The sequence below is a fragment of the Arthrobacter sp. Ms25 genome, assembly GCF_059090365.1.
Genome location: NZ_JBNHFP010000003.1, coordinates 222,206 through 278,758, shown reverse-complemented (window position 1 = coordinate 278,758; position 56,553 = coordinate 222,206). Strand labels below are relative to the sequence as shown.

Sequence of the window (56,553 nt, the reverse complement as noted above, 5' to 3'; positions counted from 1 at the left end):
GGAATCCGTGCTGCGGCCCGTCAGCTTGGGCTTCCCCCTGCCGTCCTTGCCCTTCGGATGACGACGCCTGCGTTGCCATGTATGTCCTTCGGTCGCTGCCGCCGGGTCTGCTGGCCACCACCCTAGGGCCGGGTGCCGCACTGTCAACGGGTGATCCTCCCACCCGCCGCATCCGGCCGGCGGTTGCTGTCCCGGGTCAGGGCTGGCTTCCGAGCGGTGCCGGTGCGGTGGATGAACGGACGATGAGCCGTGTGGCCAGCTCAACCCGGGTGGAATCCGGGGTATCCCCGCCCATTTCGCGCAGCAGCGCCCGGACGGCGGTCCGTCCCATCTCACGCAGCGGCTGGGCAACGGTGGTGAGCTGGGGCACCGCCTGCTCGCCGATGTAGGTGCCGTCGAATCCCACCACGCTCAGGTCCCGGGGAACCGAGATGCCCTGCAGGCGGGCCCGGCCGAGGACACCGAGGGCAATGCTGTCGGAGGCCGCGAAGACGGCCTGGGGCGGGCGCTCGAGGGCGAGGAGTCGAGCCAGGGCCCGGCTGCCCGACTCTGCACCAAAGTTGCCCGCCAGGACATAGTCCTCCTCGAGGGGAATCCCGCGTTCCAGCAGGGCGGCCATGTAGCCGTGCTCGCGGTCCTGGCTGCACTCTGCACTGGCCGGACCCCCGATGAAGCCGATCCGCGTGTGCCCGAGGTCCAGCAGATGCTCCGTCGCCGCCTTGCCGCCTGCCCAGTTGGTTGCGCCCACGCTGGACACCCCCGGCCCCGAGGGGTTGATCGGATCGATGACCACCACGGCGATGCCGCGGTTCTGAACCGTTTTGATTTGTGCGGAGGACCACCGTGAGGTGACCAGCAGGAGTCCGCGCCGGCCCATTCCCCGCATCCGTTCGGCCTTGTCCTCCGCGGGATGGCGGGTCGGGCGGGTCGTGGAAAGCACAACCTCGGCCCCGTTGCTTTCGGCGCATTCGAGGATCCCGTCCATGACCTCGGCGTAGTAAGCGCTGGTAACACTGTCGACCACCACCTCGATGGTCCGCGGAAGCGTCGGTGCCGGCGTGCGCCGCTGGCCGGGGGGAAGGTAGCCGGCACGGTCCAGCACATCGAGGATCCGCCTGCGGGTGGCTGGAGCGACGTCGCCCCGGTTGTTGACCACCTTGGAGACCGTAGGCACCGAAACGCCTGCCAGCGCCGCGACAGAAGCAAGCGTCACCTTGCCCCGCATGTTTCCTGCATCAGGCAACGTTCCGAAACCTTTCGATCGATGTCCGGCCTCCCCGTCTCGGCCAGGAGCCTCCGAGCGGCAAGCAGTGTGGCCAAGAAGCCAAAGCAACTGAATGGGATCAAACCCTTGACGGAAGAATGTGATGTAGATAACTTTACCCCCGTTAGTTGTTTTTATCGAAAATTTTTCGATATCTCTTCCGCAGCGTGGCGGTCAACCGCCGTGTACCCGCGGAGTTGACCCGCCCACTTCAGCCAGCCGGCATGCCGCCGGTTGAGTCGACTTACGGAAGAACTGATGATCATGAAGAAACGCACTTCCCTGATGGCAACCGCCTCCGCGCTCACCCTTGCTGTTGGCCTGGCGGCCTGCGGATCCGGCGGCCCCTCCGACCCCGCTGCGGACTCCGAGTCTCCGAGCATGTGGGCGCTTACCGGCAGCAGCGAAGATATTTTCCGCTCGTCGGTGGAGCGGTGGAACGAAGAAAATGCCGATGACAGCATCAACCAGGAATTCTTTGCCAACGATGCCTACAAGACCAAGGTCCGCACCGCCATCGGCGCCGGTGAAGGTCCAACCTTTATTTACGGCTGGGGCGGCGGCGTCCTGAAGTCCTACGTCGACGCGGGCCACGTCAGCGAACTCGACCAGTTCCTGGCCGACAACCCCGAGGTGAAGGACCGGTACATCCCCTCGGTGCTGGAAAACGGCGTGATTGACGGCAAGACCTACGCCCTGCCCAACAACAACATGCAGCCGGTGGTCCTGTACTACAACAAGGAACTCTTCGAAAAGGTCGGCGTGGAGCCGCCGCGCACCTGGGACGAACTGATGGCGCTGGTGCCCAAGTTCAATGAGGCAGGCATCGCCCCCTTCTCACTTGCCGGCCAGTCCAAGTGGCCCAACCTCATGTGGCTGTCCTACCTGGTGGACCGGATCGGCGGCCCCGAGGTGTTCCAGGCGATCCTGGACGGCAAGGAAGACGCCTGGTCAGACCCGGCAGTCATCGAGGCACTCACCAAGATCCAGGAACTGGCCGACGCCGGCGGGTTCATTAACGGGTTCTCCTCCATCGCTGCCGACGCCGGCGCCGACAGCGCACTCCTCTACACGGACAAGGCAGCCATGATGCTCCACGGCGGCTGGATCTACCAGAACCTGAAGAAGGACGCACCGGACTTCGTCGAATCGGGGGACGTCGGGTTCGTCACCTTCCCTGCCGTTGAAGGCGGTGCCGGCGATCCCGCGAACATTGTCGGCAACCCCGCGAATATGTGGTCGATTTCCGAGACTGCCTCCGACGAGCAGAAGGAATCGGCGCTCAATTACCTCAAGGACGGCCTGTTCAGCGAGGAATACACCCAGGCCATGATCGATTCGGGGGCTGTCCCCGCGGTCAACGGGATTGAAGACCAGCTGGCGGCCTCCGAGGACAAGGACTTCGTGGAGTTCGTGTACGGCCTGGCGCAGGACGCCCCGAGCTTCCAGCTCTCCTGGGACCAGGCGCTGAGCCCCGCACAGGGTGACGCCATGCTGGCCAACCTGGACCAGATCTTTCTCGGCGAAATCACGCCGGAGCAGTTCGCCGAGAACATGAACGCAACCCTCGGCAAATGAGCACCCTGCTGAAACCCAAGCCGGGCATCCCTGTACGGGGTGCCCGGGCCGAGGGCCCGTCGGCCTGGATGGTCGTCCCGGCCCTGGTCTTCTTCCTGACCTTTGCCGTCATTCCGCTGCTCGGCGTCGTCTTCCTCAGTTTCACCCGGTGGAACGGGTTGGGCGAGATCACGTTTGGCGGCCTGGAAAGCTGGCGTATTGCCCTCACGGATTCCGTGACCCTGAACGCCCTGGTCGTCACGGTGAAGATTCTGGTCTACTCCCTCCTCGTGCAGGTTCCGGTCAGCCTCCTGCTGGGTGTCTTCACGGCCGGAAGGCAGCGGTACCGGGCCTTGCTGGCGGTGCTGTACTTCGTCCCCCTGCTGCTTTCCTCGGCGGCGGTTGCCATCGCCTTCCGGGCCCTTCTGGATCCCAACTTCGGGGTGGGGCCGGGCCTGCGCATCCCGGCCCTGGCACAGGACTGGCTGGGCAACCCCGATCTGGTCCTGTTCATCGTGGTCTTCGTCATTGCCTGGCAGTTTGTCCCCCTGCACACCCTGATCTATCAGGGCGGGGTGCGCCAGATCCCGGCATCGTTCTACGAAGCGGCGCAGATCGACGGTGCGGGCCGCCTGCAGCAGTTCTTCCACATCACGCTGCCACAGCTGAAGTACACGGTGATCACGTCGTCAACCCTGATGGTCCTCGGATCCTTGGCGTACTTCGACCTGATCTTCGTCCTCACAGCCGGCGGGCCCGGATATTCCACCCGGCTCCTGCCCCTGCACATGTATCTCACGGGTTTCCGGGCCAATGATATGGGCGCGGCCAGCGCCCTGGGGGTCATCCTCGTTGTGATCGGACTCGGGCTGGCCCTCATTCTGCAGCGGCTGGGCGGCAGGAACCGCGGCGCCAGCCAACTGGAAGGATCGTAATGGCACTGGTTACCGAGTCACCGCAGACACACGAACCCGTCAGCCGGCCCTCACGGCGGAACCGCGCCGCCAGGCGCACCCCCAATATCCTCGGGGGGCTGGGCGGCTGGGTGTGGCTGGCACTGATCATTCTTCCCATTTACTACGTGGTCATCACCAGCCTGAAAAACCAGGCCGGCTTCTTCGGCAGCAATCCGCTGGCGCCGCCCACCGAGCCGACAATGGCGAACTACCGGACCGTCCTGGAAGCGGATTTTGTCCGCTACTTCTTCAACAGCGTGGTGGTGACGCTGGGCAGCGTCATCCCCGCCGTCGTCGTTTCCTTTATGGCTGCGTACGCGGTGGTCAGGGGAACCGGGCGCATCATTGCCTCGGCCCACACCCTGTTCCTCCTGGGGCTGGCCATTCCGCTGCAGGCAACCATCATCCCGATCTACTACATGATTACCCGGGCGCACCTCTACGACACCCTGCTGGCCCTGATACTGCCGTCCATAGCGTTCGCCATTCCGATTTCGGTGCTGATCCTGTCGAATTTCCTGCGGGACGTCCCGCGCGAGCTGTTCGAATCGATGCGCCTTGACGGCTGTTCGGAATTCACCATGATGTGGCGCCTGGCCCTCCCGCTGGTCCGTCCCGCGGTGGTCACCATCGGCATTTACAACGCGCTGAATGTCTGGAACGGTTTCCTTTTCCCGCTGATCCTGACCCAGAGTCCGGACATGCGGGTGCTGCCGCTGTCCCTGTGGACCTTCCAGGACGAATTCACCGTCAATGTGCCGGCGGTCCTTGCCGCCGTGGTGCTTTCCACGCTTCCGCTGGTGGTCCTGTACGCGTTTGCCCGCCGGCAGCTTGTCAGCGGCCTCACGGCAGGGTTCAACAAGTGAGCGGGGACACCGCCGGCATGGCGGCCTCCGCTTCCAAGCCCGCCCTGCGGATAGGGATGGTGGGGTACTCCTTCATGGGGGCCATGCACTCCCATGCCTGGCGCACGGCGCCGCGCTTCTTCGACCTGCCGATGCGGCCGGAACTGGCCGTGCTCGCCGGCCGGAACAAGCAGGCCCTGGAAGCCGCCGCAGAGAAAACGGGATGGTCCGAGACCGTCACGGACTGGCGGGCCCTGGTGGAGCGCGACGACATCGATCTCATCGATATCTGCACTCCGGGCGATACCCACGCGGAAATAGCCGTGGCCGCCCTGGCGGCCGGCAAGCATGTGCTGTGCGAAAAGCCGCTGGCCAACACGGTGGAGGAGGCCCGCCGGATGGCTGCCGCCGCCGAGGCTGCCCGGGACGCGGGGGTGTTCGCGATGTGCGGTTTTTCGTACCGGCGGACCCCCGCCCTCACGCTGGCCCGGCGGCTGGTGGAGCAGGGCAGGATCGGTACCATACGGCACATCCGGGCCCAATACCTGCAGGACTGGCTATCCAATGAGCTGGCTCCCCTGACCTGGCGGCTGGACCGCAGCAAATCCGGTTCCGGGGCCTTGGGAGACATCGGCGCCCACAGCATCGACGCCGCCCAGTATGTGTCCGGCCTGCCCATTGTCGGCGTTTCGGGCATTCTGCAGACCTTCGTCCATGAACGGCCCGTTGGAGGCACCCTGGTCGGTCTCGGCGGAGCGGGGGCCAGCGACGGGGCGAAGGGGCCGGTGACCGTGGATGACGCCGCTGTTTTCACGGCCAGGTTTGCCGGGGGCGCCGTGGGCGTCTTCGAAGCCACCCGCTTCGCCCTTGGCCGTAAGAACTCGATGCGCCTGGAGATCAACGGCAGCCTGGGATCGCTGGCGTTCGACTTCCAGAACATGAACTCGCTGGAGTTCTACGACGGCTCCGAACCGCCGGAAACGGCCGGATTCAGGACGATCAACGTCACCGAGCCGGAACATCCCTACACGGCCCACTGGTGGCCCTCCGGCCATGGCCTGGGCTACGAGCACGGTTTCATCCACCAGGCCGCGGATCTGGTGCAGGCGATCTCCGCCGGCAGCACGCCGTCGCCGTCCTTCGCCGAAGCCCTGCAGGTCCAGACCGTCCTCTCCGCAGTAGAGCAAAGCGCCGGGGCCGAATCGACGTGGCAGCATGTCTGAGCCGCTAAGCCCCACCCATAGGAAAGAGACCCGATGACGAACAAACAGGCCCTGATTGTCCGCGGCGGCTGGGACGGCCACCAACCGGTTGAAGCCACGGAACGGTTCATCCCGTTCCTGCAGGACCGGGGATTCGACCTCCGGATCGAGGAATCCCCCAAAGTCTATGCAGATGCGGACTTTATGGAACGGGTTGACCTCATCGTGCAGTGCAACACGATGAATACCATTGAAAAGGACGAATTCCACGGCCTCCGGGCAGCAATAGAGGCCGGTACCGGCATGGCCGGATGGCACGGCGGAATTGCAGACTCCTACCGCAATGAAGCCGATTACCTGCATTTGATCGGCGGGCAGTTCGCCTGCCACCCCGGGAAACACCCGGACGAACGGAAAGGCGAACAGGCCGACAATTACGTCCCGTACCGGGTCAATATGCTGCCTGCGGCCGCCCACCATCCGATCACCGAAGGCATCGGTGATTTCGATCTGGTCACCGAACAGTACTGGGTGCTCACGGACGACTACATCGATGTCCTGGCCACCACCACCCAGGCCGTCCGCGAGTGGGATCCCTGGCACCGTCCGGTCACTTCACCGGCCATCTGGACCCGGCAATGGGGCAAGGGCCGCATATTCGTCTCCACCCCGGGACACCGGGTGGAAATCCTTGACGACGCCAACGTGCGTCAAATCATCGAAAGGGGTTTGCTGTGGGCGAGCCGTTGAATGTGGGAATCGTCGGCTGCGGGGCAATCTCGGGGCAATACCTCGACACCCTTCCTTCGCTGCCCTCCGTCCGCCTCAAGGCAGTGGCTGATCTGGACGAACGCCGCGCAGCTGCGGTGGCGGACACCCAGGAGAATGTCCGGGCACTGACGGTGGACGAACTGCTGGCGGACCCGGAGATAGACACGGTCCTCAACCTCACCATTCCCGCCGCGCACGCCGAGGTGGCTGCACGGGCAATTTCCGCGGGGAAACACGTGTACGGGGAAAAGCCCCTCGCAGCGGATACCGTGCAGGCGCGCCATGTGCTCGACCTGGCGCGGGCCGCCGGTGTCCGGGTCGGATGCGCGCCGGACACGGTGCTCGGCACGGGCATCCAGACAGCCCGCAAAGCGGTGGACGAGGGCCTGATCGGACGGCCCGTTTCCGCCGTCGCCACCATGGTCACCCCCGGACACGAGCGGTGGCACCCGAATCCGGATTTCTACTATGTGCCGGGCGGCGGGCCGCTCCTGGATATGGGCCCGTACTACGTCACCGCACTGGTTACCCTGCTCGGCCCTGTCACCTCGGTGATCGGGGCGGCCAGCCACACCCGTGACCGGCGCACCATCGGAACCGGTCCGCGCACCGGCCAGACAGTACCGGTATCCATCGACACGCATGTCACCGGGGTGCTGGTCCATGAGTCCGGAGCCCTCTCCACGCTGATCATGAGTTTTGATGCGGTGAAGACCCGCGCTTCCAATATTGAAATCCACGGTGAGGAGGCCAGTCTGACCGTCCCCGATCCCAACTACTTCGACGGGGATGTTTCGATCTTCGCGCTCGGTGGCCCGGGCGGGGCATGGGAGAGCCTGCCCCCCGGTGCCGGGTACATCGGTGCGGGCCGCGGCTACGGACTCGCCGATATGGCGCTCACCCCGGCAGGCGAACAGCACCGTGCCAACGGCGACCTCGCCTACCACGTCCTCGATGTGATGGAATCCCTGCTGCGCTCGGCCGCGGAGGGTGCGTCCATTCCGGTTCGCAGCACCGCGGAACGTCCGCAGGGGGTGCCGCTTACGTCCCTGTCGCGGCTCGCCGTCCCGTAGCCGGCCGTTGCAGGCTGCACTGGTCCGCGTTGTCTGAACCTCCCCCAAAGGGGGTACGGGAGGTGTACAACGCGCGACAAGGAGCAGCATGTCCCCCACCATCGATCCTTCCGCACAGCACCAGCCGGCCTCTCCGGGAACAATCACCGCGGCGGCGGCCCCGGGTGCAGGCGCGGCCGCGATGAGCGCCGCCGTCGTCGGAGTCCAGGCATGACCCGAGGATGGCGGCCCGGGGAGGTCCGCAGCCTCACCCCGGAGCTGCCGGGGCGGCTCGCGGCGGCCTCCCTGCGCGTGGCCGTCATCGGAGATGTCATGCTGGACGGCTGGTGGACCGGGATCACGGAGCGCTTCTGCCGTGAGGCTCCCGCTCCCGTGGTGGATGTACAGCAAAAGAACTACGCACCCGGCGGTGCCGGAAACACCGCCATGAACCTGCAGGCACTGGGAGCACGGGTGCGGCTTGCCGGGCTGACCGGAAGTGATGGAGCCGGGGAACGCCTGCGCGGGCTCCTGGCCGGGGCGGGCGTGGACCTGCGCGGGCTGGTACGGCACCGCGGCGTGGAAACTGCCACCAAGTACCGGATACTTGCCGGGGAACAGGTGCTGTTCAGGCTCGACGACGGCGGCGGCTTCCCGGACGAGGCGGCGGACCTGCTGGCCGCCTCGGTACCCGCACTCTTGGAGGATGCCGATGCCCTGGTGGTCTGCGACTACGGCACGGGCCTGCTGCACGGGAGCGTCCGCGATGCGCTGGTGGCCCTGCGCGGCGGCCGGCTGACGGTAGTGGACGCGCACGACGCCGCGGGATGGGCGGATCTTGCCCCTGACCTCGTGACCCCCAATGCCGCAGAAGCTGCGCTGCTGCTGGGCGGACCGAAGTCCCTGGGACCGGACCGGGCCGCTGCGGTCCGTGCCGCGGCCCCGGAACTGCTGGCCGCTGCCGGCGCCGCGGCGGCCGCTGTCACCCTGGACCGTGACGGCGCGGCGGTCCTCAGCGCCGACGGCGGGTTTCACCGCACCTGGGCCCGGCCCGCCGCGGAAAAACAGGCGTCGGGAGCCGGGGACACCTTTGTGGCCTGCCTGACGCTGGCCCGGGCCGCCGGCCTGCCGTTGTCGACCAGCGCCGACCTGGCGCAGAACGCCGCGGACATTGTGGTGCGGCGGCCCGGCACCTCGGTGTGCAGCACCGCAGACCTGGAACAGCACCTGGACAGTTTTGCCGACGCCGCCCTCAGCTCCACGGACCTCCTGGCCCGGACCGCCGCTGAACGGGCAGCGGGACGCCGGATTGTCCTGACCAACGGCTGCTTCGACGTCCTGCACCGCGGACACACCCGGTACCTGAACCAGGCCAAGCAGCTCGGCGACGTCCTGGTAGTGGCCTTGAACAGTGACGCCTCGGCCCGCCGCCTGAAAGGACCCGGCCGTCCGATCAACCCGGTGCATGACCGGGCCGGGATCATTGCCGCGCTGAGCTGCGTGGACTACGTGACCGTGTTCGACACCGACACTCCCATTCCGCTGATCCGGGACCTGCGGCCGGATGTTTACGCCAAGGGCGGTGACTACTCCGCCCAAATGCTGGCGGAAACCCCGGTGGTCGAGGAATGCGGCGGACGCGTGCTGATCCTGGATTATGTCTCCGACCACTCCACCACGGCCTTGGTCTCCCGGATCCGTTCGGGTCATGCCGGTGACGGACCCGGCGGGGCTCCTGCCGGGCAGGGCGGCGACGAGGGAACGGCCGCCGGAGGGCGCGGCAGTCCCGGGGATCCGCCGTGACCCGCCGTTGGTCCGGCGACTGGGCGCAGCCACCAGACACTGCCCAGGACCCGCCCGAAGTGGAAGTCCTCATTCCCACCCGCGACCGGCCGGCCGAGCTGGCGGTCACCCTCGCCGGGCTGGCCGCGCAGGACGGGCCGGACTTCGCCGTCGTCATCAGCGACCAGAGCACCGACGTCCCGTCCTGGAACGCTCCCGCCGCCGAAGCGATGGTGCGGGTGCTGCAGGCGCAGGGCCGCCCGGTCCGGCTGCTGAGGCACCTGCCGGCCCGCGGGCTGGCCGAGCAGCGGCACTTCCTGCTGGGGCAGGCCGCAGCTCCGCTGGTCCTCTTCCTGGATGACGATGTCTGGCTGGAACCGGACATGCTGGCCCGGTTGACCGCGGCCCTGGCTGCTTCCGGCGGCGGGTTCGTGGGCGCCGCAGTCCAGGGACTGTCCTATCTCGGTGACCGGCGGCCCGGAGAATGGCAGCCCTTCCAGCTCTGGGAAGACGGACAGGTGCAGCCGGAGCGGATCCGCCGCGGCCGGCCGGGTTTCTCCCGGTGGACCCTGCACAACGCGGCAAATCTGGCCCATGTGGCTTCCCGTCTCCGGATGCGGCCCGGAGAATGGCAGCTGTACCGGGTTGCCTGGGTGGGGGCCTGCGTCCTCTACGACCGGCGGGCGCTGCTGGCCTGCGGTGGCTTCGGCTTCTGGGACCGGCTTCCGCGCGGGCATGCCGGAGAGGACGTGGCCGCGCAGTGGCAGGTGATGGAGAAGTTCGGCGGCGCCGGGATGATTCCCTCCGGTGCCGTGCACCTGGAATCACCTACCACCGTCACCGACCGGTCCGCAGACGCGGCCGGACTCCTGCTGGGAGGCGGGGCAGACGACCCGCCCCTCGGCAACCCACTGCACCATCAGTAACCCGACACAAAGGAGAACACATGGCGGACAAACCCAGCCCGATAGACGTGCAGAAATCCCTCGGCGGCCTGGATTATCCGGCCTCGAAGGACGACATCGTGAAAAAGGCGGAGGGATCCGGCGCTGAAGGAGCCGTCCTGGAGGCGCTAAGGAACCTGCCGGAGCGCCAATACGACGCGCCGACGGACATCAGCAAAGAGATATTCGACTAACCGGTTCCCGCTGATCAGGCGGTGGGATCGGTGGGACGGGAAGCGTCTTCCGTCGCATCCGGGGTGGATGCCGCCGGCTTGCCCACATTTCCCGCGCCGCCCGGGATCTTGGCTGAACTGCGGTGGATGCCCGAACCCTGGCTCAGGTGCTCAGGGTTCGGCTTCTCCGTCATCAGCAGCAACGAGGAAATCAGCAGCGAGGCAATGAACGCGATGCCGACGGCGATGAGCCCGAGGTCGAACCGCAGTTCCTTCTCCGCTCCCCCGGTGGCGAAGATCATGGTGGCAACGCCGGCAATCAGCGCCAGCACGGCGGAAAAGATCAGCGGTGCCTTTACGGAGTTCCGCTCCTGCGGTCCGCCGGTTGAGCTGTTCGCCACTATCTTTGCCTCCTGCTGCGTTGGGGTGGCGCGAAATCGGTGCGTACTGCACCACGCGCATTACCTAGTTTACGGCCTATGCCCGGGGTGCAGCCGCGGAACGGGAATCATGCCGGGCACCCAGCGCGGAAAGGGCCACGATGACGGCCGTGATGATGGCCGCACCTCCGGTCACGCCGAGCAGCGCACGGGCTCCCAGATCGTAGAAGACCGGTACCAGGACACCGGCAACCAGTGCGGCCCCGCCGGTGATCAGCCAGTCACGCGCGGGCAGGAAATCTTTGCGGTTTCGGACCCACAGGAAGATTTCCACGGCTCCGCCGAGGATAAGGGCGGCAGCTGCCGCTCCGCGGAACGCCTCGGCCGAGGCGAAAACCAGGGTGGCCGCACCGGCAAGAACGTAGGCAGCGGCTTCCACCAGCAGCAACGCCCGGACCTTGCCGTGCCCCCGGGCCGCGGTCAGCATGGGCCAGAGGGCGGCGCCGGTGAGCAGCAGATACGCGCCGCCGGCGAAGGCCAGGACGGACTCAGTGGGCTCCTGCCAGAAAACGGTCAGCACGCCGTACACGGCTGCCACCGCCGACCGGACCAGCATGGGTCCCCAAGGTGCCCCGGGATTGGATGCGCCCACTGCAGAGCCTCCGCTTTCACTGTCGCCGTCATATCGGTGGCCGGTTGGCCACCGTCAAGCTTAGTCGCTCGCAGCCCGGGGACCGGAACCGGTAACCATCCAGGCGTCCTGCCGGGCCCGCCAGGACAAGGTGATTGCACGTGCGCTCATGTACCCGAGGGCGAAGGCTGCCCAGAGCCAGGCAATCCCGCCGGGGCCGGACAGGCCGGCGCTGTGCACCCAGATGAGCAGCGGCAGGTAGGCAGCCAGGTTCAGCATTCCGGTGAGGGCCAGGTATCTGGCATCCCCCGCCCCGATCAGGACCCCGTCCAGCACGAACACCAGCCCGCAGATGGGCTGGGAGACCGCCAGAACCCAGAGTCCGGCGTTCATGGCCTGCTGCACCCCGGCGTCGCCGGTGAAGAGCACCCCGGCCACCGGTGCCGCCAGGGCCAGCAGTGCCCCGGTGATGACGCCGAACCCGACGCCCCACAGGATCATCCTGCGGGTCAGTGCCCGGGCCAGCACGGTGTCCCCGGCACCCAGCTCCTTGCCGATCATTGCCTGGGCTGCGATGGCCAGGGCGTCCAGCGCGAACGCGAGGAAGGTAAACACCGTCATGACCAGCTGGTGGGCGGCGAGGGATTCCGGTCCCTGCGCGGTGGCCACGAGGACCGTCGCAAGCACCGCGGCGCGCAGGCTCAGCGTGCGCAGCATCAGCCACGACCCCACGTGGGCGGTGGCCCGGATTCCTGACGCTGCCGGCCGCAGCGGCACCCCCTGTGCACGGGCCATCCGCGCCACCGCAACCAGATAGAACACGGCCATGCCCCACTGCGCAATGCTGGTGCCCAGCGCCGAGCCCGCCACGGACAGGGAGAACCCGTACACCAGCAGGTAATTCAATCCGACGTTCACGGCAAATCCGGCCGTGGCGACCACCAGCGGCGTGCGGGTGTCCTGCAGCCCGCGCAGCACGCCGGTGGCGGCCAGGACCACCAGCATGGCTGTCAGTCCCGGCATCGAAAAGCGCAGGTAGTCCACGGCGTACCGGTGCACGTCGCCGGCTGCGCCCATGGCGGCGCATAACTGCGGGGCGAACACGTACCCGACCGTGGAAAGCACTGCGCCGAGCACCGCGGCCAGGGCGATGCCGTCCCGCCCGGCGGCGAGCGCCTCAGGCTGCCGGTTGCCGCCCAGGTGGCGCGCCACCGTGCCGGTAGTGGAATAGGCCAGGAAGACCATCAGCCCGACGGCGGTCTGCAGGACCGTGGATGCGAGGCCGACGCCGGCCAGCTGGGCCACGCCGAGGTGGCCCACTATGGCGGAGTCGGCCAGCAGGAACAGGGGTTCGGCAATCAGCGCACCCAAGGCCGGCAGGGCAAGGGCAAGGATGCGGCGGCTGAGCCGCCGCGAAGAAAGATCGGCTTCGCTCTTCACACCCTCCAGCCTACGTTTGAAGTCCGCCGCCGGGTGCGGCGCGGACCGCGCCGGGACCGTCGCCTTCCCCGCCCTCAGAGCGCAGGACCAGGACGGCCGCCACTGCTGCGGCCGCGAGCAGCACCCCCACAAACACCACCAGGGACCGCCAGCCGCCCTGCTGGAAGCAGTAGCCCCCAACCCAGCCCAGCAGGCTGGACCCGGCGTAGTAGAAGAGGTTGTACAGCGAGGAAGCCTGCGCCCGCCCTTCCCGGGCGAGCAACGGGGTCCAGCCGGAGGCAATCGAGTGCGCAGCGAAGAAACCAGCGGTGAAGACCAGCAGTCCCGCCACAATGGCCGGCAGGTTGTTGGCGGCAGTCAGGGCCAGGCCGGCCGCCATCGCACCGATGGACACCAACAGCACCGGTTTCCGGCCGCCGCGCAGCCGGGCCGCCAGGGTTCCCGCGGCCCGGGAGGACCAGGTGCCGGCCAGATACGCGAGGAACAGGGAGCTGGCCAGGCCCTGGGACAGTCCGAAGGGCGGCGCCCCCAGCCGGAAGCCCAGATAGTTGTACACCGCTACAAAGCCGCCCATCAGCAGGAAACCCTGCAGGTACAAGGCCAGCAGCCGCGGATTGCGAAGGTTTCCTGCCAGCCGGGCGGCCAGGCCGTGCCCGGGGACTGCCCGGCGCAGGGGGACAAAACCGCGCTGGCGGGGTGCGGTAAGCATGAATACGGCCGCCGCCCCCGCAGCCAGAAGGCTCACGGCGGCCACTCCCACCCGCCAGTTAGCCAGTTCCGCCAGCGGCGCCGCAAGGATCCGGCCGGCCAGACCGCCGATGGTGGTGCCCGAAACATAGGTCCCGGCGGCCAGGGCAGCATGCAGCCGGCTGACTTCCTCACTGAGGTAAGCCAGCGCCACGGCCGGTATTCCACCCAGCGCAGCACCCTCGAGGAAGCGCAGTCCCAGCAGCACCGGCAGGCTGGGGCTCAGGGGAACGGCCAGGCCCAGCACCACCGCGGCAATGATCGCCAGGCGCATGGCGGGCAGCCGTCCGAACCGGTCCGCTGCCGCGGACCAGGGAATCACGGTAACGGCGAGACCGAGAGTTGCCGCGGAAACCGTCAGTGCGGCCGAGGACGCGGTGACCCCCAGATCCGCGGCCAGCTCCGGCAGGACCCCCTGCAGGGAATACAGCTGGGCGAAGGTCGCCACTCCGGCGGCGGCCAGCCCCACCAGGACGCCGCGGTACCCGCGGCTGCCGCGGCGGTGCCCGCTGAAATCTCCGGCAGGGGGAACCCCGGGGACTTCCGCCGGCATCTTCACTGCCGGCCCGTTGCTGCGGTGCCGGCGGGACCGGTGCCGGCAGGGCCGGTGCCGGCAGGGCCGGGGCCGGCGTGGCCGGGGCCGGCGTGCCCATCCGCCGCGGGCGCATAGGCCGGCACAGCGGCCAGCTCTCCGGCAAGGTTTCGGCGGGCCTGCTCCTCCCAGAGCCGCCGTCCGAGCGGCGTGCGGTAGAGCGGATCCGCCGCGGCCAGCTGCCGCACCACGCGCCGTCGGCCGGCGGCGAACTCCGCGGCCGAAAGGTGCCCGTATTCGGCCCGGACGGCCTGCACGTACGCAGCGTAGCGGGCGGGTTCGCGGCCGAGCACCGCAAGGTCCGCATCCGTCAGCAGTGCGCCGTGGGCATCACCCTCCGCCGGGTCATGGCCGGCGGTCAGGCGGACCAGACGGGCGCATTCAGCGGCCGCTGCTGCGGACACGCCTGCAGCGGGCAGCAGCTGTTCGGCCATCCGTGCGGATGCCTCCTCGTCGGCACCGGCCCGGCCGGTGTACACGGCGTCGTGGAACCAGGCGGCAAGCGCCACGGGAAGGGGAACATCCCCGCCGGTGAGCAGTTCCAGTGCCTCCAGGACCTGGAGCAGGTGCCGGCGGTCATGGTAGCGCCGGTGCGGTTCGTTCCAGTGCTCCAGCAGGCGCCCGCCCAGCTCCGGAGCGGCCGGCAGCAGCCTGTTCCACCGGTGGCGCAGCGGTGCAGCGAGGGCGGACGGGCGTTCCCGTGCCGGGATCCGCAGTCCGGAGGCAATGAGGATACGGACCAGGTCCCCGCCGCTGACGGGTACGGCGCCCCTGGCCACGAGCGCATCGTAGCGTTCCCTGGGCACGTCGTAGTGGTCGCCGTCGAACGCCCGCGGCGAGATGCCCGACGCCGCGGTGAAGGCGTGCAGCTCGTCCAGTCCGGTGTCCGAGACCAGGTGGGAGAAGAGGGTGTTGTGCGCCGGCCACATCGGCGGATCAATGTAGATCATGGGCACCGGGCTTCCGGCCGCAACAACAGCATCTTCCATGTCTATCGCACCCGCGCCTGCAATTTCCACGCCGACTCCCGGCCGGTTGCGCGCCTGCTGCCCGGCGTTTTGCACAAACCCTTGTCCGGGTGGCTCCCCGGTGCTGGAATAACCGCATGGATGCCGTGCCCGAAGCCGTACCCGCCGCTGTACCCGCTGCCGGATCCCCCGGCGTGTCCACCGTGGTCGCTATTGGCACACGCAAGGGACTGTGGCTGGCCACCAGCCCCGACCGCCGCACCTGGGAGGTGCGGGGGCCGGAGTTCCCCATGACCGAGGTTCCTTCCCTCGCGTTCGACACCCGGAGCGGGACCCCGCGGCTGCTGGCCGGAGTGCGTTCCGAGTGGTGGGGCACCAACGTCGCGATTTCCGATGATTTGGGGAGGACCTGGCAGGAGCCGGAACAGGCAGCCATTGCCTTCCCTGAGGACACGGGGGCATCCCTGGAACGCATCTGGCAGCTGGCACCGGACAGCGCAGACCGGCCCGGCGTGATCTGGGCGGGGTGCGAGCCGATTTCGGTCTTCCGGTCCGAGGACGGCGGGAAGCACTTCGAGCTGGTGCGGGGCCTGTGGGACCATCCGCACCGCACCCGGTGGGGCGCGGGTTACGGCGGCCCGGCTGCGCATACGGTCCTGCCAAGCGCGAACGACGATTCGGTCCATGTGGCTATCAGCAGCGGCGGCGTGTACCGGTCCGATGACCGGGGCGAGACCTGGGATGCCTTCAATAGCGGCATCACCGCGAACTTCATGCCGGAGAAGTACCCCGAATTCGGCCAGTGCGTGCACAAGGTGGCGCGGGACGCGGGGAATCCGCAGCGGCTCTACGCCCAGAACCACGGTGGGGTCTACCGCAGCGACGACGCCGGCGGACAATGGGTTTCCATTGCCGAGGGGCTGCCTGCGGACTTCGGGTTCGTGATGCTGGCCCACCCCACCCGGGCAGACACCATCTGGACCATTCCGCTGGGCTCGGCCGGCGAACGCAATCCGCCCCAGGGCCGCCCGGCGGTGTTCCGCAGCACCGATGCCGGCGGAAGCTGGGAGCGGTTCGACGCCGGTCTTCCGGCCTACGATTTCAACGCCGTCCTGCGCGATGCTGCCCATGTGGACGACGCCGATCCCGCCGGCATCTACTTCGGCACCCGGGGCGGCGAGGTTTATGCCAGCGCAGACGAGGGCGAGACGTTTTCCCTGGTGGCCGCCAATCTTCCGGATGTGCTCTGTGTCCGCGCCGTTGCAGCCTGACGCCCCCGGCCAGACCGGCGTTGAGCTGCTGCTGCCCGCGGCGCTAGCCGATGCCGCGGACGGGCGGCGCCTGCTAACCCTCCGCCCGGGGCCCGGACCGGCAGGGGACGCCACGGTTGCTGACGCACTGGCGCTGCTGCAGGCGGGTTTCCCCGGCGTGTACCGCCGGCTCTGCGATGAGGCCGGAGACCTCCGCCGTTATGTGAACCTCTACCTGGACGGGCTGGACATCCGGGACCTGGACGGCGTCGCGACCGCACTGCCGGACCATGCCGAGCTCCTGGTGCTGCAGTCCATCGCCGGAGGCTAGCGGGTTAAAAGGGCAATGGGCGCTTCCGCAGTCAGCGGAAGCGCCCATTGTGCTTCGATCTCCGCCCGAAGGCGGAATTGCTACCGAAGACTCACTGTGCCGTCATTAGGCCGGCAGCTGCAGGGTCTGACCGGTGAAGATCAGGTCCTGGTGGATGACCGTGTCCAGGTTGGCGTTGTACAGCGCCTGCCAGCCGCCTTCGATGCCCAGCTTCTCGGCGATGCCGGAGAGGGTGTCGCCGGCCTGGATCACGTAGGTCTCGCCGGACAGGGCCGGGGCCGGGGTCTGGACCGGAGCGACGGCCTCAACCGGGACGCTGGTCGGAGCGGCCTCGGCGACCGGAGCGGGCGCCACGTAGGTCTCGACCGGAGCAGCCTCGGCAACCGGAGCGGGCTCGGTGTAGGTCTGAACCGGTGCGGGCTCGGCAACCGGAGCAGGCTCGGTGTAGGTCTGAACCGGAGCGGGCTCGGCAACCGGAGCCTGCTCCACCGGAGCGGCCGGAGCGGGCTGGGCGGCCTGCGGGTTGGCGGTGGCGCCGGTCATGCCCAGCTTGGCGGTGCAGGCAGGCCAGGCGCCGGGGCCCTGTTCGGCCAGCACGCGCTCGGCTACGGCAATCTGCTGTTCGCGGCTGGCATCGGCTGCGTTACCGGTGCCGCCGAAGGCTGCCCAGGTGCTGGGGCTGAACTGCAGCCCGCCGGAGTAGCCGTTGCCGGTGTTGATCCCCCAGTTTCCACCGCTTTCGCACTGTGCGAGGGCGTCCCAGTCCATGGAGGCTGCGTTGGCCGGAGCGGCCATGCCGACGAGGCCGGCAGCGCCAGCACCAGTGATGGCGGCGGTAGCCAGACCGCGGCGTACGATACGACGGATCTTCTGGTTCTTCATAAGTCTGTTGCTCCCATTGGGTTCCACCTGCGCTCATCCCGTCCCCGGGCGTCTGCACGCCGTCGCCTTCCCCATGTGGATGGAGGTCTTCGTCGATGCCACGCAGCGGCGACGTGCAGTGGACGCGTGGCATCAGGCTTTTCTGGTTTGAGGCCGCACCCAAGTTGGTGCCGGCCGCCGCCGGCTTTGATTTCATCCGGCGGTCCAGCCCTCGATCGGGGCCTTAATCAAGGTAGGGGAGCACTCCGTCGATATCAAATCGATATCAAGCATGCACGAATCGTTATCTTTCCCAGACCCGCGGAAACAAGCGGAAGAAGTACAATTCCGGCGCAATATTGTCAGCTTTGTCACATAATGCGCCCTGTGGTCCCTGTCATGCATTCGGCATGGTAGGGACCACATTAAAAAACGCCGTCGGCGGGCATCCGAAAGGATCCCCGCCGACGGCTATTCACAGCCTATTTCAATGCGTTCGAAGCCTTGCGCTTGTTGAAGACATCAAAGCCCACGGCAAGGAGCAGGACCAGTCCCTTGATGAACTGCTGGTAATCGATTCCCACCCCCAGCAGCGACATGCCGTTGTTCAGCACGCCCATGATCAGGCCGCCGGTGATGGCCCCCACAATCGTTCCGACGCCGCCGGTGACTGCTGCCCCGCCGATGAAGGCGGCAGCAATGGCGTCGAGTTCGAACAGGTTTCCGGCCCCGGGGCCGGCGGAGTTCAGCCGGCCGGTGAAGATGAGTCCGGCCAGGGCCGCCAGCACGCCCATGTTCACGAACAGCAGGAAGTCCACCCGCTTCGTGTTCACGCCGGAAAGGTGGGCGGCCTGGAGGTTCCCGCCGCGGGCGTAGACATGCCGGCCGAACACCGAGCGGTTCATCACGGCGCTGTAGGCGACGACCAGAATTCCCAGCACTATCAGCACAATGGGCGTTCCGCCGCGGGAGCTGGCCAGCAGGTACGTGAGTCCGAGCACGATGACGGCGCTGAAGACCAGCCGGGTAAGGAACCAGGCCCGGGGCTCGTCATCCAGGTTCAGCTTCATCCGGGCAGCCCGGCCGCGCAGCTGGCTGGTCACCAGGAGTGCGGTGGCCAGCACGCCCAGACCTACCGTGGTCCAGTCCAGCAGGTTGGTTTCGGGCGGGAATAGCCCCGGGAACAGGGAACCGCCGCCAAGCTGGCGGTACTCCTCGGGAAAACCGGTGATCCGCTGGTTACCCAGGAGGATCTGGGTCAGCCCGCGGAAGACCAGCATGCCTGCCAGGGTCACGATGAAGGCGGGGATGCCGATATAGGCCACCCAGTACCCCTGCCAGGCACCCACCAGGGCTCCCACCACCAGTGACGCTGCGAGCGCAGCCCACCACGGCATGCCCCAGTCACGGATCATGATCCCGGACATCGCCCCGACGAACGCAGCCACCGAACCCACGGAAAGGTCGATGTGCCCGGCGACGATGATCATGACCATCCCGATGGCCAGGATCAGGATGTAGCTGTTCTGCACAATGATGTTGGACACGTTGTCCGGCTGGAGCAACGCGCCGCCCGTCAACACCTGGAAGAGGGTGACGATGACCAGCAGTGCAACGAAAATGCCGATCTGCCGCAGCCTGCTGGTCAGGAACCGTCCCGCATCCCCCAACCGGGACGCCTTGGGGTTCCTGGTGCCGAGAGCCGGATCCCCGCCGGCAAGAGTGGAAACCATGGTTAGTCCTTTTCCTGGGTCATGTACTGCATGAGTCGCTCGGGCGTGGCCTCGGCGATGGGAACCTCCGCGGTGATCCTGCCCTGGGCCAGGGTGTAGATGCGGTCACAGATCCCGAGGAGTTCCGGCAGTTCGGAGGAGATGACAACCACCGCCTTCCCCTCTGCGGCGAGCCGGTTGATGATGGTGTAAATCTCGTACTTCGCGCCGACGTCGATGCCGCGGGTGGGTTCGTCCAGGATCAGGACGTCCGGATCCGCGAACATCCATTTGGACAGGACCACTTTCTGCTGGTTCCCGCCGGAGAGCTTGCCGGCGATGGAGGTCACGGACGGCGCCTTGATGTTCATGCTCCGCTGGTAGTCCTGTGCCACCACCGTTTCCCGGCCGCCGTCGACCCAGCCCCTGACGGCCAGCCTTTCCAGGGCGGAGGCGGAGACGTTCCGTTTGATGTCCTCGATGAGGTTCAATCCGTAGCGCTTGCGGTCCTCCGTGGCATACGCGATCCCGTGCCGGATCGCCTCCTGCACCGTGCGGGCGCTGATTTCCCTGCCGTTCTTGTACAGCTTTCCGCTGATATTGGACCCGTAGCTTCGGCCGAAAATGCTCATCGCCAGTTCGGTGCGCCCCGCCCCCATGAGCCCCGCGATTCCCACGATTTCCCCGGCACGGACCGACAGGTGTGCTCCGTGGATCACGGTCCGCGCGTGTTCCCGGGGATGATGGACCGTCCAGTCCTCCACCCGGAGCACTTCCGCGCCGATCTCGGGGGTGCGGTCCGGGTAGCGGTTCGTCAGTTCGCGGCCCACCATCCCTTTGATGATCCGTTCCTCGGTCACGGTGCCCTCGTGCAGGCTGAGGGTTTCAATGGTGCGGCCGTCCCGCAGGATGGTCACGGAATCGGCAATGGCCCTGATCTCGTTGAGCTTGTGGCTGATGATGATGCAGGTGATGCCGTCCTCCCGCAGCCCCCGGACGAGGCCCAGCAGGTGCGCGGAGTCTTCGTCATTGAGGGCGGCCGTCGGTTCGTCGAGGATCAACAGCTTGACGTCCTTGGACAATGCCTTGGCAATCTCCACCAGCTGCTGCTTTCCCACACCGATGTCGCCGGCAGGGGTCACCGGATTGATATCCAGGCCTACCCGCCGGAGCAGATCGGCGGCGCGGACGTTCGTCTCGTTCCAGTTGATGAAGCCGCGGGCAGACCGCTCATTGCCCAGGAAGATGTTCTCCGCCACGGACAGGTAGGGCGAGAGTGCCAGTTCCTGGTGGATGATGACAATGCCGCTGCGTTCGCTGTCCTTGATGTCGCGGAACGTCACCTCGGTTCCGTCCAGCCGGATCTCCCCCTCATAGCTGCCGTATGGGTAGACCCCGGAAAGAACCTTCATCAGCGTGGATTTTCCTGCCCCGTTCTCCCCGCACACGGCATGGACCTCGCCGCGGGACACGGCAAGGGTGACGTCCTGCAGTGCCTTGACACCGGGGAACGTTTTCGTGATTCCCGTCATTTCCAGAATGTGGTCGCTCACGCGGGACCCTCTCTGTGCTGCCGAAGTGCCTGGATGGTCCGGACCGGATTCCGGGGGCGGGCGGGTGCCGCCCCCCCCGGCGCCTAGTCGAGGTCGGACTCCTGGTAGTAGCCGCTGTCCACCAGGACCTCCTCGTAGTTGTCCTTGGTGACGATCTGCGATTCGAGCAGGTAGGAGGGAACCACCTTCACGCCGTTGTCATAGGTTTCGGTGTCGTTGGTCTCCGGTTCCTCCCCCTGCATGAGGTCATCGACCATCAGGACGGCACGCTTGCCCAGTTCGCGGACGTCCTTGAAGATCGTGGAGTATTGCTCGTCGCTGATAATCGACTGCACCGACCCCACTTCGGCATCCTGTCCGGTGATGACCGGGAGGTTGTCCCCGGAGTAGCCGCCGGAGCGGAGGGCGGAGATGATGCCGATCGAGAGTCCGTCGTAGGGGGAGAGCACGCCGTCGAGCTGCTGGCCGCCGCCGACTGTCAGGAGATCCTCCATCCGGTCCTGGGCTGTGTCCGGCAGCCAGCGCAGGATAGCCGCCTGCTCGAAGTCGGTCTGGCCGCTGGGAACCTTCAAGGTGCCGTTGTCCAGGTAGGGCTGCAGGGTGTCCATGGCGCCGTTCCAGAAGAAGGTGGCGTTGTTGTCATCGGGGCTGCCGGCAAACAGTTCCACGTTGAACGGCCCTTTCTCGCCGGTTTCCTGGCCGCTGGCGTCCAGGATCCCCAGGCCCGTGAGCAGCGAGGTTCCCTGCTGGACTCCCACTTCGTAGTTGTCGAAGGTGGTGTAGTAGTCCACGGTGTCGGATTCGTTGATCAGCCGGTCGTAGGCAATGACGGGAATGTCCTGGGATTCCGCCGTCTCGAGCACTCCGGTCAGGGTGGTGCCGTCGATGGAGGCGATCACGAGGGCCTCGGCTCCGCCGTTGATCATGTTCTCGATCTGAGAGACCTGGGTGGGGATGTCGTCGTTGGCGTACTGCAGGTCCACCTCGTAGCCAAGGTCTTCCAGCTGCGACTTGACGTTCTCGCCGTCGGCAATCCAACGTTCGGACTGCTGGGTGGGCATGGCCACGCCGATTTTGGCTCCTTCGTTGGATTCTCCGGCCTCGTCACCGCCGCCCCGGCTTCCGGAGCAGGCGCTGAGGCTTAGCGCCAGGGCCAGCGACGTGCCTCCGATGAGGGTTTGTTTCAGTGTCAGTGCCATCTGTCTGCCTTTCGTGGGCCGTACCTAGGTGGGGGGAGGCAATGCGGATCAGAGTTTTTGTGCAAGCCGGTAGTACGCGGCGTTCCAGCGCACTTCGCGCTGGAAGCCGCGGAGGGTGGTGGACGGGTCAATCAGCAGCAGCTCGACGCCGGTCATTTCGGCGAAGTCCGTGACCACGTCCGCGCCGATCGCCGTACTGAGCACCGTGTGGTGCGCCGCGCCTGCGGTGAGCCAGGCGGCGGCCGACGTCGTCAGGTCCGGGTGCGGGCGCCACACGGCGCGGGCAACGGGCAGGTGCGGCAGCGGCTCGTCCGGCGGCACTACGTCCACGGTGTTGGCCGTCAGCCTGAACCGGTCACGCATATCGGACATGGCGACGACGACGCCCGGGCCCGGGTCGGTGTCGAACACCAGCCGCACCGGATCCTCCCGGCCACCGATGCCCAGCGGGTGGATTTCGAGGGAGGGTTTCCGCGACGTCAGGGTCGGGCAAATCTCGAGCATGTGGGCACCGAGGATCTTCTCCTCGCCCGGGACCAGGTGATAGGTGTAGTCCTCCATCAGGGAGGCGCCGCCGGGCAGGCCGGCACCCATGACCTTCGCGGCGCGGACCAGCATGGCGGTCTTCCAGTCCCCTTCGGCACCGAAACCGTATCCATGCGCCATCAGCCGCTGCACGGCCAGCCCCGGCAGCTGCCGCAGGCCGCCCAGATCCTCGAAGTTCGTGGTGAAGGCCCCGAATCCGCCGTCTTCCAGGAACTGCAGGAGCCCCAGTTCCTGGCGGGCACCGTAGCGCAGCGAATCGTGCCGGGCCCCGCCGGACCGCAGTTCGGGCGCGACGTCGTAGAGCTCCTCGTATTCGGCGGCCAGTTTGTCCACGGCGTCCTCGGGCTGGGCCTGGACAACCTCCACGAGGTCGTTGACCCCCCAGGTATTGACGGAGACACCGAACCGGATCTCTGCCTCGGTCTTGTCCCCCTCGGTCACTGCGACATTGCGCATGTTGTCCCCGAAACGGGCAATCCGCAGGTCCGCGACGGCCGCCCGCCCGGCGCAGGCCCGCTGCCAGGACTCGATTTTCCCGGTGACTTCGGGAGAGGAGGCGTGCCCGACGACGATCTTGCGCGGGATATCCAGCCGGGTGGAGATGTAGCCGAACTCCCGGTCTCCGTGCGCCGCCTGGTTCAGGTTCATGAAGTCAAAGTCGATCTCCCCCCAGGGCAGGCCGACGTTGATCTGGGTGTGGAGGTGGAGCAGGGGCTTGCGCAGGGCGTCCAGCCCGTGAATCCACATTTTGGCGGGGCTGAAAGTGTGCATCCAGGCAATGACGCCGATCACCCCGTTGTCCGCATTTGCGGCCAGGGCGGCTGCCCGGATGGAGCCGGCATCGGTCAGGGTCGGCTGCCAGCGTATGCGGACGGGTAGGCCGGCAGCCTCCAGCAGTTCGACTATGGCCCGGGATTGCCCGGCGACCTGGCGGAGGGTCTCGTCCCCGTAGAGGTCCTGGCTGCCGGTCAGGAACCAGACCTCGTACTCGTCAAGGGTGGTGGTCAGTGGACTCACGTCAGTGCACTCCTGGGGTCGAGGGGGCCACGGTCGGCTGGGCCGGCGGGGTGGAAGGGGCCGCCGGTGCGGCGGAAGGGGCTGGGACGGCCGCCGCCGGCTGGCCGTAGACATGCTGGTAGCGGTGGAACAGGGTGTCGATGTCGCCGGGATCGATGGGCACCGGTTCGCCGAGCTGGCGGGAGAGGTGCACGGTGCGGGCGACATCTTCGAGCATCACCGCTGCCTTGACGGCGTCGCGGGCATTCCGGCCGATCGTGAACGGTCCGTGGTTGCGCATCAGCACCGCACGCGAACGGTGCCCGGTGAGGGTTGAGACAATCCCCTGTCCAATGGAGTCGTCCCCGATGACGGCGAAAGGCCCCACGGGGATGTCCCCTCCGAATTCATCGGCCATGGCCGTCAGGACGCAGGGCACGGGTTCGCCCCGGGCCGCCCAGGCTGTGGCGTACGTCGAGTGGGTGTGGACCACTCCCCCGACGGCGGACATATGCCGGTAGACGTATGCATGCGCGGCGGTGTCGCTGGAGGGTGCCAGGCCGGAGCCTGGCGTACCCGGTACCGGCCGGCCGTCCGGGTCGCACAGGATCATGTTTGCAGCGGTGAGCTCCGCGTAGCCCACGCCGCTGGGCTTAATGACGAAGAATTCCGTGCCTGGAACGCGTTCCGAAATGTTGCCGGCGGTCCAGGCCACCAGTCCGTACCGCACCAGTTCGGCATGCAGGGCGGCCACCTCGGCGCGGACCCGGGCAATGTTTTCCTCACGTTCCGTGCTCATGCCGGAACCTGCCCGGTTTTGCGGGCCGATCGCCGCAGCCCCTTCAACCGCCGCATGACGTCGTTGCCGCCGCGGCCGAAGTAGTCGTGCAGGGCCATGTACTCGGCGTACAGCTGCGCGTAGCTTTCCGCGCGGTCCGGGTCCGGAAGGTATGTCTGCTGCTGGACCCCGCCCATGGCCGCGGACGCGGCCCGCACATGCGGATAGGCGCCGGCGGCTACGGCCGCGTGGATTGCCGAGCCCAGCGCCGGTCCCTGGCCGCTGCGGATGACGGAGATCGGCATGTCCAGGACATCGGCGTACACCTGCATCAGGAAGCGGTTTTTCACGAGCCCACCCGCCGCTATGAACTCCCTGACGGGGATGCCTGCGGCGGCGAAGGTTTCGACAATCGTGCGGGTTCCGAAGGCGGTGGCTTCCAGGAGGGCCCGGTAGATCTCGTGCGGCAGGGTGGCGAGGGTGAGCCCCACCAGCAGCCCGGACAGTTCATGGTCCACCAGCACTGACCGGTTGCCGGACTGCCAGTCCAGGGCCAGGAGCCCGTGGGCACCCACCTCTTCCCCGCTCGCCTGCTCGGTCAGCAGTTCATGCACGCTGAGCCCGCGTGCGGCGGCTTCCTCCACCAGTTCCGGAGGTACGAAGTGCGCCGTGAACCAGGCAAAGATGTCACCGACGCCCGACTGCCCGGCCTCGTACCCGTACAGCCCGTCCACGATCCCGCCGTCGACCACTCCGCACATCCCGGGCACCTCCACCAGGTCCTCGGAGCTCATGACGTGGCAGGTGGAGGTGCCCATGATGGCCACCATCTGCCCGGCGGATGCAGCCCCGGCGGCAGGGGCGCAGACGTGGGCGTCTACGTTGCCCACTGCCACGGGGATGCCGGCCGGCAGCCCGGTCCAGGCAGCCGCTTCGGCGGTCAGCACTCCCGCAGCCGAACCCAGCGCACCGATCCGGTGGTCCAGCTTCTCCGCGACGAACCCGGCGAAACCGGGGTTCAGCGACGCCAGGAAACCGCGGTCCGGATAGCTGCCGTCCTGCAGGATTCCCTTGTACCCGGCCGAGCAGGCATTGCGGACATACGTGCCGGTCAGCTGCCAGACAATCCAGTCGGCAGCCTCAACCCAATGGTCCATGAGCCGGTAGAGTTCGGGGTCCTCTTCGAGCAGCTGAAGGGCCTTGGCGAATTCCCACTCACTCGAAATGAGGCCGCCGTAGCGCGGCAGCCATGCTTCACCTCGTTCCTCCGCAGCCCGGTTGATGCGGTCCGCCTGGGCCTGGGCGGCATGGTGGCGCCATAGTTTTACGTAGGCGTGCGGGCGGCCCTCGAACCCGGAGAGTTCGTTCAGGGGCGTCCCGTCAGCGGTCACCGGGACCATGGTGCAGGCCGTGAAGTCGGTTCCGACGCCGATGATCGATTCCGGAGCGACGCCTGCTGCCCGGACTGCTGCCGGCACGGCTTCCCGCAGGACCTCTATATAGTCGGCCGGAACCTGCAGCGCCCAGTCGGGCGGCAGCGGTTCCGAAGTGGCGGCCAGCACCGTATCCATCACTCCGTGCCGGTACGCGGTGACAGCGGATCCCATTTCCGCGCCGTCGTGCACCCGGACCACGACGGCGCGGCCGGAGAGAGTGCCGTAATCGATGCCCACCACATAGGCGGGTTCAGCGTTGGTCTGGCTCACGGTGACCTCATTGTCATCTGGACCGCCGATCGGACGGGTTTCCCGCCTTCATGTGAACGGTCACATTTTGTTCGAGCCAACGTACCGCGGGACCTCGGCGCAGACAATACCCCTAGGTAACGCTTTGATTACGGGCCGGGAGGGGCGGCGGAGCGTGCCGCCGGGAAGACGGCGCCGCCACCCGGTTCCGGTGCGGGCTCAGGAAACCGCACGGGTTGCCGCGGCTGCTGCTGACGCCCGCAGGATAAGCCGAGGTGCCACGTCCCCCACGCTCACCGGATCTTCCCCCCGCAGTTCCGCCAGCAGTACGGCAACGCAGCGGCGGCCCAGCTCGGGGAAATCCTGCCGGATGGTGGTCAGCGGCGGCAGGAAATGCGCGGCCTCGGGCACATCGTCGAAGCCGACCACGCTGAGGTGTTCGGGCACCCGCAGCCCGGCATCCGCATAGGCATGCACCAGGCCCAGGGCAATGTGGTCGTTGCCGCACACCACGGCGGAGAACCGGCGCTGCTTCCGCAGTTCCAGTCCCACCCGGTACCCGGAGTCCGCCGTCCACTCGCCGGCCGGCAGCACCGCGGGTTCCAGGTCCCAGGCCGCCATCTCCTCGAGGTATCCCTGCCGGCGCGCCTCGGTTTCCACCCATTCGGCCGGCCCGGGCACATGCACCACCCGCCGGTGTCCCAGTTCCAGGAGGTGCCGGGTAGCCAGCCGCGCTCCTGCCACCTGGTCCACCGACATGCGGTGGTCGTCCCCGTGCAGGGAATGCACCGTAACAAACGGGATCCGGAGGGAAAGCTTCTCAATCGCTTCGAGGGTCCGGGACTGCGGCGCCAGCAGCACCAGGCCCTCCACCGCGTGGCTCATCAGCCGGTCCAGCGCCGCTTCGATGGAGCGGGGGTCCGCACTGTCGATGTGCGCGGCGTCCACCACGTAGCCCGCATCGTTGGCCGCCGTCTGCACTGCCTGCAGGCTTGCCGTCAGTCCGTATTCAGCGCCAGAGGCCACCAGGGCGCCGATAATCCGGGACTCCTTGGTGACCAGCGCCCGGGCGGCACGGTTGGGGCGGAACTGCAGCTCCTCCATGGCAGCGAGCACGCGCTGGCGGGTACTCTCGCGCAGATTCGAGTGCCCGTTGATTACCCGGGACACCGTCTGGTGGGACACCCCCGCCGCGGCGGCGACATCGCGGATATTAGGGGCACGGCGATGGGACACGGAGCCTGCAATACCCTCACTGGTCATAGGAAGAACGGTACTCCACGACGGCGCCCCGGGGACGAGCCGCCGGAGGGGCCCCACCGGCATATTTTCGGCTTCTGGACAGTGGCTGCCGGCCGGGTCTAACGTTGGACCTCGTGCTCACATTCTTCAATGCGTTCAAGCGCATTCTGGTCGGGCGTCCTTACGGCAACGAACGGCTCTCGCACACCCTCCTCCCCAAGCGGATTGCGCTTCCGGTCTTCGCCTCGGACGCCCTGTCGTCAGCGGCGTATGCACCCGATGAGATCCTCCTGACCCTGGCACTGGCCGGCGTCGCGGCAGTGACCCTTTCCCCCTGGGTAGGGCTGGCCGTCATCGTCGTGCTGCTCACCGTGGTGGCGTCCTACCGGCAGAACGTGCACGCCTATCCGTCCGGCGGCGGGGACTACGAAATCGCAAGCACCAATCTGGGCAAGCCCGCCGGCCTGACCGTCGCATCCGCACTGCTGGTGGACTACGTGCTCACCGTCGCCGTGTCCATGTCCTCGGCTGCCTCCTACCTGGTGACGGCCATCCCCGCCCTGCACGGCACGCAGCCCACCATCGCCGTGGTCGGCGTGGCGGTGCTGGTCCTGGTGAACCTGCGCGGCATCCGCGAGGCCGGGGCCTTGTTTGCCGTACCGACCTATATCTTCATGGCCTCCGTGCTGGGCATGTGCCTGACGGGATTCATCCAGTTCCTCAGCGGAGACCTGCGCCAGGCGCCGTCGGCGTCCTTTGAACTGGTGCGGGAATCCGGTTACGACGAAGGCCTTGTAGGTCTTGCCGGCGCCCTCCTGCTGCTGCGGGCTTTCTCCTCCGGAGCGGCCGCACTCACCGGCGTCGAAGCCATCAGCAACGGTGTCCCGACCTTCCGCAAGCCCAAGAGCGCCAATGCGGCCACTACCCTGCTGCTCCTGGGCGGAATTTCCGCTGCCATGATCGGCGGCATCATCGCCATGGCAAACCTGACCAAGGTCCACGTGGCCCAGGATCCCGCCACCCAGCTCACGTCCAACGGTTCCCCCGTGGGGGACGAATATGTGCAGCATCCGGTGATCAGCCAGCTGGCGGAGACCATCTTCGGAGGCGGCAGCATCGCCTTCTACATCGTGGTGGCCGCCACCGGACTGATCCTGGTGTTCGCGTCCAACACTGCGTTCAACGGTTTCCCGGTGCTGGCCTCGATCCTGGCCAAGGACGGGTTCCTGCCCCGCCAGATGCGCACGCGCGGGGACCGGCTGGCCTTCAGCAACGGCATCATTTCCCTGGGCCTGGGCGCCCTGGTGCTGATCATCGCGTTCGAGGCCGATGTCACCCAGCTGATCCAGCTCTACATTGTCGGGGTTTTCGTGTCCTTCACCGCCAGCCAGCTGGGCATGATCCGGCACTGGACGGGGAAGCTGCGCACTGAACGGGACAAGGACGTACGACGGCGGATGCGGCGTTCGCGGGCGATCAATTCCATCGGCTTCGGCATGACGGCATTGGTGCTGGTCATCGTGATCGTCACCAAGTTCACCCACGGAGCGTGGATTGCCCTGCTGGCCATGGCCGTCCTGTACGTGATCATGTACAGCATCCGGGTGCACTACGAGACCGTTGCCCGCGAACTGGCACTCAATGACAATGACTCCGGGCTGGCGCTGCCCTCGCGGGTGAATGCAGTGATCCTCATTTCGCAGGTACACAAGCCGGCGCTGCGGGCAATTGCCTACGCGCGTGCCTCCCGCCCCTCCAGCCTGAACGCGATCATTGTGGACCTGGACCCGGAGGACACCCGGCGCACGTTGGACGAGTGGGAGCGGCTGCAGATCCCCGTTCCGCTCACGGTGCTGTCCTCGCCCTACCGGGAAACCATCTCACCCGTGCTGGCGTACCTGCGCGATGCCCGCCGCAATGCCCCGCGGGAACTGTTCGTGGTCTACATTCCCGAATACGTGGTGGGCCGCTGGTGGGAGCAGCTGGTGCATAACCAGACGGCCCTGCGCATCAAGGCCCGGCTGCACTTCGAACCGGCCATCATGGTCGCGTCCGTGCCGTGGCAGCTGGCCTCCAGCCATGATGCCCACGGAGAGCCGGCGGGCGGTCCCGGGGCGTCAAACCGGGGCTAGTTCCGCCGCGGCCCGATCTGCCGGCGGTTACTCTCCGGCCCGGCCGGCAAGCACCGACCGGTAGGCGTACTCGGTGAGCCGGCCGTCCTGCACGGCCTGCTCCACGGCCGCGAAGGAACGCGGACCGGCGTCGTTGCTGTAGGGGAAGTGGATGAGCTCGGCAATGAGCTCCCACTCCTCGGCAATGGAATCAATGAGGTCACCGGGGGTCTCTTCAGCTGAGGGGCCGCCGCCCAGGACGGTCCATGCGTCGTCGGGCACCCGGTAGGCCTGCAGCCGGTCCAGGTCCGCCTCGAGTTCCGCCAGGGAGTCGTATTCGGTCTGTGCCGCGGGCGGAACGGAGCCGTCCGGTGTCGCCAGCTGGCTGACGAAGGTGGTCTCCGAGGACGGGTAGATGGAGGTGGGCACAGGTTCGCCTTCCTCCAGGTACGCCGGCAGCTGGGACGGCATCCAGTACCAGGCATCGCCCTGGTCCGGCCCGCCGGGCTGGTCCCGCTCGCTGATCCAGCCCCGGGCGGCCAGCAGCGCCTCTGCCTCATCGCTGAAGTAGGCCGTTTCGCCGCGCAGCATGGCGTTGACCTCGTGCTCGGCCCGGCGGGCCTGCTTCTTTTTGGAGACGGCTTTTTTGCGGGGCTTGGACTTGGGCATGCGAGATCTCCTGGGGCGGTGGGGGAAGCGGTTGGGGCAGGCGGACGTTGTTCCGGCGGCTAGAAGCCGCTGCCGCCTTCAACGGCCATGTTCGAGAAGCGCGAGTAGTGGCCCTGGAACCCCACCACGATGGTCTTGGTGGGGCCGTTACGGTGCTTGGCCACAATGACGTCGGCCTCGCCGGCGCGCGGTGATTCCTTGTCGTAGATGTCCTCGCGGTGCAGCAGGATGACCATGTCCGCATCCTGCTCGATGGAGCCCGATTCACGCAGGTCGGAGACCATGGGCTTCTTGTCGGTGCGCTGCTCGGAGCCTCGGTTCAGCTGCGACAGGGCGATCACGGGAACTTCGAGTTCCTTGGCGAGCAGCTTCAAGGCACGGGAAAACTCCGAAACCTCCTGCTGGCGGGATTCCACGCGCTTGCCCGAGGACATCAGCTGCAGGTAGTCCAGCACCACAAGCTTGAGGTCGTGGCGCTGTTTCAGGCGCCGGCACTTGGCCCGGATTTCCATCAGGGACATGTTCGGGCTGTCGTCAATGAACAACGGGGCGTCATTCATGCGGCCCATGGTGGTGGCGATCTTGCCCCACTGCTCGTCCTTGATGGTGCCCTTGCGCAGGTCCTGGAGCCCGATGGTCGCTTCGGCCGAGAGCAGGCGCATGGCGATTTCGTTCCGGCCCATTTCGAGCGAGAAGAAGACGGTGGTCATGTTGTTCTTGATGGCCGCGGAGCGGGCAAAGTCCAGCGCGAAGGTGGACTTACCGACGGCGGGGCGGGCCGCGATGACGATCATCTGGCCCGGGTGCAGGCCCTGGGTGAGCTCGTCGAGCTCGTAGAACCCCGTCGGCACGCCGGTCATGCCCTCGCCGCGGTGGCCTGCGGACTCGATCTCATCCACCGTGCCCTCGATAATGTCCTTCAGGGGCACGTAGTCCTCGGCGGTGCGCCGCTCGGCCACGGCGTAGATCTCGGCCTGGGCGGCGTTGACGATGTCATCCACCTCCATGCCCTCGTTGGAGTAGCCCAACTGGACAATCTTGGTGCCTGCGCCGACCAGGCGGCGGAGGACAGCCCGCTCGCGCACGATTTCGGCGTAGAAGCCGGCGTTGGCAGCGGTGGGAACGGACTGAATCAGGGTGTGCAGATAGGCCGGGCCGCCGATGCGCCCGATCTCGCCGCGCTTGGTGAGTTCATCCGACACGGTGACGGCGTCCGCGGGTTCTCCGCGGCCGTAGAGGTCGATGATGGCCTCATAGATGGCCTCGTGCGCGGGACGGTAGAAGTCCAGGCCCCTCAGGACCTCCACGCAGTCAGCAATAGCGTCCTTGGAGAGCATCATGCCGCCGAGCACCGATTGTTCGGCGACAAGGTCCTGCGGCGGTGTCCTCGCGAAGTCCGGACTGGATGGTGATGCCGGGGAGTCCGTATGCGTGAGCGACACTGTGACCCTTTCCATAAAGGCTAAGACGTTTCGATCCCTGCCCTGCCGGAGGGCTTGCTTATCTCTATCAGTCCGCACTGACGTTCGGCCCGAAGGGCGGCGGCGTTGCTGACGGATCCGAGCCGGCGGACATGCGTCTGAAGAAGGGATTCACCCGCAACCGTATGCCTACCGCGCCCTCCCGACAAACGAGTTATCCACAGGCCCTGTGGACACTCTGTGCATAACGCGGCGTGTCTTGTGCACAGGCTGGGCATAAGCATGTGGATAAATCAGCAATATTTCCACAAAAGCGGCTCTGACTAGGAGAAACGCTTGTCCACACCTGTGTAAACAAACTATTTTTCCGCCGCGCCCGACCCCAGTTGCCATGTTGACAGCATCCCGGAACAGGCCTAAGGGTGGCGAAATCCACAAAAGGCACCCGAGATATCCACAACTCCCGTCTGCGGATGGGGGAAAACGCGGCCCTGCTGCCGCGGCGGCGGGGAACAGGGCAGGAAGGCGAGGCGCCGCAACGTAAAAAAGCACCCCCCGGCCCGACGGGCTGGAGGGTGCTTTCTTGGCTGCGTTGAACGCTAGCTGGCAACGACCTCGAGGTCGATGACGGCAGCAACGTCGTCGTGCAGGCGGACGTTGGCCTGGAAGGAACCAACCGACTTGATGTGCGTCGGCAGTTCAACCTTGCGCTTGTCGATGGCGCCGAGGCCGGCGGCCTCGACAGCAGCGGCAACATCTGCGGGCTTGACGGTACCGAAGAGGCGTCCGGACTCGCCGGCCTTGACGGTCAGCTTGACCGGCTTGGCGGAGAGGGCGGCAGCCTGCTTCTGAGCATCTTCCAGGGAAGCGTGCTCGCGGGCAGCGCGGGCAGCCTTGATGGACTCAACCTGCTTCTCGCCACCCTTGGTCCAGGTCAGAGCGAAGCCACGGGGCAGGAGGTAGTTACGTGCGTAACCGTCCTTAACCTCGATGACGTCGCCGGCAGCGCCGAGACCGGTTACTTCGTGGGTCAGAATGAGCTTTGCCATGAGTTAGGTTCCTTTCCTTTAGCCGCGGCCAGCGCCGGAGTAAGGCAGGAGAGCAACTTCGCGGGCATTCTTGATTGCCTGGGCGATCTTGCGCTGTTCCTGCACGGACACGCCAGTTACGCGACGGGCGCGGATCTTTCCGCGGTCGGAAATGAACTTGCGCAGCAATGCTACGTCCTTGTAGTCGATGACGGTGATGTCAGCGGCCTTCAAGGGATTGGACTTTGGTTTGGGCTTGCGAAGTTCAGCCTTAGCCATCGTGGAGCTCCTTATGTCTAGTGGAGCCCGTGGATACATTTCCACGGGATGGGCTCGACGGCGGTTGCCGTCTGAGGATGGCGTCCGAAGACGCCGGGTGAAGTGCCGCTGCTCCCGGATGGGGGTAGCCGCGCTTCGGATGAAGCGGTTTAGAAGGGCGGATCGTTCGAATCCGGACCGCTGCCCCATCCACCGGAGTTGTTGCCGCCCGCAGGCGCTCCCCAGGGATCGTCAGCCGGTGCGGACTGCGCCTGCTGCTGGCCGCCGCCCCAACCGGAGTTGGAGTTGCCGCCGAAGCCGCCGCCGCTGTTGCCGCCGAAGCCGCCGCCGCCACCGCCGGAGCGCTGGGTGCGGGTGACCTTGGCAGAGGCATAACGCAGCGAGGGGCCGATTTCGTCGACCTCAAGCTCCATCACAGTGCGCTTTTCGCCCTCTTTGGTTTCGTACGAACGCGACTTCAGGCGGCCCTGGCAAACTACGCGGGTTCCCTTGGTGAGGGACTCGGCGACGTTTTCAGCAGCTTCACGCCAGACAGACGCACGGAGGAACAGCGTTTCGCCGTCCTTCCACTCGTTGGACTGACGGTCGAAGGTCCGCGGGGTCGAAGCAATGGTGAAGTTCGCCACTGCCGAACCGGACGGAGTGAACCGCAGTTCCGGGTCGTTGGTTAGGTTACCGACGACGGTGATTGTTGTCTCGCCTGCCATGAAAGCCTCCTGATATCAGTACGGGTTGCCGGAAATTATTCTGCGGAAACCTTTGCAGCGTCCTTAGCGGCCTTCTTGGCATCCTTCTTCGAGATCTTCTGCTCTTCCGGGCGGATGATCTTGGTGCGCATGATGGTCTCATTAAGGCTCAGCTGGCGATCAAGCTCGGCTGCTGCTGCAGGCGTACCGGTGAAGTTAACCACCGCGTAGATGCCTTCAGTCTTCTTCTGGATTTCGTAGGCCAGTCGACGACGGCCCCAGATGTCTACCTTGTCGATGGTTCCGCCATCGTTGCGGACAACATTGAGGAACTTGTCGAGCGAAGGCTCGACGGTACGCTCTTCGACCTCGGGGTCGATGATTACCATCAGTTCATAAGCACGCATTTGTGAACCCACCTCCTTTGGGCTATACGGTCACGGCATTTCCGTAACAGGAGGTTCTTTTGCGTTGTCTCCCCCTCGGCAGCGGCTGATCCGCAGCAGGGGAGGAATCTGCCGACCGAAGCCGACAGCACAGACTTTCTTATCCTATCCGATTTCCCGGACCGGGATTGGCACGCCGGGATCTGCACCCGGCGCGCTACCCCGTCAGGCCGCCCCGGCAGCGAAGAACCGCTGGGCTACGGTGGCCAGGCGCAGGGGATCCTGGACACCGGCCATTTCCCGGGCCGAGTGCATGGAGAGGACGGGAATCCCAACGTCCACCGTGCGGATTCCGAGCCTGGTGGCGGTCAGGGGTCCGATCGTGGACCCGCAGGGAACGGAGTTGTGGGAGACGAATTCCTGATAGGGCACGTCTGCTGCGGCACAGAGGGCCGCCCAGCGGGCCATGCCCGGCGCATCGGTGGTGTAGCGCTGGTTGGCGTTGATCTTCAGCAGCGGCCCGCCGTTGAGTACCGGGTGGTTGGCGGGATCGTGGCGCTCGGCGTAGTTGGGGTGGACAGCGTGGCCCACGTCCGCGGAAATGCAGAAGGAGGCGGCCAGGGACCGTGCCCGGTCCGCTGTGGTGGCGCCCAGTCCGTCGCTGATCCGGGTCAGGACGTCTTCGAGGAACGGCCCGGCGGCACCCGAACGGCTGCCGCTGCCGACCTCTTCATGGTCGAAGGCTGCAAGCACGGCAACCGGTGCATCAGGCGCGACGTCTGCCGCAATGAGGGCAACGATGCCGGCGTGGACGGAGGAAAGGTTGTCCAGCCGGCCCGAGGCGAAGAACTCTCCTTCGGCTCCAAAGACCTGCGGTGCCTGGGTATCGGCAGCGACAATGTCGTAGCCGCCGATGTCCTCCGGTGCCAGGCCGGCTTTTGCAGCCAACAGCTCCAGCAGGTCGGAGGTGGAAGGGTCCCCCAGCCCCCACACCGGATTCATGTGCTGCTGCTTGTCCAGTTTCAGTCCCTCGTTCACGGCCCGGTCGAGGTGGATGGCCAGCTGCGGGAAGCGCAGCAGCGGGCCGGTCTGCACCAGCCGCTCCTCGCCGTCCAGGGTGACCATGCGTCCGGCAAGCTGCAGCTCCCGGTCCAGCCAGGAGTTCAGCAACGGCCCGCCGTACACCTCGACGCCGGCCTGCAGCCAACCAAACCGGCCGGTGGTGGGCCGCGGCTTGAGCTTGAAGGACGGGGAATCGGTGTGCGTCCCCAGGATCGAGAAACCGGTGGCGGGGCCTGCCGCCTCGGGAGTGACCCAGGCAATTAACGCGCCGTCGCGCACGACAAAGAATTTTCCCGCCGAGCGGGGGAAGTCTCCGGTCTCGAATACTTCGGTGAACCCTGCTTCAGTGAGGCGGCGTGCGCCTTCTCGTGCAGCGTGGAAGCTGGAGGGGGAGGCGCTGACAAACGCGCCGAGGTCATTTACGTGGGCCAATGCGTCAGACATGCTCTGATTCAACCAGAGGGCCCGGCCCCGGCGTAACCGCCGCCCGTCCCGGGCGTAAAAGAACCCCGGCGCGGCACGCGCCGGGGCTGTGGAGGAGCTGTTGGTGGAATCCGGTGGAGGCGGAAACGGCCGTTCTTCCGCGCCGCCCCCACCGAAGCATGGTGACCTATACGTCCCGTTTCTTGGTGACGATCAGGGAGGTGATCAGCAGTACCGCAGCCCACGCGGCGAGGACCAGGCCGCCCTGCAGCTGGGTGAGGTCCCCTTCGCTGATGGGACCGGCCGCGACCAGCTGGGTTCCCGCGTTGCTCGGCAGGAACCGTGCGGCATCGGGGATCCAGTCCGCCAGGTTCTCCACGATGGCCACGACCAGCGGCAGGACGAAGATGATGCCGATGGCCGTCACCACTCCCCCGGCGGTGTTGCGCAGCAACGTGCCGATGGCCATCGCGAATACGGCGATAAGCGCAAGGCACGTTCCGGTGTTGAGGATGCTGGCAAGCACTCCGTCATCGTCCAGGGACAGGCTGAGGTCCGCGCTGCCCAGGATCGGCTGGGCCACCAGGAAGGAAATGAAGGCTGCACCGGCACCAACCACGAAGGAAATCAGGGCAATGAGCAGGTTCTTTGCCAGCAGCGCCGGTGTCCGCTTCGGAACGGCGCTAAACGTGGACCGGATCATTCCGGTGCCCCATTCGGAGGCAATGAGCACCACGGCCAGGGACGCGATCAGCAGTTGGCCGAAGAAGAGCCCGCTTGACGGGATGTCCCGGACCAGGCTGTCGGCCGGCGGCGGGCCCTGCGGTGCCGCGGCGTCGTCGGGAACGGCAGGTGCGGTCGCGGCGTCGTCGGGGACGGCCGGAGCGCTTTCGCCCGCTGCTGCCGGACTGCTGGTGCTGGTTCCGCCGCCGAATTCATTGACGATCTGGGCGGTGCCCCAGGCTGCCAGGGCAGAAAGCCCCACCATCACCAGGACGGTGATGGCCAGGAGGATCACGGTGGAAGGGACCGTCGTGATCTTGATCCATTCCGATTTCAGGACACGGAAGAAGGTGACTCCGGGACCGGAGGGGCCCGTCGGCTGCGAGGCTGCGGGGTTCTTGGATGTCGTAACGGTGCTCATGGTTATTTCCCCTTCCCGGATACGGTTCCCGCAGCGGCAAGCTCCTGCGTCCGGTCGTGGGACCGGTATTCCACGTCATCCCGGGTCAGCTCCATGTAGGCGTCCTCGAGGGACACCTGCAGGGGCGTCAATTCGTAGACCAGTATCCGGCGGTCCAACGCCGTCTCGGCGATCCTGCGCGGTTCCACGCCGGTGATTTCCAGCAGCCCGTTTTCCTTTTCGACGCCGGTGACTTCCGGGCCGGTCAATGCCTGCAGCAGTTCGCGGGGGCTGTCGGTCCGGACAAGGACGCGGACCGCGTTCGAACCGGCAATGATGTCGTCGATCGGCGCGTCGGCAATGATCTGGCCGCGGCCGATCACTATCAGGTGGTCCGCCGTCTGTGCCATTTCGCTCATCAGGTGCGAGGAAAGGAAAACGGTGCGGCCTTCCGCGGCAAGTCCCCGGGCCATATGCCGGACCCAGAGGACACCCTCCGGGTCCAGCCCGTTGACCGGTTCGTCCAGGATGACGGTATGCGGATCTCCCAGCAGTGCAACGGCAATGCCCAGCCGCTGTCCCATGCCGAGGGAGAAGCCGCCCACCCGTTTCCGAGCGACGGGGGCCAGCCCCGTGAGGTCAATCACCTCATTCACCCGGGCAGTGGAGATGCCGTGGGTGGCCGCCATGGCACGCAGGTGGTTGTAGGCGCTGCGCTTGGTGTGCACGGCCTTCGCATCGAGCAGCGCACCGACCTCGCGGAGCGGGGCCTGGTGCCGGGCATACGGCTTGCCGTTCACCAGCACTCGTCCGGAGGTAGGAGTATCCAACCCCACGATCATGCGCATGGTGGTGGATTTCCCGGCACCGTTCGGGCCGAGGAAGCCGGTGACCTTGCCGGGCTGGACGGTGAAGGAAACGTTGTCGACAGCGGTTTTTTCGCCGTATCGCTTGGAGAGGCCGGATGCCTCGATCATGGGTGATCCTCACGTTGGGAAGCAAAAGCTTGGGGGGCTACCTCCACCATAGGCGGCCCGCCCCCGGACGTGACCGGTCCAAGGGATGAATCAGGGGTCCCCCTTAGGGATGACTAGGGGTTTCCCGGACCGGCTTGGTCGATGCCTCCGGACCGGTATTCGGCCTCACCCCGGGTCAGGTCCATGTACGCGTCTTCCAGCGATGCCTGCTGCGGTGTCAGTTCCGTGACAAGGATCCGCCGCGAGAGCGCGGCCTCGGCGATGCCGCGGGCAGACAGCCCGAGGACTTCGAGCTGGCCCGGAGCAGGGCGGCGCACTTCCACTCCCTGGGTGCCGATTGCTGTTGCCAAGGCGTCGACGTCGTCCGCGCGCACCAGGGTGCGGTCCCGTCCGCTGCCGGCGAGGACCTGGGCCATGGGCGCGTCTGCCAGGATCCTGCCCCGGCCGATCACGATCAAATGGTCGGCGGTAACCGCCATCTCGCTCATCAGATGGGAGGAGATGAAAACCGTGCGGCCCTCCGCCGCCAGGCCCCTGGCCAGATGGCGGACCCACTGCACGCCCTCCGGGTCCAGACCGTTGACCGGCTCGTCGAAGATGAGGGTCCGGGGATCCCCCAGCAGGGCTGCGGCGATGCCGAGCCGCTGGCCCATGCCCATGGAAAAACTGCCCACGCGCTTTTTCGCCACCGGGCCGAGGCCGGTCAGCTCGACGACTTCCTGGATGCGGGTCTTGGGGATCCCGTGAGTGGCGGCGAGCGCCCGGAGGTGGTTGTACGCCGTCCGTCGAGGGTGGACCGCCCTGGCCTCCAGCAGCGCACCCACCTCCCGCAGCGGCGCCTTGTGGGCGGCATACGGCAACCCGTTGACCACCACGCTTCCACCCGTGGGGTGGTCCAGGCCCATGATCATGCGCATGGTGGTGGACTTGCCGGCCCCGTTGGGGCCAAGGAACCCGGTGACCTTCCCGGGCTGGACGTCGAAGCTGACCGCGTCCACAGCCGTCTTGCCGCCGAAGACCTTGGCGAGGTTCCGGGCCTCGATCATGGTGGATCCTCGTTTCGCTGCTGCTACCGGGAACTGATGGATTCAAACTTGCGTACCGCCAGGGGAACAAAGACCACGAGCATCACAGCCGAGCCGATCAGCACCGTGGCAACGGCGTTCTGCATGGGCCAGGTCTCCGGCACGGGAGTGCTGCCCAGGTTGCCGAACAGCTCGCGGACGGCCTGGACCAGCGCCGAGACCGGATTCCAGTCTGCAAAAGCCTCGAGCGGGCCCGGGAGGGTGGAACTTTGGACAAACGCATTGGAAATGAAGGTGATGGGAAACAGGATCATGAAGGATGCGTTGTTGATGGTCTCCGGCGAGCGCACCGACATACCCAGCAGGGCCATGACCCAGCTGAAGGCGTAGGAGAACAGCAGCAGCAGGCCAATGGCGGCCACGAACCGGCCGGGGGTGCTGTCCACCCGCCAGCCCACCAGCAGGCCGGTGCCCATCATGATGAGCATGGAAATCCCGTTGAGTGCCAGGTCGGCGTTGGTCCGGCCGATCAGTACCGCCGATGGGCTCATCGGCAGGGTCCGGAACCGGTCGATGATTCCCTCTTTCAGGTCCTGCGCCATGGCCGAGCCCGAGAACGTGGATCCGAAGACCACGGTCTGCGCAAAGATGCCGGCCATCAGGAACTGGGTGTAGTCGGTGCCGGCGACAGCAATGGACCCCCCGTACACCTGGCTGAACAACAGGACGAACATGATCGGCTGCAGCACGGCGAAAATGATCATGTCCGGTGACCGCTTGATCTTGATCAGGTTCCGTTTGGTGACTGTCCACCCGTCCTGCGCCCAGCGGGCGGGAAGGCTGGGTGCGCCCGTCCGGAGCCCGGTTGCTGACACTGCGGCGCTCATCGGTTCGCCTCCTCTTTCTCTGCCGTTTCCTCTTCCGCCGGGCGCCCGGTGAGCTGGAGGAAAACGTCATCCAGGGTGGGGCGGCGGATGCCGGCGTCGTGCAGTTCGATGCTGCCCGCCTCCAGCTCGGACAGGACGCGCTGGAGCGCGGCAGGGCCGTCGACGACGGCGACCTCGAGCGCGCGGCCGTCCCCTGAAACGTGCGGTTCGCCCGATCCGTGCCGGCCCAGGATGGACAGGGCCTCGTCTGCATCGCTTTGGTGAACCAGCGCAACGGCCACCCGGTGTCCGCCGATCCGGGCCTTCAGGTCATCAGAGGTTCCCTCCGCGATGACCTTCCCCCCGTCGATCACGGCAACCTTGTCTGCCAGCTGGTCTGCCTCCTCCAGGTACTGGGTGGTCAGCAGCAGCGTGGTGCCCCGGGCCACGAGATCGGTGATGACCCCCCAGAGCGCAATCCGGGACCGTGGATCCAGCCCGGTGGTCGGTTCGTCAAGGAACAGCACGCGTGGCTGGTTGACCAAGGCACCGGCGAGGTCCAGCCGGCGGCGCATGCCGCCGGAATAGCCCTTGACCGGCCTGTTGCCGGCGTCGGTGAGTTCGAACATGTCGAGCAGCTCGACCGCTCTTTCCCGCGCACGGCGGCCGGGCAGATGGTAAAGGTGTCCCACCATGTCCAGGTTTTCCAGTCCGGTGAGGTTCTCGTCCACGGCCGAGTACTGGCCGGACACACCGATGACGCGGCGCACCGCCTTGGGATCGGCGGCAACGTCAATGCCGTCAATGACGGCAGAACCGGCGTCGGGGCGGATCAGGGTGGTGAGGACCTTGACGGCGGTGGTTTTCCCGGCCCCGTTGGGGCCAAGCAGTGCGGTAACGGTTCCTTCGGGGACGGCAATATCGAGCCCGTCCAGGGCATGGACAGGTCCCGATTTGGAGGAGTAGACCTTGGTCAGCCCCTCGGCGGAAATCAGCGGCGCGGTGTCTGGCGAAAAGGACATGCGTCGAGGGTAGGTCCCGGGAAGCTTCCGTGCCCGCGTTATGCGGACAGGATCGGTCCGCAGCCTAAACGGATTCGGGCTTGGCCTTCTGCTCGGCGGCAGCCGGGGCAAAAGCAATGGACACCAGCATGGCCGCGCCCACCACCAGCAGGGCGTTGCGGATGCCCCAGTGCTCGCCGAGGAAACCAAGCACCGGCGGGCCGACGAAGAAGGCCATGTAGCCGATCGTGGATACCACCGACACCCGGCCCGCCGCATGGACCGGATCTTCCCCGGCGGCCGACATGCCCATCGGGAAACCCAAGGCCGCGCCGATGCCCCACAGCACGGCACCCACGGCGGCGAGCACGAGGTTGGGGGCGAACACGAAGAGCAGCAATCCGGCAAGGGAGGCGCTCATGCACACCCGCAGGGCCGGCACGCGGCCCATCCGGTCGATCAGCCGGGCGCCGAACCAGCGGGTGAGGGTCATGGCCGCTACGAAGACGGCGAACATCACAGCGCCGGTGGACTCGCTGGTGCCCAGGCCGTCCACTGTTGCCTTGGCCACCCAGTCATTGGCTGCGCCTTCAGTCAGTGCTGCGCCCAGGACGACGACGCCGATCAGGAGCGTACGTCCTTCCCGCCAGGCACCGAACCGGGAGGGCTTTGCCGGTGTTTCACCGGCAGCGGCTGCAGGGGCCGGATGGGGAAGCTGCAGGAAGTTCCGCGGCACGATCAGCACCACTACGCACACCACGGTCAGGATCGCCAGCAGGTGCAGGGACAGCGAAACCCCGGCGGCGGAAAGGCCGGCGCCGATCAGGGCGCCGGTAAAGGAGCCGGCGCTGAAGGCCCCGTGGAACCTCGGCATGATGTTCCGGTTCAGCCGGCGTTCGACGTCGGCGCCCTCCAGGTTCATGGCGACGTCCCAGCCGGCGATACCGACGCCGAACACGAGCAGGCCGGCGGCGGTCAGCGGAATCGACCCGATATGCAGACCCGCCGCTATTGCCAGTGCTGCCGCCGCCGATGTGACGCCGCCGGCCCGGACGGTGCCCGCGGTGCCGATCTTCTGCGCCACCGAACCGGCCAGCGGCAGCGCCGCAACGGATCCGATGGCGGAGAACAGCAGGAGCAGGCCGACGCCTGCGGCGCCGATGCCCAGATCCTGGGCGGCGGCCGGAATGCGGGCCGCCCAGCTGGCGAACACCAGCCCGTTGAGGCCGAAGACCGTGAAGACGGCTATGAGTGCTTTCCTCAGGGCTGCTTCGCGGTCAACGGCGGCACCTTTGATGGACTGTGCACTGTTTTCGTTCACGCTGTTATTTTCCCTTATCGCGCGCGGTCAACTCGTTGCTCGTCCCAGACCGGTGTCTCGGATTCATAGACCCTGCCGTCGGAGCCGAACACCAGGAACCGGTCGAAGCTGCGGGCAAACCAGCGGTCGTGGGTGACCGCCAGGACCGTCCCCTCGAAGGCGTCGATGGCCTTCTCGAGTGCCTCGGCCGAGTGCAGGTCCAGGTTGTCCGTGGGTTCGTCCAGCAGGAGCAGGGTCGCACCGGAAAGCTCCAGGAGCAGGATCTGCATCCGTGCCTGCTGCCCGCCGGAGAGCGACTCGAACTTCTGCTCGGAAGACGAGGCCAGGCCGTAGCGGTCCAGGGCCCCGGCGGCGGCTTCGCGGCCCAATCCTGACCGGTGTTCGTCGCCGCGGTGCAGGATGTCCAGCAGGGTCCGGTCGGCCAGGTCCGGGCGCATCATGGTCTGGGCGAAGAAGCCCGGCCGGATGCGGGCACCCAGCTTCACCGAGCCGGCGTGCGGCACCGGGGCGATCTCGACTTCCGAGACCGGCTCGTGTTCTTTGTCCGGGTCGCTGCCGCCCAGCGCCAGCAGGCGCAGGAAGTGGGATTTTCCGGAGCCGTTGGAGCCGAGCACGCCTACCCGGTCCCCGAACCAGATCTCGGTGCTGAACGGCTTCATCAAACCGGTCAGTTCCAGCTTCTGGGCGACGACGGCGCGCTTCGCCGTGCGGCCGCCGCGCAGCCGCATCTTCACGTTCTGCTCAACGGGAAGGGCTTCGGGCGGTCCGGCTTCCAGGAACTTGGCCAGCCGGGTCTGGGCTGCGTGGTAGCGGTTGGCCATGTCGGAGCGGAACGCGGCCTTGTTCTTGTACATGTTGACGAGTTCCTTGAGCTTGAGATGCTCCTCGTCCCAGCGCCGGCGAAGTTCCTCGAACCGGGCGTTGCGGTCCTCGCGCGCTTTCACGTAACTGCCGAAGGCACCGCCGTGGATCCAGGCGGAGGCACCGTTAATGCCCGGTTCCAGCGTCACGATGCGGGTGGCCGCGTTGTCCAGCAGCTCCCGGTCGTGGCTGACGAACAGCACCGACTTCTTGGAGGCGGCAAGCTTTCCCTCGAGCCAGCGCTTTCCGGGCACGTCCAGGTAGTTGTCCGGTTCATCCAGGAGCAGGAGCTCGTCGGGTCCGGCGAAGAGTGCTTCCAGGACCAGCCGCTTCTGCTCGCCGCCGGAAAGTGTTGCGGCCCTGCGGTGCTGCGCCCGGTCGAAGGGCAGCCCCAGCGCGGCCATGGTCACCTCGTCCCAGACGGTTTCCTGTTCGTAGCCGCCGACGTCGCCCCATTCGGTGATGGCGGTGGCGTAGCGCATCTGGGTGGGCTCGTCGTCGTGCTCCATCATCGCCAGCTCCGCCGCATCCACCTCGCGGGCCGCGGCGGCGAGCGCCGGAGGAGCGGCGGAGACGAGCAGGTCACGGACGGTGCTGTCATCCCGGACCTGTCCGACGAACTGGCGCATGATCCCCATGTTCCCGGAGCGCGAGACCGTGCCTTCGTCCGGCAGCAGGTCGCCGGCGATGATGCGCAGCAGAGTCGTTTTGCCGGTGCCGTTGGGTCCGATCAGCGCGGTTTTGTGCCCGTCGCCGACCTTGAAGCTGACGCCGTTGAGCAGCTGCCGGCCGTCGGAGAGGAAGTAGTCAATGTTGGATATGTCGAGGTGCGCCACGTATCCATCCTGCCATTTCCGGTGCCTGCCTCTCCGGTCGCCGGGTGCGCTCTGCCGGGCATACGATGAAAACCCCCGAAAACTAGCGAAAGCAGGACCGAAATGATCTTTATTACCGTCAAGTTCCTCGTCAAGCCGGAGTGGACCGAGCGCTGGCCCGAACTCACGGCCGGTTTCACGGCGGCCACCCGCGCCGAGCCCGGGAACCTCTGGTTTGACTGGTCGCGCAGCCTGGAGAACCCGAATGAATTTGTCCTGGTGGAGGCGTTCAAGGACGATGCCGCCGAGGCGCATGTGACCAGCGCGCACTTCCAGCAGGCCATGAAGGACATGGTCCCGGCCCTGGTGGAGACCCCGAAGATCATCAACACCGTCATTGACGGCGAAGAGTGGTCGCGGATGGGCGAGCTTACCGTCGAGTAGGCCCGCTTTAGGGGCAGCAGGCCCGGCCGGTGCTCCCGGGTGGTCCCGGCGGCCGCTTCGGGCAGTGCCCGGTCATGGGAAACCCCAGTCGGTTCCCCATGACCGGCCGCCCGCCGGCGTGCGGCGGTTGCCTGCTGCTAGTCGCCGAACGTGATGTTGATCTTGTCTCCCTGGATGTCGACCATGGCCGGCATCGAGTAGAGCTCAACGGTTCCCTTCTGCGTGCCCCACTCGTTGCCCTGCTTCATTTCGGCTTCCAGGGTGAACTGTCCGTCCTTCGCCTGGAGCGGGAACGGATAGGCCGGGTCGCCTTCAATGGACTCGTACGTGGGTTCCTTGGTCATGGTCCACTTGATGTTGCGGAAATTATTGGGGTCTTCGCCGTCCGCCTTGTTGGGGCATCCCCGGGGCTGCAGTTCCGTGGACTTCATGCAGGTTGCGAGGTGCTCCTTGGTCTGGGCCTTGATTTCCTCGCGGGCGGCGTCCGTGAGTTCGGGCCGGTAGCTGACTTCCAGCATCTCCGGCATTTCCTCCGGGTCGCCCACACCCACACTCACCTTCTCTTCACCGCTGTAACCGACGTACTTGGTGCCCTTGGGGGTGTTGAAGGTGTAGTCGCCCGGGTAGACCGAGAAATACTTGGATTCATCGAACCCTTCAATAGCGACGCCGTTCACGGCCAGTTCCGTGCTGTCGCCGTCCACCCGATACGCGATTTCCGACTCCTGCAGCGGTGAGGTCAGCTCCCACTTTTCGAAAAAGAGCGCCGCATCCCCCGCCGACGTCAGGTCAAAGGTCACGGAGGTGGTCTCCTCCCCCTGTTTTACGTCCGCGGTCACTTCGGCGAAAATGCCGGAGGCTTCCACGTCGGTTATTTCGAATCCGCTGATCCGGTTGGTGGCCTTTGAGTAGATCTCGTTGGTCATCAGGGAGAAATCCTGAGCCGAGTAGTAGCCGTTTTCTTCGTCGTAGGCCGCGACCATGTCCATGGCGCCTTCGACGTCGCCGTCGACTACCGCCTGGAGGTACGCCTCAACCTGCAGTTTCGGGTTGTACTTCTCGCTGAGGTGGTTGTACATGAAGAACCCGCCGACGACCAGGAGCACCAACAACCCGCCGACAACGCTGCCGGCGATGATCAGGCGCTTGCGCAGCTTCGGGTTCGGCTTCTTCGGCGCGGGTGCGGGCGGCGGGCGGTGAAAGCCGGCTTCCGGCGGCACCGCGTAGGGCGACTGCTCCGGGGCGGGGGCGCCGGGCGGCGGCTGGGCCCCTTGGTATCCCTGCGCGTCAGATTTTGGGCCGTGGCTATCCATGTGTCTGTCCCCCCATGACTTGTTCCCCCCGGGTCACGTTCCCGGCGGCGGTTCCGGTACCCGATAACATACAAGGTTTTGCGAGGTCGGTCACAATCGGAGGAAACCGCCCGGCTCCCGGTTCCGCCGTGCCTGCAGAAGCAGGCGCGCAGGGTCTCCCTACCCGTTTCCCCCGGGGGCCAGTGCGGGTACCGGCAGCCCGAACACGTCCTTCAGGGCGAGCCGTGCGGCGTGCAGGCCGCCCATCCCGTGCACTCCGGGTCCGGGCGGGGTGGAGGCGGAGCTGAGGTAGACGCCGGGAACCGCGGTACGCCAGGGCTTCGGCGACAGGACCGGGCGGATCAGCATCTGGGTCAGCGTCACGGCCCCGCCACCGAAGTCTCCGCCCACGTAGTTGGCGTTGTACCGGGCCAGGTCCGCGGCCGTGGTCACCTGCGACTCGACAATGACGTCGCGGAAACCGGGGGCAAAACGCTCGATCTGTGCGGTGACTGCCTCGGTCATGTCCACCGTGGATCCGGCGGGCACGTGGCAGTAGGACCAGAGGACGTGGCGGCCTTCAGGGGCCCGGGTGGGGTCGAAGCCGCTGGGTTGGGACAACAGCACATAGGGCCGGCGCGGATGCCGTCCGGAAGCGACGTCTTCCTCTGCCTCAGCCAGTTCGGCCCGGGTGCCGCCCAGGTGGGCGGTTCCCGTACGCGCCATCTCCGGGTTGGACCAGGGCACCGGACCGGAGAGGATGAAGTCCACCTTGCACGCGGCGTTCCCGTAGCGGAAGCGTTCCAGTGCCTTGGCGTAGCGCGGCGGCAGCCGGTCCCCGGCCAGCTCCAGCAGTACCGACGGGGAGACGTCCAGGATGACGGCCCGGGAGTCGGCCACCTCGTCCAGGGACGTGATCCGGTGCCCGGTGGAGATTTCCCCTCCGTGCGCCCGCAGGTCCTCGGCCATCGCGTCGGCTATGGCCTGCGAACCGCCCACCGGGATGGGCCAGCCCACGGAGTGGGCCAGGGTTCCGAGCATCAGTCCGCCTCCTGCAGAGGGCAGCGAGGGCATTTTGCCGACGGGGTGCGCAGCGACACCGGAGAGCAGGGCGGGGGCGGCATCTTCCACGAACCGGCGGTTCCACAGGGGTGTGCCCTGGTCCAGCGCGGCAAGCCCGAAGCAGGCAAGCGCAATCGGATCCCTGGGAACACTCAGGAGGGAGCCCATCAGCAGTTCGGTGACAGCCTCGCTGCTCTTCACCAGCGGTTCCATCAGGCGCCGGTAGGCAGCTCCGTCGCGCCCCAGCCCGTCCACGGTCCGGTCCAGGTCCCGATACGCCAGTGCTGCGCGTCCGCCGTCGAGCGGTGAGGCGTATGAGACTTCCGGAACCACCAGTTCGATGCGCCGGTCCAGTCCGAAGCTGCGGAAGAACGGAGAGGCAAGGGCCATGGGGTGCACTGCGGAGCAGATGTCGTGCAGGTGGCCGGGTTCCATCAGTTCCTTGGTGCGGCTGCCGCCGCCTACCGTGGACTCGGTTTCGAACACACGGACCGAGAGGCCGGCCCGGGCCATGATGACCGCCGCCGCGAGCCCGTTGGGACCGGAGCCGACCACACTGACATCGCTCATTAAGCTGCCTCTTCACCCTTCCGGCCGGTGATCCGGCCCGCCATCCCCTTGGCGGAGGCCGGGAGGCTGCGGATCATCCCGGGTGCCTGCCGCCGAAGTTTCAGGGCGTTTGCCACCAGAGAGTACCGGAGCGGATGCAGCGGAATGTCATAGGTGGTGGGAATGGTCACTACGGTCTTGGAGAAGTTCCGCTTGAACGTGGTGACATTAATCAGGCTCGGATAGTTGTCGCTGACGATGCCGGTGAGGCCGCACGCGGTGTTGCCTGCCTCCTTGAGGACCTTGAACGCCTCCCAGAGCAACAGATAGGGTGCGTTGGTCTTGCGGGCGCTGTGTGAACTGGCCGCAAAGTAGTAGACGGAGTAGCCGCGGTACTCGGTGGTGATCAGCCAGGACACGGGCTGTCCGTCCATGTAGGCCACCATGAGGCGCAGATGGTCCCCGAGTTCGGTGAGCAGGGTTTCGTAGAAGCCGGACTCGAAGCTGGAAAAACCGTCCCGCGACGCCGTTTCCTCCATGATCGGGAAAAGCTCCGTGCGGAACACCTCGGCCCAGCGGCTCCGCTCGATGGTCTGGACCTTGACGCCCAGCTTCTCGGCCTTGCGGATCAGGTTCCGCGCGTTGGAACGGAAGGACGCGAAGATTTCATCCGTGTCCGGGGTCAGGTCGACCACGATTTCCCGTTCATACCAGCCGTGCTCCAGCGGTCCGGTGACGGGCGGCTGCGGGTTCGCGATCTGCATGCGGATGTACAGCGGGTCCACGGCGGGGTCGGCCCGGAACTGTTCCTGCACCGTGGAGACCAGCCGGGCTTCGGCGTTGTGGGTGCGTTTGGTGAACCAGGTGGGGCCGTTGACCACTACCAGCGACGGACGCAGCCGTCGTTCCGACCGGAGGTAGCTCGCCGTGGCGACCAGGGTAGGTCCGTCGTAGTAGGCCCAGATGCCGTACGGGCTGCGGCCCAGCTTCCGCTCAAAGTCCGCCCAGTATGGAGTCTGCTCCAGCGGGATCACCACATCGGGGTGCGCGGCGGCGAGCGCCTCGAACTCCTCGTGGCTGAGCTGCTCGGAACGGTATGGAACGGGGGTCACTGTGCTTCTTTCGCCGGGGCCGCATGCGTTTCCAAGGATACCGGCCTTCTCCGCCGCAGGACCCAGCGGTCGGGGGCGCCGTCGAAGGGTCCGCCCTGCGGATCATCGACCCCGCCGCGGCGCACCGGATCGCCGTCGGGCTCCAGGATGTCGGAAACCACCCGGTACATCAGGTAGACGGTGGCGAGGACATGGCCCAGGACAGCCAGCACGTAGTAGGGCGAATCCAGGTTGTTCTGCGGGGCGCCGCCGGACGTTTCCTTCGCGAGGTAGAGCCAGATGGCCCACCAGTGCATGACCTCGAAGAACTGCCAGATCAGGAAGTCCAGCCACCTCGGCCGGGCCAGGGCGGCCAGCGGAATGAGCCAGAGGACAAACTGCGGCGAATAGACCTTGTTGGTGAGGATGAACGCGGCGACAATCAGGAAAACCAGCTGCGCCAGGCGCGGCCGGCGCCCGGACCGCAGCGCCAACACGGCAATGCCGACGCATGCCAGCGCGAAAAGCAGGTATGCCACCACATTGATGAACTCCGCGCCGACGCCGGTTCCCCCGGCTCGTTCCACGGTCAGGTTCCACGCGAACCACACGGAGGAGTAGCCTGCCGGACGGTCCGCCGTGAAGGACAGGAAGAACCGCCAGGACTCAAAGTCCCGGAGCATAAACGGAAGGTTGACCGCCAGCCAGGTGCCAGCCGTGGCAGAGAAGGCCAGCACCGCCGGACGCAGGCGCATTGTCCGCAGCGCGAGCACCAGCACGGCGCCGAGGATCAGCACCGGGTAGAGCTTCAATGCGGTCCCCAGCCCGATCAGCACACCGGCCGCCACCGGGCGGTTCCGGGCGAAGGCCAGCATGCCCAGGGTGGCAAGCATCACGGCGAAGATGTCCCAGTTGATGAACATGGACAGGATCGCCGCCGGGGCTACTGCCACCATTGCGGCGTCCCAGGGCCGGCGGCCGGACATGCGCATAGTGGCAATCACCGTCACAATCCACGCCGCCGTGGCCAGGACGGCGTTGACATCGAAGTACTGCAGGGACCTCAGGGCCGTGCCTCCCTCCCCTGGCACCACCAGGGCGGCGGCCCCGGCCAGGAGTCCCAGCAGGACCGGATACTCGAAGAAGGTCCCCTCCGTGAGGAACGGAAAGGCGCCCTCCCCCAGTCCCCGGGTACGGAAGAGCTCCGGCCAGTCCGAATAGCACGCGGAATAAAACTGTTCCTGAGTGCCCCAGCCGCCCGCCCGGCAGGGCGTTTTGACCAGGACAGCCAGCAGTGCGGAAACCGTGGTCATCAGGATCAGCACCCGTTCCACGGTAAAAAACCCCGGGGAAACAATCCCCGGAGCGGCGTGGCGGCCAAGCGGGCCGCCGATGCCTTCCGTGAACTTCCGCAGGAAGGGATCGTTGCGGGAGGGCACCACAATGCGCTGCGGACCGCGCCGGGGATTGGGCTGCATGGGTCCAGTATCCACCAGGAGACCCGGTAAGCCGCGGCGGACCGTTCCCGGGGACCGCAGCATTTTCACCCCGGAATCCGGGTCCAATCCGACGCTGTGATGCCAAGCACGTAGACTGTGGGGGTTGCCTGCGCCCGCGGCGGGCGCTCAACATTTTCTTCAAAGGAGAACCGTGTCCGAGAACCCCATTCGGGTGGCCATTGTCGGTGTTGGAAACTGCGCAGCTTCGCTGGTGCAGGGCGTCCAGTACTACCGCAACGCCGACCCCAGCGAAACCGTCCCTGGCCTGATGCACGTCAAGTTCGGCGACTACCACGTCAATGACGTGCAGTTCGTGGCCGCTTTCGACGTCGACAGCAAGAAGGTCGGCCTCGATCTGGCCGATGCCATCGGCGCGAGCGAGAACAACACCATCAAGATCGCCGACGTTCCGCAGACCGGCGTCACGGTCCAGCGCGGCCACACCCTCGATGGGCTGGGCAAGTATTACCGGGAAACCATTACCGAATCGGATGCCTCGCCGGTGGACATCGTCGCCGCCCTGAAGGACAACGCCGTTGACGTCTTGGTCTGCTACCTGCCGGTCGGCTCGGAACAGGCAGCCAAGTTCTACGCCCAGTGCGCCATCGACGCCGGCGTTGCCTTCGTGAATGCGCTGCCCGTCTTCATTGCCGGCACCAAGGAGTGGGCTGACAAGTTCACTGCGGCCGGTGTGCCGATTGTCGGCGACGACATCAAGAGCCAGATCGGCGCCACCATCACGCACCGCGTCATGGCGAAGCTGTTCGAGGACCGCGGCGTCATCCTGGACCGCACCTACCAGCTGAACGTCGGCGGCAACATGGACTTCAAGAACATGCTCGAGCGCGAGCGCCTGGAATCCAAGAAAATCTCCAAGACCCAGGCGGTCACCTCCAATACATCCGCCGAGCTGAAGGCCGACGACGTCCACATCGGCCCGTCGGACTACGTTGCCTGGCTCGATGACCGCAAGTGGGCCTTCGTCCGGCTGGAGGGCCGCAACTTCGGCGACGCCCCGGTGTCCCTGGAGTACAAGCTGGAGGTGTGGGACTCCCCCAACTCCGCCGGTGTCATCATCGATGCCGTGCGTGCCGCCAAGATCGCCCTGGACCGCGGCGTCGGCGGCCCCATCCTCTCGGCTTCGAGCTACTTCATGAAGTCTCCGCCGGAGCAGTACAACGACGACATTGCCAAGGAAAAGGTGGAGCAGTTCATCCGCGGCGAGGTGGAACGCTAAGTCCCCCCGGCAGTATCAGGCCCCGGCCCCGGAACATCCGGCGCCGGGGCCTTGCCTTCCCCGGGCACCGCCCGGCCTCCGCCCCGCGCGGACTGCTCAGATGAGTCCGCTCGGCGTACCGTCCGCGGCTACCCCCATCCGCAGCGCGGCGGGCTCCTTCGGCAGGCCCGGCATGGTCATGACCGCCCCGGTCAGTGCAACGATAAAGCCGGCCCCCGTCTTAATGGACAAATCCCGCACGTGCAGGGTGAAGCCCGACGGCGCACCCAGCGCTGCTGGATCGTCGGAGAAGGAGTACGGGGTCTTCGCCATGCAGACCGGCAGGTGCTCCAGGCCCCTTGCCGCAATCTCCTCCAGCCGGCGCAGGGCCGGCAGGGCAAATTCGACGTCGGCCGCACCGTAGATCTCCCGGGCAACGGTGCGGATCTTCTCCGCCACCGGCAGCTCGTCCGGATACAGGAACCGGAAGTCCGCCGGCCGCCCCAGCGCGCCGAGCACCGCCGCCGCCAGGTCGTCGCCGCCCGGTCCCCCGCCGCCGTGCTCCCACACTTCCGCCACCGCGGCGCTGACGCCCTGCTCGGCGCACCAGTCCAGCAGCCAGCGCACTTCAGCATCTGTATCGGTGGTGAAGCGGTTGACCGCCACCACGGGGTTGATCCCGAACCGGCGGACGTTGTGCAGGTGCCGGTGCAGGTTTACGACACCGGCCTGCAGCGCCGGAAGGTTCTCCTCCGCCAGGCCGGTCCTGGGCACGCCGCCGTGCATCTTCAGGGCACGGACGGTGGCCACCACCACCACGGCATCCGGGGCGACGTCCGCCACCCTGGACTTGATGTCCAGATACTTCTCCGCTCCGAGGTCCGCTCCGAATCCGGCTTCCGTCACAACGAGGTCCGCGAGCCGCAGGGCCGCGGACGTGGCAATGACCGAGTTGCAGCCGTGCGCAATGTTGGCGAACGGGCCGCCGTGGACGAGCGCCGGGGTACCGGCCAGTGTCTGGACCAGGTTCGGTTTCACCGCGTCGCGCAGCAGCAGCGTCAGGGCACCCTGGACGCCGAGGTCGGCAACGGTGACGGGACGCCGGTCATAGGTGTAGCCCACGGTGATCCGGGACAGGCGTTCGGTGAGGTCCGCCAGGTTCCGGGCGAGGCAGAAAACGGCCATCACCTCGGAAGCCACGGTGATGTCGAAGCCGTCCTGCCGCGGCACGCCCTGGGCGGGACCGCCCAGGCCGATGACCACGTCGCGGAGGGCACGGTCGTTCATATCCAGGACCCGTTTGATGGTGATGCGCCGGGGATCCAGGCCCAGCTGGTTGCCGTGGAAAATGTGGTTGTCCACCAGCGCGGCCAGCGCGTTGTTGGCCGAGGTGATGGCGTGGAAATCGCCGGTGAAATGCAGGTTGATGTCCTCCATGGGCACCACCTGGGAATAGCCGCCGCCGGTCGCGCCGCCCTTCATGCCGAGGACCGGACCCATGGACGGTTCGCGCAGGGCAACCATGACTTTTTCGCCGGCCCGGTGCAGGGCATCCGCCAGTCCCACCGTCACGGTCGATTTCCCTTCGCCGGCAGGCGTGGGGCTCATGGCAGTAACCAGGACCACCCGTCCGCGGGCCGACCCCTCCGGCAGGAGGTCCGGATCAATTTTCGCCTTGTACCGTCCGTAGGATTCCAGCGCGGCGTCCGGAATCGACGCGGCGCGGGCAATCTCCGTGATCGGCAGCAGGCGGGCCGCCCGGGAAATTTCGAGGTCCGAGGGCATATCGGCACTGATACGCATGGTCTGCGTTCCTTCCGCTGTGCCGTCAACGGATTCGCTCGACGGCTGCTGGTCGTTGGATGCAAGCCAAGCTATCAGCAGTGCGGACGCTGTGGCCCCTTACTTACGCACCGAGCGGCTGGAGAACTGCTCGGCCGCCTCCCGGTAGCTTTCCGCCGTCAGCATGGCCGTCCGGCGCCAGCCGAACGCCTGGGCATGTGCCGCGGCGCCTTCTCCCAACATACGACGGCGGTCGGCGCCGTCATAGAGCGCCTCCAGTTCCGCGGCCCACCGGCCCGGAGCGTGGCCGTCAACGAGGACACCGCTTCGTCCGTTGCGCACGGCCATCGGCAGTCCACCCACGTTCGCGGCCAGCACGGGGGTGCCGCAGGCCTGGGCTTCCAGGGCCACCAGGCCAAACGATTCGCTGAAGGACGGCACGGCAACGACGTCGGCGGCACGGAACCAGGCTGCGAGCTGGTGGGGCTCCACCGGGGGCCGCAGGGACACTGTGTCCTGCAGGCCCAGCCGGCGCACGAGCGGCACCAGATCGAGGACGGAGGATCCGCTGCCGGCGCCGAGGATGCTGACCCGCAGGGGAATGTCGGGACGGCGGCGGCGCAGCTCCGCGGCCGCCTCCACCAGCACCTGGGGGCCTTTAAGGCGCTGGATCCGGCCGGCAAAGACAATGTGGAAGACGCCGGGGAGGAAGCCCAGCCCGGCCTGCACCCCGGGCCTGCCGCGGGGTGAAAAAACGTTCAGGTCCACGCCGGGAGCCACCACATCCACAGCCGCCGGATCGGCGCCGTAGAGCGTTTCCAGTTCGGTGGCCTCGGTGCTGGTATTGGCGATGAGGCGGGTGGCGCCGCGCACCACCTGCTGCTCGCCGTCGATCCGGATCTGCGGTTCGGCGGCCTCACCCGGCTGGGCCTGGAGATTCTTCACGCGGGCCATCGTGTGCATGGTGTGCACCAGCGGGAGGTCCCACTGCTGTGCAACGGAAAGTCCTGCGGTACCGGAGACCCAGTAATGGGAGTGCACAACGTCGAATCCGCCGTCCAACAGGAACGGCTGCGCTTCGGCTACGGCCTGGGCCAGGTCGAGATAGGGAAGCTGTTCCTTAGGTACCTTGCCGACCGGACCCGCAGTAACGTGGCGGACGGTCACGCCCGGTGCCAGCTCGACGTCGGCGGTCCGGAGCGGGTCGGTGGCCCGGGTGAAGATCTCCACCTCGGTGCCGGCGCGGGCCAGTTCGAGGGCCACCGAACGCACGTACACGTTCATGCCGCCGGCATCGCCGGAGCCCGGCTGTTCAAGCGGGGAGGTATGCAGGGAGAGCATGGCCACACGCTTGACCTGGGGCACCTTGCTCCCTTCCGAACTGAGAATTTCTTTATCGACTTTATAACGCCGCGGGGCCGGGCTTTGTTTCCTGTTGGCTGGGCCACTTTTCTTCCCGTCTCCCGGTGCCCGGCACAGCACTGCCCGGCACCTCGCAGGGAGGGCCGGGCAGCGGCGGCTGGGCCAATCCGCGCGGGACTTACTTGACGGAGTTGAAGTAGTGCATCAGCAGGTGCCCCTGTTTACCGTTCAGGGCCGTGTCCATCCGGGCATCGCGGACGGAACTGGAACGGCGGTAGGAGTCGAGGAGCCGTTTGAGCATTGAATACACCCCCTTTGCTGCGCGCTGCAGGACAGGAACGGGGCGTTCCGGAGGCCTGGCACGGGGCAGTAATCCGCCGCTGCCACCGGAAGTGTCATTGGCCCTCCGGACCGGGTCTGCGGGACCGGACCGGGTGTTTTCGGGCAGGGTTGTATTGGGCATGGGGAATTTAGGCATTAAAATCTCCGAGGGAAATACCCGAAAAGGGTGCAGGAAATACGGAAGTTGAATATGCGCGTAAATGACGCACTAGCCATTGAAAGGCAGCGGTAATTAAGTCAGGGCGATCTGCGGGTAAATACCCGACCATGACTTGTGATGCCGTTCAAAAGGAAATGCCGGCTGCTGATCCGCATAGGGATGACGGCTCCGCCAGGCGGCTCTATTGGAAGGAGCTGCACTGGAACGGGAGTGCCGGAGGAGTTATGCGGGTGCGCCGGTGGCGCTGGATGGCTTGCCGGGTCGGCAGCGGTTATGCGCGCGGCGTGCGTGCCGCCGCGGTAAACCGCGCGGATGGCCAACCGGAGAGAACCGAAGACGGTGTCTGGGGCTTCCGGAAGGACGGCCGGAGATTGCCGCCGGTCACAATGATCTGCATGCCATGAATGTTCATCAATCTCCACCTCCTGTACGCGGTACCCGGGACACTGGACGCTGATGCAGGTCTGCATAAGCAACTGCACAGACAGGTAATCCAGTTCGGTTTATCGGGCGGTAAATGTGCCCGTAAAAGAAAGGTACAACACGTTCCCGGCCCTGCCAAGCACTTTTCGGTATATTCCTGAAAAAAGTTTATGTCGGCACGGACCGGGCATTCCGAAACGCGGTGCTAGAGGTTCCAGCCCACGACGGCGGGGGTGTGCTTATCCCAGCCCAACGTGCAGACCGCCGCGGTGCTCAGCGCGAAATGCCGGCCCATCTCGGGTGCCAGACCCAGCCAGCGGGCGGCAAGGATCCGGAGAAAATGTCCGTGAGCCACGAGGAGGACCTTCTCCACCGGCGTCGCCTCCGGGTCACGGTCCATGTCGGTGCCGCAGCCGGCCTGCACGGACGAGATAATGCGGTCTGCCCGTTCGGCCACCTGCGCCAGGGTTTCCCCGTTGGGCACTCCGTCCTTCCAGATTAGGTAGCCCGGATTTTCGGCGCGGACCTGGCGGCTGTTGCGGCCCTCGTTGTCGCCGTAGTCCCATTCGTGCGCATGGGGAACCACTTCGGCGTCGGGGTAACCCACCAGCTCCGCGGTGCGGCGGGCACGGGCCAGCGGCGAGGTAAGCACCCGGTCGAAGGTCACCGGGCCGATCTTGCTCCGTGCCGCCGTGGCCTGCGCTTCACCTTCCGGGGTGAGCGGAATGTCCGTCAGGCCCGTGTAGTTGCCTTCGCGGGACCATTCGGTTTCCCCGTGGCGCAGCAGCCAGAGCCGGGGCAGCCGGGTGCCTGAGGGAGTCAGGTCCGGGACGGCCGGTCCGAAGTTGTCCCCGTTGCTCATTTGCTGTCCTTTTCCTTCGTCCCTGGTGTGTCCGGATCCCCGGAGGGTTCCTGCTCCTTTGTATCAGGTATTGTCCCAGCGGCAGCAATCGGGTTTTCGGGCTGCTCGGTCCACCAGGCGAGGAGCAGCCGGGCGGCTTCCTCCTCGCTGCGGGGGCCGTTTTCCATCCGTTCCTCCAGCAGGAAACGGTAGGCACGTCCCACCACCGGCCCGGGCCGGATCTGCAGCAGGGCCATGATCTGCCCGCCGTCCAGGTCCGGGCGGATGGCAGCGAGCTCTTCCTGTTCGGCCAGGGCTGCAATCCGCTGTTCCAGGTCGTCATAGGCGAAGGCCAGCCGCTCGGCCTTGCGCCTGTTGCGGGTGGTCACATCGGAACGCGTAAGACGGTGCAGGCGCTGCAGCAGCGGTCCGGCGTCGTTGACGTACCGCCGCACCGCGGAGTCGCTCCAGCCTGCGTCGCCGTAGCCGTAGAAGCGCATGTGCAGCTCCACGAGGCGGGCAACAGCCTTGATGGTGTCGTTGTCGAACCGCAGCGCCTTCATGCGCTTGGCGGTGAGCTTGGCGCCTACGCCGTCATGGTGGAGGAAACTGACGGACCCGTTCGGTTCGAAACGGCGGGTGGCCGGTTTGCCGACGTCGTGCATCAGCGAAGCGAAGCGCAGGACGAAGTCCGGCGCGGGCACCGGACCGTCGCTGGCGGTTTCCAGCTCGCAGGCCTGGCGGAGGACGGTCAGCGAATGCTGGTACACGTCCTTGTGCCGGTGATGCTCGTCGATTTCGAGCCGCAGGGCCGAGACCTCGGGCAGCACGTAGTCGGCCAGCCCGCTCTCCACCAACAGGTTCACGCCGGTCCACGGGGCCTTGCCGCAGATGAGCTTGGTGAGTTCGTCCCGAACCCGTTCGGCGGAAATGATCTCGATCCGCCCGGCCATGTCCCGCATGGCGTCAAAGACCTCCG

At 66.5% G+C, this 56,553-nt stretch carries 53 protein-coding genes (2 of these 53 only partly in view); 15 read left to right on the top strand and 38 right to left on the bottom strand.

All coding sequences use genetic code 11. The features are described from left to right. Together AC5RT8_RS09465 and AC5RT8_RS09460 are read right to left on the bottom strand one after the other, a co-directional pair. Positions 1-79, bottom strand: partial view of a glycosyltransferase family 9 protein gene (locus tag AC5RT8_RS09465; protein WP_494095449.1) — the 5' end (the start) only. The gene continues 1,118 nt to the left of window position 1, outside the view; only the first 79 of its 1,197 coding nucleotides appear in the window; its start codon is at positions 77-79; the stop codon falls past the left edge of the window. 117 nt (positions 80-196) lie between these two features. Beyond that, on the bottom strand, positions 197-1,213 hold the full coding sequence (locus AC5RT8_RS09460) for a LacI family DNA-binding transcriptional regulator (RefSeq protein ID WP_494095448.1): 1,017 nt from the start codon (positions 1,211-1,213) through the stop codon (positions 197-199). Positions 1,214-1,528: 315 nt separating this feature from the next. Between AC5RT8_RS09460 and AC5RT8_RS09455 the strand changes: the two genes are divergently transcribed. The 10 genes from AC5RT8_RS09455 to AC5RT8_RS09410 all read left to right on the top strand — a co-directional run bounded on the left by AC5RT8_RS09455 (position 1,529) and on the right by AC5RT8_RS09410 (position 10,567). Continuing rightward, positions 1,529-2,842, top strand: coding sequence for an extracellular solute-binding protein (locus AC5RT8_RS09455; protein ID WP_494095447.1), 1,314 nt, complete (start codon positions 1,529-1,531; stop codon positions 2,840-2,842). Beyond that, on the top strand, positions 2,839-3,756 hold the full coding sequence (locus AC5RT8_RS09450; protein ID WP_494095446.1) for a carbohydrate ABC transporter permease: 918 nt from the start codon (positions 2,839-2,841) through the stop codon (positions 3,754-3,756). Before AC5RT8_RS09455 ends, AC5RT8_RS09450 begins: the two co-directional genes overlap by 4 nt. Then, positions 3,756-4,643, top strand: coding sequence for a carbohydrate ABC transporter permease (locus tag AC5RT8_RS09445; protein WP_494095445.1), 888 nt, complete (start codon positions 3,756-3,758; stop codon positions 4,641-4,643). The genes AC5RT8_RS09450 and AC5RT8_RS09445 overlap by 1 nt, the downstream gene beginning before the upstream one ends. A 17-nt stretch (positions 4,644-4,660) precedes the next feature. Beyond that, positions 4,661-5,845, top strand: a complete 1,185-nt coding sequence (locus AC5RT8_RS09440; protein ID WP_494095848.1) for a Gfo/Idh/MocA family protein — start codon at positions 4,661-4,663, stop codon at positions 5,843-5,845. Between the two features lie 33 nt (positions 5,846-5,878). Then, positions 5,879-6,574, top strand: coding sequence for a ThuA domain-containing protein (locus AC5RT8_RS09435; RefSeq protein WP_494095444.1), 696 nt, complete (start codon positions 5,879-5,881; stop codon positions 6,572-6,574). Beyond that, positions 6,559-7,668: a Gfo/Idh/MocA family protein gene (locus AC5RT8_RS09430; protein ID WP_494095443.1), complete on the top strand. Its 1,110-nt coding sequence runs from the start codon at positions 6,559-6,561 to the stop codon at positions 7,666-7,668. Before AC5RT8_RS09435 ends, AC5RT8_RS09430 begins: the two co-directional genes overlap by 16 nt. 88 nt (positions 7,669-7,756) lie before the next feature. Continuing rightward, the gene (locus AC5RT8_RS09425) at positions 7,757-7,882 is read left to right on the top strand and encodes a hypothetical protein (RefSeq protein WP_494095442.1); all 126 of its coding nucleotides are present in this window, start codon (positions 7,757-7,759) and stop codon (positions 7,880-7,882) included. Continuing rightward, complete coding sequence (gene rfaE2, locus AC5RT8_RS09420; protein ID WP_494095441.1) at positions 7,879-9,450, top strand: D-glycero-beta-D-manno-heptose 1-phosphate adenylyltransferase; 1,572 nt, start codon at positions 7,879-7,881, stop codon at positions 9,448-9,450. The genes AC5RT8_RS09425 and rfaE2 overlap by 4 nt, the downstream gene beginning before the upstream one ends. Further along, complete coding sequence (locus tag AC5RT8_RS09415) at positions 9,447-10,355, top strand: glycosyltransferase family 2 protein (protein WP_494095440.1); 909 nt, start codon at positions 9,447-9,449, stop codon at positions 10,353-10,355. The genes rfaE2 and AC5RT8_RS09415 overlap by 4 nt, the downstream gene beginning before the upstream one ends. Positions 10,356-10,375: 20 nt before the next feature. After that, a complete protein-coding gene (locus AC5RT8_RS09410; protein WP_494095439.1) occupies positions 10,376-10,567 on the top strand; it encodes a DUF2795 domain-containing protein in 192 nt (63 codons plus the stop codon). Positions 10,568-10,581: 14 nt separating this feature from the next. Here AC5RT8_RS09410 and AC5RT8_RS09405 read toward each other — a convergent pair whose 3' ends face one another. The 5 genes from AC5RT8_RS09405 to AC5RT8_RS09385 all read right to left on the bottom strand — a co-directional run bounded on the left by AC5RT8_RS09405 (position 10,582) and on the right by AC5RT8_RS09385 (position 15,286). After that, positions 10,582-10,947 carry a hypothetical protein gene (locus AC5RT8_RS09405; protein ID WP_494095438.1) on the bottom strand — a complete coding sequence of 122 codons (366 nt, stop codon included), beginning with the start codon at positions 10,945-10,947 and terminating at the stop codon, positions 10,582-10,584. Between the two features lie 76 nt (positions 10,948-11,023). Continuing rightward, positions 11,024-11,578: a DUF308 domain-containing protein gene (locus AC5RT8_RS09400; protein ID WP_494095437.1), complete on the bottom strand. Its 555-nt coding sequence runs from the start codon at positions 11,576-11,578 to the stop codon at positions 11,024-11,026. A 60-nt stretch (positions 11,579-11,638) separates the two neighbouring features. Next, complete coding sequence (locus tag AC5RT8_RS09395; RefSeq protein WP_494095436.1) at positions 11,639-12,997, bottom strand: MATE family efflux transporter; 1,359 nt, start codon at positions 12,995-12,997, stop codon at positions 11,639-11,641. A gap of 10 nt (positions 12,998-13,007) precedes the next feature. Next, positions 13,008-14,297 carry an MFS transporter gene (locus tag AC5RT8_RS09390; RefSeq protein WP_494095435.1) on the bottom strand — a complete coding sequence of 430 codons (1,290 nt, stop codon included), beginning with the start codon at positions 14,295-14,297 and terminating at the stop codon, positions 13,008-13,010. 2 nt (positions 14,298-14,299) lie between these two features. Then, positions 14,300-15,286 (bottom strand): DUF4031 domain-containing protein, encoded by a 987-nt coding sequence (locus tag AC5RT8_RS09385; RefSeq protein ID WP_494095847.1) that lies wholly within the window; start codon positions 15,284-15,286, stop codon positions 14,300-14,302. A gap of 155 nt (positions 15,287-15,441) precedes the next feature. On the opposite strand from AC5RT8_RS09385, the gene AC5RT8_RS09380 reads away from it, so the two are divergent. Both AC5RT8_RS09380 and AC5RT8_RS09375 read left to right on the top strand, forming a co-directional pair. Further along, on the top strand, positions 15,442-16,575 hold the full coding sequence (locus AC5RT8_RS09380; protein ID WP_494095434.1) for a WD40/YVTN/BNR-like repeat-containing protein: 1,134 nt from the start codon (positions 15,442-15,444) through the stop codon (positions 16,573-16,575). After that, on the top strand, positions 16,553-16,885 hold the full coding sequence (locus AC5RT8_RS09375; RefSeq protein WP_494095433.1) for a ubiquitin family protein: 333 nt from the start codon (positions 16,553-16,555) through the stop codon (positions 16,883-16,885). Before AC5RT8_RS09380 ends, AC5RT8_RS09375 begins: the two co-directional genes overlap by 23 nt. Positions 16,886-16,990: 105 nt before the next feature. On the opposite strand, the gene AC5RT8_RS09370 is transcribed toward AC5RT8_RS09375, so the two are convergent. From AC5RT8_RS09370 to AC5RT8_RS09335, 8 genes are all read right to left on the bottom strand, one after another. Beyond that, on the bottom strand, positions 16,991-17,767 hold the full coding sequence (locus AC5RT8_RS09370; protein WP_494095432.1) for a transglycosylase family protein: 777 nt from the start codon (positions 17,765-17,767) through the stop codon (positions 16,991-16,993). 461 nt (positions 17,768-18,228) lie between these two features. Beyond that, the gene (gene mmsB / locus AC5RT8_RS09365) at positions 18,229-19,479 is read right to left on the bottom strand and encodes a multiple monosaccharide ABC transporter permease (protein ID WP_494095431.1); all 1,251 of its coding nucleotides are present in this window, start codon (positions 19,477-19,479) and stop codon (positions 18,229-18,231) included. Positions 19,480-19,481: 2 nt separating this feature from the next. After that, positions 19,482-20,990 carry a multiple monosaccharide ABC transporter ATP-binding protein gene (gene mmsA, locus AC5RT8_RS09360; RefSeq protein ID WP_494095846.1) on the bottom strand — a complete coding sequence of 503 codons (1,509 nt, stop codon included), beginning with the start codon at positions 20,988-20,990 and terminating at the stop codon, positions 19,482-19,484. A gap of 104 nt (positions 20,991-21,094) precedes the next feature. Further along, a complete protein-coding gene (gene chvE / locus AC5RT8_RS09355; RefSeq protein WP_494095430.1) occupies positions 21,095-22,210 on the bottom strand; it encodes a multiple monosaccharide ABC transporter substrate-binding protein in 1,116 nt (371 codons plus the stop codon). A gap of 48 nt (positions 22,211-22,258) precedes the next feature. Further along, positions 22,259-23,773, bottom strand: coding sequence for an L-arabinose isomerase (gene araA / locus AC5RT8_RS09350; protein WP_494095429.1), 1,515 nt, complete (start codon positions 23,771-23,773; stop codon positions 22,259-22,261). A 1-nt stretch (position 23,774) separates the two neighbouring features. Continuing rightward, complete coding sequence (locus AC5RT8_RS09345) at positions 23,775-24,551, bottom strand: L-ribulose-5-phosphate 4-epimerase (RefSeq protein ID WP_494095428.1); 777 nt, start codon at positions 24,549-24,551, stop codon at positions 23,775-23,777. Next, a complete protein-coding gene (gene araB / locus AC5RT8_RS09340; protein ID WP_494095427.1) occupies positions 24,548-26,236 on the bottom strand; it encodes a ribulokinase in 1,689 nt (562 codons plus the stop codon). Before araB ends, AC5RT8_RS09345 begins: the two co-directional genes overlap by 4 nt. 198 nt (positions 26,237-26,434) lie before the next feature. Continuing rightward, complete coding sequence (locus AC5RT8_RS09335) at positions 26,435-27,478, bottom strand: LacI family DNA-binding transcriptional regulator (RefSeq protein WP_494095426.1); 1,044 nt, start codon at positions 27,476-27,478, stop codon at positions 26,435-26,437. A gap of 113 nt (positions 27,479-27,591) precedes the next feature. Here AC5RT8_RS09335 and AC5RT8_RS09330 point away from each other — a divergent pair, with 113 nt between their 5' ends. After that, entirely contained in the window at positions 27,592-29,589 is a 1,998-nt protein-coding gene (locus AC5RT8_RS09330) for an APC family permease (RefSeq protein ID WP_494095425.1), read from the top strand. Between the two features lie 27 nt (positions 29,590-29,616). Here AC5RT8_RS09330 and AC5RT8_RS09325 read toward each other — a convergent pair whose 3' ends face one another. The 14 genes from AC5RT8_RS09325 to AC5RT8_RS09260 all read right to left on the bottom strand — a co-directional run bounded on the left by AC5RT8_RS09325 (position 29,617) and on the right by AC5RT8_RS09260 (position 43,532). After that, positions 29,617-30,237 (bottom strand): hypothetical protein, encoded by a 621-nt coding sequence (locus AC5RT8_RS09325; RefSeq protein WP_494095424.1) that lies wholly within the window; start codon positions 30,235-30,237, stop codon positions 29,617-29,619. A 59-nt stretch (positions 30,238-30,296) separates the two neighbouring features. After that, complete coding sequence (gene dnaB, locus AC5RT8_RS09320) at positions 30,297-31,679, bottom strand: replicative DNA helicase (RefSeq protein ID WP_494095845.1); 1,383 nt, start codon at positions 31,677-31,679, stop codon at positions 30,297-30,299. Between the two features lie 578 nt (positions 31,680-32,257). Further along, on the bottom strand, positions 32,258-32,707 hold the full coding sequence (gene rplI, locus AC5RT8_RS09315; protein WP_227912270.1) for a 50S ribosomal protein L9: 450 nt from the start codon (positions 32,705-32,707) through the stop codon (positions 32,258-32,260). A gap of 18 nt (positions 32,708-32,725) precedes the next feature. Continuing rightward, positions 32,726-32,965: a 30S ribosomal protein S18 gene (gene rpsR, locus AC5RT8_RS09310; RefSeq protein WP_007269381.1), complete on the bottom strand. Its 240-nt coding sequence runs from the start codon at positions 32,963-32,965 to the stop codon at positions 32,726-32,728. Between the two features lie 149 nt (positions 32,966-33,114). Then, positions 33,115-33,672, bottom strand: coding sequence for a single-stranded DNA-binding protein (locus AC5RT8_RS09305; RefSeq protein ID WP_494095423.1), 558 nt, complete (start codon positions 33,670-33,672; stop codon positions 33,115-33,117). Between the two features lie 35 nt (positions 33,673-33,707). Then, the gene (gene rpsF / locus AC5RT8_RS09300; protein ID WP_227920298.1) at positions 33,708-34,058 is read right to left on the bottom strand and encodes a 30S ribosomal protein S6; all 351 of its coding nucleotides are present in this window, start codon (positions 34,056-34,058) and stop codon (positions 33,708-33,710) included. 204 nt (positions 34,059-34,262) lie between these two features. Continuing rightward, a complete protein-coding gene (locus AC5RT8_RS09295; protein WP_494095422.1) occupies positions 34,263-35,543 on the bottom strand; it encodes a M18 family aminopeptidase in 1,281 nt (426 codons plus the stop codon). 166 nt (positions 35,544-35,709) lie between these two features. Next, positions 35,710-36,666, bottom strand: a complete 957-nt coding sequence (locus AC5RT8_RS09290; protein ID WP_494095421.1) for an ABC transporter permease — start codon at positions 36,664-36,666, stop codon at positions 35,710-35,712. A 2-nt stretch (positions 36,667-36,668) separates the two neighbouring features. After that, the gene (locus AC5RT8_RS09285; protein WP_494095420.1) at positions 36,669-37,622 is read right to left on the bottom strand and encodes an ABC transporter ATP-binding protein; all 954 of its coding nucleotides are present in this window, start codon (positions 37,620-37,622) and stop codon (positions 36,669-36,671) included. A gap of 113 nt (positions 37,623-37,735) precedes the next feature. Then, entirely contained in the window at positions 37,736-38,668 is a 933-nt protein-coding gene (locus AC5RT8_RS09280) for an ABC transporter ATP-binding protein (protein ID WP_494095419.1), read from the bottom strand. Positions 38,669-38,691: 23 nt separating this feature from the next. Then, the gene (locus AC5RT8_RS09275; protein WP_494095418.1) at positions 38,692-39,534 is read right to left on the bottom strand and encodes an ABC transporter permease; all 843 of its coding nucleotides are present in this window, start codon (positions 39,532-39,534) and stop codon (positions 38,692-38,694) included. After that, positions 39,531-40,535 carry an ATP-binding cassette domain-containing protein gene (locus tag AC5RT8_RS09270; RefSeq protein ID WP_494095417.1) on the bottom strand — a complete coding sequence of 335 codons (1,005 nt, stop codon included), beginning with the start codon at positions 40,533-40,535 and terminating at the stop codon, positions 39,531-39,533. The genes AC5RT8_RS09275 and AC5RT8_RS09270 overlap by 4 nt, the downstream gene beginning before the upstream one ends. Positions 40,536-40,599: 64 nt before the next feature. Continuing rightward, on the bottom strand, positions 40,600-41,835 hold the full coding sequence (locus AC5RT8_RS09265; RefSeq protein WP_494095416.1) for an MFS transporter: 1,236 nt from the start codon (positions 41,833-41,835) through the stop codon (positions 40,600-40,602). 14 nt (positions 41,836-41,849) lie between these two features. Continuing rightward, a complete protein-coding gene (locus AC5RT8_RS09260) occupies positions 41,850-43,532 on the bottom strand; it encodes an ABC-F family ATP-binding cassette domain-containing protein (protein WP_494095415.1) in 1,683 nt (560 codons plus the stop codon). A gap of 102 nt (positions 43,533-43,634) precedes the next feature. On the opposite strand from AC5RT8_RS09260, the gene AC5RT8_RS09255 reads away from it, so the two are divergent. Continuing rightward, positions 43,635-43,955: a putative quinol monooxygenase gene (locus AC5RT8_RS09255; protein ID WP_494095414.1), complete on the top strand. Its 321-nt coding sequence runs from the start codon at positions 43,635-43,637 to the stop codon at positions 43,953-43,955. 137 nt (positions 43,956-44,092) lie between these two features. Here the strand turns inward: AC5RT8_RS09255 and AC5RT8_RS09250 are convergent, their stop codons facing one another. From AC5RT8_RS09250 to AC5RT8_RS09235, 4 genes are all read right to left on the bottom strand, one after another. Beyond that, positions 44,093-45,268 (bottom strand): hypothetical protein, encoded by a 1,176-nt coding sequence (locus AC5RT8_RS09250; RefSeq protein ID WP_494095413.1) that lies wholly within the window; start codon positions 45,266-45,268, stop codon positions 44,093-44,095. 159 nt (positions 45,269-45,427) lie between these two features. Then, positions 45,428-46,879: a phytoene desaturase family protein gene (locus AC5RT8_RS09245; RefSeq protein ID WP_494095412.1), complete on the bottom strand. Its 1,452-nt coding sequence runs from the start codon at positions 46,877-46,879 to the stop codon at positions 45,428-45,430. Beyond that, positions 46,879-47,970 carry a lipid II:glycine glycyltransferase FemX gene (locus tag AC5RT8_RS09240; protein WP_494095411.1) on the bottom strand — a complete coding sequence of 364 codons (1,092 nt, stop codon included), beginning with the start codon at positions 47,968-47,970 and terminating at the stop codon, positions 46,879-46,881. The genes AC5RT8_RS09245 and AC5RT8_RS09240 overlap by 1 nt, the downstream gene beginning before the upstream one ends. After that, complete coding sequence (locus AC5RT8_RS09235; protein ID WP_494095410.1) at positions 47,967-49,427, bottom strand: glycosyltransferase family 87 protein; 1,461 nt, start codon at positions 49,425-49,427, stop codon at positions 47,967-47,969. The genes AC5RT8_RS09240 and AC5RT8_RS09235 overlap by 4 nt, the downstream gene beginning before the upstream one ends. 172 nt (positions 49,428-49,599) lie before the next feature. On the opposite strand from AC5RT8_RS09235, the gene AC5RT8_RS09230 reads away from it, so the two are divergent. Further along, complete coding sequence (locus AC5RT8_RS09230; protein WP_494095409.1) at positions 49,600-50,685, top strand: inositol-3-phosphate synthase; 1,086 nt, start codon at positions 49,600-49,602, stop codon at positions 50,683-50,685. A 96-nt stretch (positions 50,686-50,781) separates the two neighbouring features. On the opposite strand, the gene AC5RT8_RS09225 is transcribed toward AC5RT8_RS09230, so the two are convergent. The 5 genes from AC5RT8_RS09225 to AC5RT8_RS09205 form a co-directional block, all read right to left on the bottom strand. Then, positions 50,782-52,467, bottom strand: a complete 1,686-nt coding sequence (locus AC5RT8_RS09225; protein ID WP_494095408.1) for a formate--tetrahydrofolate ligase — start codon at positions 52,465-52,467, stop codon at positions 50,782-50,784. A 99-nt stretch (positions 52,468-52,566) separates the two neighbouring features. Next, positions 52,567-53,811, bottom strand: coding sequence for a D-inositol-3-phosphate glycosyltransferase (gene mshA, locus AC5RT8_RS09220; protein WP_494095407.1), 1,245 nt, complete (start codon positions 53,809-53,811; stop codon positions 52,567-52,569). Positions 53,812-53,986: 175 nt separating this feature from the next. Continuing rightward, positions 53,987-54,271, bottom strand: coding sequence for a hypothetical protein (locus tag AC5RT8_RS09215; protein WP_494095406.1), 285 nt, complete (start codon positions 54,269-54,271; stop codon positions 53,987-53,989). A 667-nt stretch (positions 54,272-54,938) separates the two neighbouring features. Beyond that, positions 54,939-55,595 carry a histidine phosphatase family protein gene (locus AC5RT8_RS09210; RefSeq protein ID WP_494095405.1) on the bottom strand — a complete coding sequence of 219 codons (657 nt, stop codon included), beginning with the start codon at positions 55,593-55,595 and terminating at the stop codon, positions 54,939-54,941. Next, positions 55,592-56,553 carry the 3' portion of a CCA tRNA nucleotidyltransferase gene (locus tag AC5RT8_RS09205; RefSeq protein WP_494095404.1) on the bottom strand. 562 nt of this gene lie beyond the right edge of the window, so the window shows 962 of its 1,524 coding nt (coding positions 563-1,524); the start codon falls outside the window, past its right edge; its stop codon occupies positions 55,592-55,594. Before AC5RT8_RS09205 ends, AC5RT8_RS09210 begins: the two co-directional genes overlap by 4 nt.

What these genes read in the sequence shown, in the direction of transcription:
- AC5RT8_RS09455 (WP_494095447.1), top strand. Translation starts at nt 1,529, where the DNA reads ATGAAGAAACGCACTTCCCTGATGGCAACCGCCTCCGCGCTCACCCTT.
- AC5RT8_RS09450 (WP_494095446.1), top strand. Translation starts at nt 2,839, where the DNA reads ATGAGCACCCTGCTGAAACCCAAGCCGGGCATCCCTGTACGGGGTGCC.
- AC5RT8_RS09445 (WP_494095445.1), top strand. Translation starts at nt 3,756, where the DNA reads ATGGCACTGGTTACCGAGTCACCGCAGACACACGAACCCGTCAGCCGG.
- AC5RT8_RS09440 (WP_494095848.1), top strand. Translation starts at nt 4,661, where the DNA reads ATGGCGGCCTCCGCTTCCAAGCCCGCCCTGCGGATAGGGATGGTGGGG.
- AC5RT8_RS09435 (WP_494095444.1), top strand. Translation starts at nt 5,879, where the DNA reads ATGACGAACAAACAGGCCCTGATTGTCCGCGGCGGCTGGGACGGCCAC.
- AC5RT8_RS09425 (WP_494095442.1), top strand. Translation starts at nt 7,757, where the DNA reads ATGTCCCCCACCATCGATCCTTCCGCACAGCACCAGCCGGCCTCTCCG.
- rfaE2 (WP_494095441.1), top strand. Translation starts at nt 7,879, where the DNA reads ATGACCCGAGGATGGCGGCCCGGGGAGGTCCGCAGCCTCACCCCGGAG.
- AC5RT8_RS09410 (WP_494095439.1), top strand. Translation starts at nt 10,376, where the DNA reads ATGGCGGACAAACCCAGCCCGATAGACGTGCAGAAATCCCTCGGCGGC.
- AC5RT8_RS09390 (WP_494095435.1), bottom strand. Translation starts at nt 14,297, where the DNA reads ATGCCGGCGGAAGTCCCCGGGGTTCCCCCTGCCGGAGATTTCAGCGGG.
- AC5RT8_RS09385 (WP_494095847.1), bottom strand. Translation starts at nt 15,286, where the DNA reads ATGATCTACATTGATCCGCCGATGTGGCCGGCGCACAACACCCTCTTC.
- AC5RT8_RS09380 (WP_494095434.1), top strand. Translation starts at nt 15,442, where the DNA reads ATGGATGCCGTGCCCGAAGCCGTACCCGCCGCTGTACCCGCTGCCGGA.
- AC5RT8_RS09370 (WP_494095432.1), bottom strand. Translation starts at nt 17,767, where the DNA reads ATGAAGAACCAGAAGATCCGTCGTATCGTACGCCGCGGTCTGGCTACC.
- mmsB (WP_494095431.1), bottom strand. Translation starts at nt 19,479, where the DNA reads ATGGTTTCCACTCTTGCCGGCGGGGATCCGGCTCTCGGCACCAGGAAC.
- mmsA (WP_494095846.1), bottom strand. Translation starts at nt 20,990, where the DNA reads ATGACGGGAATCACGAAAACGTTCCCCGGTGTCAAGGCACTGCAGGAC.
- chvE (WP_494095430.1), bottom strand. Translation starts at nt 22,210, where the DNA reads ATGGCACTGACACTGAAACAAACCCTCATCGGAGGCACGTCGCTGGCC.
- AC5RT8_RS09345 (WP_494095428.1), bottom strand. Translation starts at nt 24,551, where the DNA reads ATGAGCACGGAACGTGAGGAAAACATTGCCCGGGTCCGCGCCGAGGTG.
- AC5RT8_RS09335 (WP_494095426.1), bottom strand. Translation starts at nt 27,478, where the DNA reads ATGACCAGTGAGGGTATTGCAGGCTCCGTGTCCCATCGCCGTGCCCCT.
- AC5RT8_RS09325 (WP_494095424.1), bottom strand. Translation starts at nt 30,237, where the DNA reads ATGCCCAAGTCCAAGCCCCGCAAAAAAGCCGTCTCCAAAAAGAAGCAG.
- rplI (WP_227912270.1), bottom strand. Translation starts at nt 32,707, where the DNA reads ATGGCAAAGCTCATTCTGACCCACGAAGTAACCGGTCTCGGCGCTGCC.
- rpsR (WP_007269381.1), bottom strand. Translation starts at nt 32,965, where the DNA reads ATGGCTAAGGCTGAACTTCGCAAGCCCAAACCAAAGTCCAATCCCTTG.
- AC5RT8_RS09305 (WP_494095423.1), bottom strand. Translation starts at nt 33,672, where the DNA reads ATGGCAGGCGAGACAACAATCACCGTCGTCGGTAACCTAACCAACGAC.
- rpsF (WP_227920298.1), bottom strand. Translation starts at nt 34,058, where the DNA reads ATGCGTGCTTATGAACTGATGGTAATCATCGACCCCGAGGTCGAAGAG.
- AC5RT8_RS09295 (WP_494095422.1), bottom strand. Translation starts at nt 35,543, where the DNA reads ATGTCTGACGCATTGGCCCACGTAAATGACCTCGGCGCGTTTGTCAGC.
- AC5RT8_RS09290 (WP_494095421.1), bottom strand. Translation starts at nt 36,666, where the DNA reads ATGAGCACCGTTACGACATCCAAGAACCCCGCAGCCTCGCAGCCGACG.
- AC5RT8_RS09285 (WP_494095420.1), bottom strand. Translation starts at nt 37,622, where the DNA reads ATGATCGAGGCATCCGGCCTCTCCAAGCGATACGGCGAAAAAACCGCT.
- AC5RT8_RS09280 (WP_494095419.1), bottom strand. Translation starts at nt 38,668, where the DNA reads ATGATCGAGGCCCGGAACCTCGCCAAGGTCTTCGGCGGCAAGACGGCT.
- AC5RT8_RS09275 (WP_494095418.1), bottom strand. Translation starts at nt 39,534, where the DNA reads ATGAGCGCCGCAGTGTCAGCAACCGGGCTCCGGACGGGCGCACCCAGC.
- AC5RT8_RS09270 (WP_494095417.1), bottom strand. Translation starts at nt 40,535, where the DNA reads ATGTCCTTTTCGCCAGACACCGCGCCGCTGATTTCCGCCGAGGGGCTG.
- AC5RT8_RS09255 (WP_494095414.1), top strand. Translation starts at nt 43,635, where the DNA reads ATGATCTTTATTACCGTCAAGTTCCTCGTCAAGCCGGAGTGGACCGAG.
- AC5RT8_RS09250 (WP_494095413.1), bottom strand. Translation starts at nt 45,268, where the DNA reads ATGGATAGCCACGGCCCAAAATCTGACGCGCAGGGATACCAAGGGGCC.
- AC5RT8_RS09245 (WP_494095412.1), bottom strand. Translation starts at nt 46,879, where the DNA reads ATGAGCGATGTCAGTGTGGTCGGCTCCGGTCCCAACGGGCTCGCGGCG.
- AC5RT8_RS09235 (WP_494095410.1), bottom strand. Translation starts at nt 49,427, where the DNA reads ATGCAGCCCAATCCCCGGCGCGGTCCGCAGCGCATTGTGGTGCCCTCC.
- AC5RT8_RS09225 (WP_494095408.1), bottom strand. Translation starts at nt 52,467, where the DNA reads ATGCGTATCAGTGCCGATATGCCCTCGGACCTCGAAATTTCCCGGGCG.
- AC5RT8_RS09215 (WP_494095406.1), bottom strand. Translation starts at nt 54,271, where the DNA reads ATGCCCAATACAACCCTGCCCGAAAACACCCGGTCCGGTCCCGCAGAC.
- AC5RT8_RS09210 (WP_494095405.1), bottom strand. Translation starts at nt 55,595, where the DNA reads ATGAGCAACGGGGACAACTTCGGACCGGCCGTCCCGGACCTGACTCCC.